This window comes from Paenibacillus aceris, assembly GCF_017874035.1.
Classification (GTDB): Bacteria; Bacillota; Bacilli; order Paenibacillales; family NBRC-103111; genus Paenibacillus_E; species Paenibacillus_E aceris.
In genome coordinates this window covers 1-57,671 of sequence record NZ_JAGGKV010000010.1, presented here as the reverse complement: position 1 = coordinate 57,671, position 57,671 = coordinate 1, and the positions used below count along the sequence as shown (strand labels likewise).

Genomic DNA, 57,671 nt, shown 5'->3' with positions numbered 1-57,671 from the left:
GATTTGGTGATGCATTATTACGAGCAGTGGGAAAAGTATAGGAACGGAGGAGCCTAGATGAGCTTCTTTGTAGGCAGAAATCAATCGAATCAAGCTGCTTCACAGCCCAGGTCCGTCAATCAGGCAGAGGCAAGAAGCCTAACCCATGAGTTGTGGGACTGGACGAAATCCATTCTCGTAGCTCTTCTTGTCGTTATTCTTGTGCATCAGTTTGGATTTAATTTGTCCACGGTTCGCGGTCACTCGATGGATCCTACCCTTCAAGAAGGTGAATGGCTGTTTGTGAACAAAGCCATTACGTATTTTAAGGCGCCTCAGCGCGGAGAGATTGTCATTCTCAAGGAGACGGAGGAGTATGCCTTTACCCATCACCCTTTTTTGGTGAAAAGGGTTGTGGCCGTCGGAGGCGACGAAGTGAAGGGCCGAGACGGCGTTCTGTATGTAAACGGCGAGAAGGTCGACGAGCCGTATACCGATTCGCCCATCGAGGACGGCGATTTCGGCCCGATGCGCATCTCGGAAGGGCGTGTCTTCGTGATGGGCGATAACCGCCACGCAGCGGCAAGTGCCGACAGTCGCAGGTTCGGGGAAGTTCCGGCCAGCCTGATTCAAGGCCGGGCCGAGTATGTGCTGTGGCCATTTTCGATGGCCGTGAAGCTTTAACAGAACGAAGAGAGGTGAGGTGAGGGTGTTTTGGCGGTTTCCATGGAGATAACCACACAGGATGATATCAGCAAATTACAACAAGAGATCGTGGAAGCCGCGCCGTCCCTCGGTATTGATAAGATCGGCTTCACGTCAGCGGATCCGTTCACGGAATTGAAAGACATCCTTCTCCGCCACCGCGAGAAGGGGTTTGAATCCGGCTTCGAAGAGCCGGATATCGAGAAGCGGGTGCATCCCGAGCTGAGCTTCGACGCACCGCGATCGATCATCTCCATCGCGGTGGCATACCCGTCGAAGCTGGCGAATCCGCCACGATCCGAGCCGGGCGCGTATCGGGGAATCATTTCGCGCTCCTCCTGGGGGAGCGATTACCATGATGTGCTTCGCGACCGGCTCGCGAAGCTGGAAGCTTTTATCGCGGAGCGCGTGCCTGACGCGCGATTGCAAAGCATGGTCGACACCGGCGTGCTGGTGGACCGCGCTGTCGCGGAGCGGGCCGGCATCGGCTGGTCCGGCAAAAATGCAGCCGTTATTACCCCCGAATGGGGCTCGTGGGTCTATTTGGGCGAAATCATCACGAACATCCCGTTCAGGCCCGATACGCCGATGATGGATCAATGCGGGGACTGTACGATATGCATCGACGCCTGTCCTACAGGGGCGCTCGTCGGCCCGGGACAGCTAAATTCGTCCCGCTGTATCTCTTTTATCACCCAGACGAAGGGATATGTTGATGACGAATTTAAGCTCAAAATCGGCAACCGGCTCTACGGCTGTGACACCTGCCAGATCGTCTGCCCGAAGAACAAGGGGATGAACTGGACGCATCACCCGGAATTCGAGCCTGACCCCGAGAAGGTCAAGCCGCTTCTGATCCCCTTGCTCACGATGACGAACAAGGACTTCAAAGAGCAATACGGACGCATCGCGGCGTCCTGGAGGGGCAAAAAGCCCATCCAGCGCAATGCGATCATTGCGCTGGGGAATTTCAAGGACAGCACCGCGGTGCCGGTTCTAAGCGAGCTGCTGCGGACCGATCCGCGGCCAGAGATCAGGGCAACGGTTGCATGGGCACTGGGGCGGATAGGCGGCGAAGACGCTGCGGCTGCGCTCAGCAAAGCCCAAGGAACGGAACAGGAGCCGGCTGTGCAGCAGGATATTGAGAAGGCTGTAGCAGCCATTATTCATCAAGAAAGCTCGAACATAGGGGAGAAGGAATCGACATGACACAATTCCATCAGGATGCTTCGAATGTCCTGTTTTATAAGGAGATCACTTCGCCCATCGGTCCTTTAGTTCTTGTCGCGACATCCAAGGGACTGTGCCGCGTCGCTTTCGGTACTATGGCTCAGAATCAGGAGGGGCTGCAGGAATGGGCGGCACGCTGGTTCGGCAAGCAGACGCAGCTGCAAGAGCATGCTTCCAGTCTGGCGCCAGTTGTGGAGCAGCTGGAGGAGTATTTTAGAGGCGAACGGTTGAGCTTTGATGGGGAACTGGATTTGAAGGGAACGGAGTTTCAGAAAAAAGTATGGACTGCACTGCTTTCCGTTCCTTACGGAGAGACTGCTTCTTATAAACATATTGCCGAAGCGATTCAGTCCCCGAAAGCCGTAAGAGCGGTTGGCGGCGCAAATAACAAGAATCCGGTTCCGGTGATTATTCCATGCCATCGTATCATTGGCGCAAGCGGCGATCTTATTGGTTACGCCGGAGGCCTGGATATGAAAATATCCTTGCTTAATTTAGAACGTTTAAAGCGATTAGATCTCCCTAATACGGATCCAAACAATAACTAACAGTGGAGTGAATCCTATGAAATACGTACATTTGGATTCCGTTGAGTCGGGTCAATATTTGGGGCGCACGATTTTTGCCAGCAATGGTTCTATTTTGCTTTCAGAAGGCGTCCAGTTAACGGTATTCATGATCAATACGCTCAAACGGATTGGTGTTACGATGATCTACATCAAAGACCCGAACATGGAGGATGTGGAGATTCCCGAAATCGTTTCAAATGAAACGAAACGTATCGTCATGCAGCGAATGGGGCAAACCTTCGCTGCGATCCAGTCCGGCAAGGAATTTGACACTCGCGCTATGAGCATTTCGATCAATACTTTGCTTGATGAGGTTATGAAAAATCGTGATGTGCTCGTCCAACTGACGGACATTCGGACGAAGGATAATGAGATGTATGTCCATGCGACGAACGTCTGCATGATGGCGGTGCTCATAGGAATTAATATGGGGTTCAATGCGACGCAGTTGAAAGAGCTTGCCGTGGGTGCTCTTTTGCATGATGTGGGGAAGGTTGAGCTTACCTACGACGATGAATCGTCTGACAGAAAAAGGCACCATACATGGCGCGGATTCGAGCTTTTGAAGACCAAACGTGAATTCAGTTTGCTCATCGCTCATGTCGCTTTTCAACATCATGAGGCACTAGATGGCATGGGCATTCCGAGAGGCTTGACCAGTGACGAAATTCATATCTATGCCAAAATTACAGCGGTTGCGAATATGTACGATAATTTGCTTTTCGATACTTCCGTAGGGCGCCGTATGCTGCCGTATGAAGCTTGCGAGCATATGATGGCGTTGGCGGGAACGAAGCTGGATCGGGAGGTCTTAATACATTTTCTGAAAACCATCTCCATCTACCCGACAGGAGCTTCAGTTCGATTATCGAACCGGCAAACCGGCGTTGTCGTCGGCCAGCATCGCGGACTCCCAAGCCGTCCGATTGTGAGAATCGTGAAGCAGGATCAGGCGGACAGGGAGCTGGATATTAAGGAAATAGATCTGGCTAAACATACAACGGTTTTCATTGAACAAATCCTTTGATTTTATGGCTAAGTCATTTGTAAAGCCATCAGCAGAAATGGTATGATAAGGCAAGCAATCTAACCTATTAACACATGCAGGGGGCAACGTTATGTGGAGTTATCTTATTCCTATTCTCACTTTAATTGTGGGCTTAGTCGGCGGATTCTTTATCGGCGTATTTTATTTGAAAAGACAGCTTGAGGCTATGCAAAACAATCCGGAAATGCTGGCCAAAATGGCCAAGCAAATGGGTTACAACATGAATAAGCAGCAGTTGAACAAAGCGCAGCAAATGATGAAAAACCAAAAGTGGAAATAATATTAGGGAGTCAAATCCCTTCCAAAGGGCTTTGCTGTCTTACCGTACAATCGGCGGGCAGCAGGAGCCCTTCCTATTATGATCAGGTTTAGTAAAATTAGGACATACCAGTACGATTCAGAGGTGGCTAGTCGATGGCAAGCAACAAAGACCGCATCCTGGAGGCTGCAATGGATCTATTTCATGATCAAGGCTATCAAGGAACGGGACTAGAGGACATTTTGTCGAGCAGCGGGGTATGTAAAAGCAATTTTTACTATCATTTTAAAAGCAAAGAAGAACTGGGCGTAAAGGTTATTGAGCGCAAGGTAGACGAAATGCGGCAATCTGTGATGGAGCCGAGTCTGGGCAATACTAAGCTATCGCCGAAGCAGCGCGTATTGGCTTTGTTTGAACGGATGCTAAGCTTCTGCGATGAAAACGAGTGCCGGAAGGGTTGTTTCTTCGGCAATTTGGCGCTAGAGCTTAGCGATAGTTCGGAGGAGCTGCGCAAGCCGCTGAGCCGTTTCTTCACGGAGCTGGAGACTGAGGTTGAGGCTTGCCTGCTGGAAGGCCGGAAGCAAGGGGAGCTGTCGCTGCAGGGGCTGACTCCTGTGGAGCTGGCTGCACCGATCGTTTCACTCCTGCAGGGCGGGATGCTGCTCACGAAAGCGCATAAAGACAGCAGAGCAATGCGGGACGGCATCAAGGTATTGACAGTTTGCATGGGATAGAGGATATGAAAGAGGAGTGTGGAGAAGATGGCATCTGTTGAATACAAAAATACGAGGGTGGCTGAGAATCGCGAATTGATTGAAAAGCATGTGCGGGAAATTTTGCGATTGATCGGAGAAGATGTGGACCGGGAGGGTTTGCTGGACACACCTGCGCGCGTAACGCGCATGTATGAAGAAATTTTTTCGGGCTATGAGGCGAATCCGCGGGATGTTCTCGGCGTAACCTTCGACGAGCAGCACGAAGAGCTGGTCATTATTAAAGATATTATTTATTACAGCCAATGCGAGCATCATATGGCGCCATTTTTCGGTAAAGTGCATGTAGGGTACCTGCCGAGCGGTAAAGTTGCGGGACTTAGCAAATTTGCCCGTCTGGTCGATGTCGTAACTCGCAAATTGCAGGTGCAGGAGAGAATTACGTCTGAAATCGCAGACATTCTCGATGAAGTGTTGAAGCCGCACGGTGTCATGGTCGTTGTTGAAGGAGAACATATGTGCATGTGCTCAAGAGGGGTCAAAAAGTACGGCAGCGAGACGATCACATCGGCGGTGCGCGGTTCTTTCCGGACGGACTCGACGCTGCGTTCCGAATTCTTGTCCTTGATTAATAGGTAAATTAATGTGAAAAGGGGTGTGCATGGAGACAATTGTCTTGTGCAGCATCCCTTTTTTTGTGCGGAATGAAAGTCATGACTTGTTGCCGAACAGACGAATATAGTATTCTTTTATAAATAAATAGTCCCAGGGTGACTAGCGTACATGCTATAGCATAAACTGATAGTAGCATGAAGTGGCTTAGAAGCGGCTTATTGGCCAGATGTACAAATCAGGGAGTTGGCAAGAGCACCAGAGGAGGCAAGCTGATGAACAACATACGAAAATTTCGGCCGGGTGAGGCCGCTTCCTCTAAAGTGAGTGAAGAACGGGATGAATTTGAGCGGGATTACGCAAGGCTGATCCAATCGCCGACCTTTCGCCGGCTGCAGGGCAAATCACAGGTGTTCGGAGCCGGTTCAGGCGACTATTACCGGACACGGCTGACCCATTCGTTAGAGGTTGCCCAAATTGCCAGGGAAGTAGCGAAGCGTCTGGAGAGGACGAACCCTTTTTTACAAAAAAGAGAGCATCCGGGTCTCATTATTGACCCTACCGTTGTCGAGTGTGCGTCTATTGCGCACGACTTTGGCCACCCTCCATTCGGTCACAAAGGGGAAGAGGTGCTGAATCATATTCTTTTGAAGGACCATGGCTTGAAATATGAAGGCAACGCCCAGAACTTCCGCATCCTCATGTTCCTCGAAAAACGGGCGGGCAGTGAAAGCGGCTTGGATCTAACCGCGGCGGTGCTGCTGGGCATCAATAAGTATCCGTTTTTGCTTGAGGAAGAGGGACGGCTCAAAGGGGTATATGCCTCCGAGTGGGAAATCATCCGTGAGCTGCGTAGGGAGTGGAACATGCCGGAGGGCTGCTCTACATTAGAAGCGCAATTGATGGATTTATGCGATGATATCGCGTACTCGACGCATGATATTGAAGATGGCATCCGTGCTGGCAAAATCCAGATGAACGCTACATTTTTTGAGGATCAGCGTTTGATTCGCCATTTGGTCATGGAAATTTTGAATGACCCCAACAAGCACAAATTCGGCTGGGAGCAAGTTGATATCGAGCAAATGGTCAAAAAGGTGCTGACCGATTATTTGGAGCAGTGGCAGCAGATTTTCGCCGAATGCAACCGGGAGGAATCGCGGACGCGCAGGGAGATGAAAGCCCGTTGGGTGAGCTCTTTTGCCAGCCGGCTGGACATCCTGGATGACCCTGAACGTGGCTGGAAAAAGGTTGCGCTCGTGAAAGACGGCGCGGAGGATATGAATCTGCTGCGGACGATGGAAATCTTGAAGAAGCTAGCGTGGGTTACGCTGATTAAGGATTTCCGGGTGCTTCGCCTGCAGAAACGCAGCGAGATCATCGTCGAGCGGCTCTGGGAAAGCTTTATCGATCAAGACAGAGGGATGTGGATCATTCCACCTGACTGGATCGACAGCTACGAGCGCAGGATGGGCAATTGGAGCTGGCCGCGGTTCGTAGCGGACTATATATCCGGCATGACGGATGCGTACGCGGAGAAAGTGTATGCGGAGCTGTTTGCTAGCAAGTCCGGCTCGATTTATGAGATGGACTAGGCAAGCACGTCATATAATAAAAATGAGCAAAGCGGGATGTGCCGCAAAAAAAATATCGACCCCGTAAGGGGTCGATTTTATAGGGAGGAGGGAATACCAGAGTCAATTTGCAGCCACGGCTGCAGTTGCACTTGCAGTAGTAGTTGTAGCTGTACTTGTCAGGCCATTGAGGAAGCTCAACGTCGTACGCACATATTTCTTCGGCTCTGCTCGGTATAGCAGCTCATGCTGCGCTTTTGGGATAATCCAAAGCTTCGACTGTGTATCAGTCTGCACTTTAAATATGTCCTCAACCATTTCATAAGGAGCCTTAGAGTCCTCGGTCCCATGTATGAAATAGATGGGCATGGAGTAGTTGGTCGAAGTTACTTTTTTATAAGGAACTTCATGCAAGCTGACCCCGTTCAGGAGCGGGAAAAATAATCGAACGAGCGGGAGAGACGGGAATTTCGGGACGTTCACAACTTGCTTCATATTGTGATAGAGAGTATCCGGATTCAGCATAAACGTGCTGTCCAGAATCATCCCTGAGATATCGGTGCCATTTTGGAGTGCGGCTTGAAGTGCTGTTCCTGCACCCATGGAGAAGCCCCAGATATAAATAGGACCGCTGGATAAATGCTTAACGTAGTTAACAGCCCCGAGCAGCTCCTGCGATTCTTGAATACCGCCGGTCATAATACGTTCGTTGCCGGGATGGACATAGCCATAGTCAAACATCAATACATTGTAGTTCTGCAAGTGCAGCTCGCGGGCCAGGTTATAAAGCGGAACCCATAGTTCTTCGCGATTGCCTCCATAGCCATGAGAGAAAATGACGGTTTTGTCGGAAGGAGCAGGGATGAACCAACCGTCTAAATTCGAAGTGCCATTCAGGCTTGGAAACGTAACGCTGCTGTAAGGAAGGCCTACGGCTCTCATCGGATCCGAATGAAGCGGATCAATATGCGGCCGCGCAAGCGTCCAAGCAATATAGGCGTGAAAGGCCAACAGCAGAGAAGTACATAGCGTTAGAATTGAGATCAGGATGGTGAGAACCAGCCTTTTTTTGCGTAAAAGCGGACGGGTAACGACTTGATCGAGCGTTGGTTGAAGTGAGCCTGGGGATAGTGATGTTGTAGACATCGCAGTACCCTCCCTCCATAGAAGTTGTTTGTTCGAATAGGCTGCTCTGAGATGTTATAGGGAGAAAGGAGTTAATTATCTAAATTTTCAGATAAGTAATCTATTACTTTAATATTATTCTGAATGCGCTTTCAAGTCAATGCGGATGCGGCAATTGTAAGGCCTTTGTAACGGTTCTGTAACAATAGAAGAAACAGATGTTTGACCTTTACGCATCGTTGGAGTTTGGTTATACTAGATATAACTGGGTTTCATATAGTGAAACTATTTGATGCTTCCGCAGGCAGAATGACAATGAAAGTGGTGTTCGTCATGGAAGATAACAAGCTGACGGTGCGAGCAGTAGAGCGTGCCTTAGATATTATGCTCTGTTTTACCGAATCGACCGAGCTGACATTGACTGAAATTGCAAGTCGAGTGGAATTACATAAAAGTACCGTACATCGCCTCCTGGCTTCTTTAGAGGGTAAGGGTTTTATTATGCGCGATGCAGCCACAGATAAATACAGGCTAGGCTATCGGCTCTGGGAGCTCTCGGCCAATCTCTCCCAAGAGGGTGACCCCGGCATCATCCTGCTGCCGGAGATGGAACGACTGCGCGACCTCCTCGGCGAAACGATCTCGCTGTACGTGCAGGATGGCCTGGAGCGCATCCGCATCCAAGCCGTGCAGAGCAACCACGCCATTCGCCGAGTAGCCCCCGTAGGGGCGCGAATGCCGCTCTACGTCGGCGCCTCGAGCAAGGTGCTCGTCGCCTTCGCGGAGCCTGCTGTGCAGCAGCAGCTTCTAGCCTCGGCCGATTGGCCGGCCGTGTTGGATCAGCAGGCGTTCCTGCAGCAGCTGGCCGACACCAAACGCGCTGGCTTCGCCACGAGCGTGGAAGAACGAGAGCCTGGCGCGGCGGCTGTGTCCGCGCCGATTATAGACCGCGGCGGACGGCTTGTCGCCGCTCTCGCCGTATCGGGTCCAGCGAACAGGCTTACGCTGGAGCTGATGCAAGAGCAAGCGCCGCTTATTATGGAAGCGGCGCGACGCATGGGCACGATGCTGCGTTAGCGCATCGTTCATGCAGTCCCCTATCCCGAACTGGGATAGGGGATTTTTTGCTTCTAGGAAGCCATACTAGAAGAGGGAAAGGGAGTGGCAAGTATGAAGAAGACAGCCTCGATGCTGGCGATCTGGATTAGTCTTGCCAGCAACATCGTGCTAACCGCCATCAAAATCATCGTTGGCCTCTTATCGAGCAGCCAAGTGCTCATCGCCGACGGTATCCATAATGCCGGCGATGTGATTGCGACGGCGACGGCATACAGCGCCATGCGCGTATCTTCGAAGCCGGCCGATCTAGACCATCCCTACGGGCATGGCAAGGCCGAGGTGCTTGGCGCCTTCATCGTCGCGATTATTTTGGGCGCAGCCTCCATCTATATGGGTTATCATGCCATCCATGCGCTTTTTGAGCCTCCAGGCAAAGCGCATCTTATTGCTTTTGCCGCGGCGGTCATCTCTTTAATCTGGAAACAAATTCTTTATGTCTACACGATGCGCATCGGACGCAGACTCAACAGTAAAGGCTTAATCGCAACCGCTTATGATCATTTGGCAGACGTTTATGCGTCTATAGCAGCCTCCGTGGGTATTGGCTTAGCCTTAATCGGAGATCATTTTAGTTATAGCATTTTGGCTTATGGGGACCCTGTAGCAGGAATCATTGTCTCATTCCTAGTGTTGAAGCTTGCATTCGAAATGGGCCGGGAGTCATTCGATGTTCTAATGGAACGAAGTGTTAGTAGTGTGCAGATTGAACAATATGCGGCATTGATCCGTTCTGTACCTGAGATCAAGCGAATTGATCGCTTGCGGGCCCGGGAACACGGGCACTATATACTGGTCGACGCCAGGCTGGGTGTACCCGGCAATCTCACCATCCAAGAAGGACATGACATTATTCGTGGCATTAAGCAAAAAATTCAATCCGCCCATCACGATGTGGACGAGGTGTTAGTGCATTTGAATCCTTGGTATGCAGAGTCATGAAAAAAACACCTCTTCACGAGGCAGCTCCAAAGGAGCAGCTATGTGAGAGGTGTTTCTTTTGTATTCCTTCTTACTTGGCAAAAATGTGATTGCCAATCTTAACCGTTTGCGGCCGTGACCAGATCCACTTGCTTGTCGCTGTTTCTGGATTGAAGTAGTAGAGAGCACCGCCGGTTGGATCCCAACCGCGCACAGCATCCTGTGCAGCCTGGTATGCCGTGCTATCTGGCGTCAACCAGTATTGTCCGTCATCTACTGCCGTGAAAGCTCCGGATTCAAAAACAATCCCTTCGATTGTATTCGGAAAATTGCTTGACTTCAGACGATTCATAACGACCGCGCCAACCGCTACTTGTCCTGTATAGGATTCACCGCGGGCCTCGCTGTAGATCACTTTCGCCAGCATATCAAGATCTTCTTGATTAACCGAATACTTACGTAAGCTTTGCCATGTGTTCGCACCAACAATGCCATCAATCGTTAAGCCATAATTATATTGAAAATTACGCACAGCTGCAGCGGTAACTGGACCGTACACGCCATCTATCGGCTGCTGGTAATAGCCTAACACTTTTAGTCGGAACTGAGCATCCCAGACATCTCCGTTTTGACTGCCTGCCTGCAAATTAGCTGATGCGGCAGAAGTTGGTTGGCTCCATTCGCTTACTGAAACACCTAGACCAATCGAAGCGATCAGCATGACTAGGACGAGCCTTTTAAATGAGTTCATCTTCATCTCCCCTTTCGCTGTTATCCATTATAGGTGGGGAGAAAGGCAGGCTCAACACGCAGTTATTACCAATGTAAGTCTTGTTTCCAAGAAATTGTAAATCATTTGTGCGGCTAATTCCGAATATTTTCTCGTGGCCCGGACACTCAACTGCTTGGGGCCCTAGAGATACAGCAGTCTCAATAATTGCAAAAAAACCGGGAATGCCATACGGCAATCCCGGTTTTTTTTGGTAGATAAGAAAGTGTGAGTTTTATACTTTTGCTTCGCATCTACCTTGACAAACGCGCTCGTCCTAACAGGACGAGCGCGTTTGTCCTTGGTTGTATATAAGGTTTTAGTTGGATGATTAATTAGTTTTTCTCAGCCAAGATTTGGCGAAGAACGGTTTGCAGAATACCGCCATTACGGTAGTAGTCTACATCAACTAAGCTGTCCAGACGAACAAGTGCGTTGAAATCGAAAGTTGTACCATCTTCACGAGTTGCTGTCACTTTAACCGTCGAACCTGGTTGAACATCGTTGCTCAAACCTGTGATATCGAATGTTTCGCGACCTGTGATACCTAGTGTTTTCCAGCTTGTTCCCTCAAGGAATTGAAGCGGAAGAACGCCCATACCCACAAGGTTACTGCGGTGAATACGCTCGAAGCTTTCAGCGATAACGGCTTTAACGCCAAGCAGGAATGTACCTTTTGCCGCCCAGTCACGGGAGCTTCCAGTTCCGTACTCTTTACCAGCGATAACGACAAGGTTTTGACCTTCAGCTTGGTATTTCATGGATGCATCGTAGATGGACTCTACTTCGCCAGTTGGCAGGTAAGTGGTTACGCCGCCTTCTGTTCCTGGTGCCACTTGGTTACGAATACGGATGTTCGCGAACGTTCCGCGCATCATCACTTCGTGGTTACCACGACGGGAACCGTAGGAGTTGAAGTCTTCTCTTTTTACACCATGGTTGATCAGGTATTGACCTCCAGGGCTGTCAACTTTGATGTTACCTGCAGGGGAGATGTGATCCGTTGTAACGGAATCGCCGAGCAGTGCCAAAGTTTTCGCGCTGCGGATATCCGCGATATCATCCAGAACCGTACCCAGGTCTGTGAAGAACGGAGGCTCTTGAATGTAAGTGGAGTTCGTATCGAACTCGTACAGATCGCCTTCCGGAATCGCGATTTCGTTGAAACGCTCATTCGCACGGAATACGTTGTTGTATTTGTCACGGAACATGTCCGGGCTCATTGCTACGCCAAGAGCTTCTTGAATCTCTTGGTTTGTAGGCCAGATGTCTTTGAGGTAGACAGGTTGATTGCTTTGGTCGTAACCGATTGGATCGTTAGCCAAATCAATGTTTACTGTACCTGCAAGCGCATAGGCAACAACAAGTGGAGGTGATCCAAGGTAGTTAGCTTTCACTTGAGCGTGAACGCGGCCTTCAAAGTTACGGTTACCGGAGATAACGGCAGCTACCGTCATATCGTTGTCAGCAACGGCTTTGCTTACTTCTTCCGGAAGCGGACCGGAGTTACCGATACATGTTGCACAGCCGTAACCTGCAACGTGGAATCCTAGTGCTTCTAGGGACTCAAGCAAGCCAGCTTTCTTGAGGTACTCAGTAACTACCAGGGAACCTGGCGTCAAGGAGCTCTTCACGAATGCCGGTTTTCTCAAACCGAGAGCGACGGCTTTCTTAGCTACAAGACCTGCACCTAGCATAACGCTTGGGTTGGATGTGTTCGTACAGGAAGTGATCGCTGCGATTACAACGGAACCTGTTCCCATTTTAACCGTCTCGCCATTAGGGTAGACCACATCAACTTCTTCGTTGATTTTCTCTTCAGTTAGACCGTATCCACCTTTGTCGATTGGCGTACGGATGATGGAGTTGAAGGACTCTTTCATGTTCGTAAGCTCAACGCGGTCTTGAGGACGTTTAGGACCAGCCAAGCTCGGTACTACGGTTCCAAGGTCAAGTTCGATCACATCTGTGAATACTGGATCTGGTGTGGAGTCAGTACGGAACATGCCTTGTGCTTTGTAGTAAGCTTCTACGAGTGCGATTTGCTCTTCTTCACGGCCAGTTGCTCTCAGGTAGTTCAATGTTTCGCTATCTACCGGGAAGAAACCGATTGTTGCGCCATACTCAGGAGCCATGTTCGCTACAGTTGCGCGGTCAGCCAAGGAGATGTTGCTCAGACCAGGACCGAAGAACTCAACGAATTTACCAACAACGCCTTTTTTACGCAAAATTTGTGTAACAGTCAAAGCCAAGTCAGTCGCAGTAGCGCCTTCTGCTAAGTGGCCTGTCAATTTGAAACCGACAACGTCCGGAGCTACGAAGTAAAGCGGTTGTCCAAGCATACCGGCTTCAGCTTCAATACCGCCGACGCCCCAACCTACAACGCCAAGACCATTGATCATTGTTGTATGGGAGTCTGTACCAACGAGGGAATCCGGATAGACAACCGTTTCGCCATCGATTGTTCTTGTAGCTGCAACAGAAGCAAGGTACTCCAAGTTAACTTGGTGAACGATACCTGTTGAAGGCGGAACCGCACGGAAGTTGTCGAATGCTGTTTGTGCCCAACGAAGGAAACGGTAACGCTCTTCGTTTCTTTCGAATTCTAAGTTAATGTTCATGTCAAGCGCATCCGGGGATCCGAAAGCGTCAACCATGACAGAGTGGTCGATAACAAGGTCTACAGGAACAAGAGGGTTGATCCGTTTTGGATCTCCACCTTCACGAGCCATAGTCGCACGCATTGCCGCAAGGTCAACGACGACAGGTACACCCGTGAAATCCTGAAGAACGATACGAGCAGGAATGAAAGGAATTTCTTTGTTGTCGTCACGGCCTTCAGCCCAGCCGGCGATTTGTTTAACGTGTTCGCTTGTAATAGCGCGGCCGTCGAATTGACGGATAGCGGCTTCAAGCAAAACTCGAATGGAAACAGGAAGGTTGCTAACAGTACCGTGACCTTGGTTCTCAAAGTCAGGAAGACTGTAGTATTGGAACGATTGTGTTCCGACAGTTAACTGCTTACGCACAGAAAAAGTGTCCTTGTTGGACATAGGTTATTCCTCCTTTAATATCTTCATCCATTGGTTTCATCTAATGAAACTCAATTTCATTAATCCCCTACTTCAAGTATAGCGTTTCGCTGTGTGTGAGTAAAGATTTATTTCAATCATTTTTACCGTACAAATGTCATATATTGAATCAATTCAAAGCAAATCGGGCTCGTCCTAAGATGATTGTTATTTTGCCGCAAAAACGTTCTTTCCATAAATAAAGTTTCAAATACAACAAGAGATTGCGCACCTAACTTTCCTAGCAAAAAACTTTTTAGGAGGGTATCCCGATGTCCTGGAAAACAGCGCTCTATAATTACGTCCACGCCAAAAATCAGTCAGAGCTTGAAGGCTCTGCAGCACATTTGGAAGCTTATGTTTCAGACAGCGCTTATGTACACAAACAGGATGTCAGAGTACGCAGGCTCCTGGAAAGCTTTCGCGACCGCGACGCCAAGCTGCTGCGTGGGGAAACGAAGCTGCGCCTCGCCGGCGTCAGAGAATCGGCACAAGGGATTATTGCAGATGTCGCATTGCACCGATTTTTACACTACAGGATCGGTTCAGCCACTCATGTGGAGGAGCGCATTGAGCCCGAGCGAGTCCTCATTGATAGCAACGCGAACCGTTGGCTGGTGAGAAGCTCAGAGTCCCTTCATGGGGAAAAATCGTCTCCGAACAAGCAGCGGGGCGTCTTTTTCACTGAGCAAGAAGCGTTTGCGGAGGGTGTGCGGAGAGCGCCATCCCTTCCTTATATCAACTATAGTATACTCAACAGCGCAGCTCAGGAATTCGTTCCTCGCAAAATCATTTATAACCGTCCCAAAGCCGTCCAATATGCGGAAACGTGGTGGCAGACGCCGAATCCAAAATACGAGGAGTTCGAAGTGGATTGCACCAATTATGTCTCGCAATGCCTCTTTGCAGGCGGGGCTCCAATGGACTATACTGGGAAAAGGGATTTGGGTTGGTGGTACGCTGGCAGAAGAGGCAATCAAGAGCTGTGGAGCTTCAGCTGGGCAGTCGCCAATAGTTTGCAAACCTTCTTTACGCACAGCCGTAAAGGGTTACACGGCCATGCCGTTCAAGATCCGAGAGAGCTTCAGCCGGGCGACACCATCAGCTATGACTGGGACGGCGATGGCCGCTACCAGCACAATGTTATTGTGACGGGCAAAGATGCCAACGGCATGCCACTCGTCAATGCACACACGTATAATAGCCGCAATCGCTATTGGGCTTATAAAGATTCGCCTGCTTGGACGGAACGGACCAAATACGTTTTCGTTCGGGTTGCTGATGAAATGGGATAGGTACTTTGAAAGGAATAGAACGACTAGACGGAGGTACGTAATGAGCGGCAAAATAAGAGTTGGTCTAATTTACGGAGGGAAATCAGGAGAGCATGACGTGTCCTTGCAAACGGCAATGGCAGTTATGAAAGCCGTAGACTTCACCAAATATGAAGTTGTACCGTTTTACATCTCCAAAAAAGGAGAATGGAAAAGCGGTGCGCCTCTCTTGGCTCCCGTTGCATCGAAAGAGGTATTGACGTTCAGCAGCGGTGACTCCGCGAATGCACCTGTTAGTAATGCATTAGCACCTATTTTCGGAGCTGTTCAAACTAAAGGCGACGTAACGATCGCTTCTGCCGCAGCGGCTGGAACGAAGGAAGGCATCGACGTCATTTTCCCGCTTTTGCATGGTACGTTTGGCGAGGACGGGACGATTCAAGGCTTGTTGGAAATGGCGAATATCCCTTACGTAGGAGCAGGCGTGCTTGCTTCCGCGGTCGGCATGGATAAAGTTATGATGAAGAAAGTTTTTGCACAAGAGGGGCTTCCACAATGTATTTTCCGTCACTTCACCCGGACAGAATGGGAAAAGAATCGCGCCTATCACCTTGTTGAGCTCGAAACGGCCATTGGCTACCCGTGTTTCGTGAAGCCGGCTAATCTAGGCTCCAGCGTTGGCATTTCCAAAGCAAGGAACCAAGAGGAGTTAATACAAGCGGTTAGTTTCGCCTTCCAATATGACCGCAAAGTCATTATTGAAGAAAATATCGATGCCCGTGAGATTGAAGTTGCGGTACTCGGGAATGATGAACCTCAAGCGTCAGTTGTGGGTGAAATTGTTTCGTCGAACGAGTTCTACGACTACAAAGCCAAATATATCGACGGCAAATCCGCGATGGTGATCCCGGCTGACATTCCGGCCGAAACCGCTGAGCAGGTCAGACAACTGGCGCTCCAAGCTTTCTTGGCTGTAGATGGCAGCGGCTTATCCCGCGTAGACTTTTTCCTAGGTAAGGCCGATCAAAAGATTTATATCAACGAAATTAACACGATGCCGGGCTTCACGCCTTACAGCATGTACCCACTGCTGTGGCAGGAATCCGGTAAGCCGTATGGCGAGCTGTTGGACGATCTCATTCGTCTGGCGATAGAGCGGCACTCAGCTAAGCAAAGTATCCAATATTCTTTTGATGTGGAGTAGATGCTAATGGGATTCCAAACGGAGTTTAATTCGGTCTGTAAGTTTAAGTCCTCGCAGGAGCTCTTCGAGCTTCTAGAGTATGGCCGCGGCAAAATGGTCAAAAGCGGCTTCCGCGTCTTCCCGACAGGGCAGAAGGTTATTGCCTACACCCCTGACAATGAAGCGATCGCCATCGTCAAAATCGTCGCTTCCATCGCGGAAATCAATTTCCAAGGTGAAGAAGTGACGCAGGTGGAGATGGAGCTGGTGCGCCGATTGACGGAGGAAGAGGCACAGGTTCAGACGAAACTTGCTTATGAGATGTTTTTTGGCGAGCAAGTTTAATAGGTAGTTAACACGAAGGCATCGTCCGTTGAGGACGGTGTCTTTTTGGGTTTTAAGGAGGGCTTCTGGGCTATTTAGGGTGTAGCCTTTGCTGCTTCGTTGTATTTTGTGCAACATAAAAGTGGTGTGTGCCTCGCAATCGTAGTCTACGTTGTACAAAGTGCAATCATTTTAGCGGCGTTGGGCCGAAAACAGCGGTTTTCGGCTCAAAATGTTGTACAAAGTACAACATAGGGGAGACTGAGGCCAAATTGCAGCCATAATGTTATACGAAGTACAACGTAGGAGATCTCAATAGTGCAGCCAAGGACTGATAAAGCTCTTTGCTTGGGATGTTTTTCACAGAAGCCCACCCAAGCCCCTAAGCCCAGCATACCTATCGCATAGCACAGAAAGTGACCTAACGGAGTATCCTCCGCTAGCTTTTCTTCTGCGAAGGTACTATAAGAAGTTAGTACTTATTTTCCGGAACCTTCACAGCTACAATGAACTTTGTAGACTTCTCAGCGAAGGGATGAATCCGATGAAATTTACCGCCTATTGGCTTTTTAATATCGTGCTCGGGATACCGACACCGTTCGTGATGATTTATTTGATTTTCGGCTTCTATGGTTTCATGGCCCCCTCAACGACCCATGAAAAATACATGGCTGCCGGAGCTTTGCTCGTGTACCTGATTGTCTGGCTATTCGGCAATCTGCTGATCCTGCGAAAAGAAGACCGAGCCACTAGACTCGGCATGCTGGCTCTGAGCCCTCTGCCCATAGCCATAACTGCATATTGCAGTTTTAAAATCATAGCGGCACTTTCGTCCTAGCAGCTCTCTGATAGGCGCACTCTGTTAAGGAGGGAACGAAGAAAAAGATGAATGTACCATAGGTCTTACGGGTAACCTAATCCTGGATTTTTACCTTAACATCTTGGAGGTTACAACTGCATGATTATTCGCCTTGGGTATGTGGCGATGTCGACGGTCGTCAAAAATGCCTCACCGTCCAAAACAATGACGGCCACGAGCTTCAGCAAGCTGCTGGACCGGGAGGCTGCTATCCGGAAGCTGGAACGCCTGGGTGCGGAAAATTTGCATAATACGTTGAGATTGCTGCGGCATAACCGGGCTCACGATATTATGGTGTTCCGCTTCTCTTCCAGATTCATTCCCCTCATCGGGCATGAGATGTTAGGAGACTGGGATCCCATCCCGGTGCTTTCAGCTGAATTCGAAGAGCTTGGCACCTATGCCAAGCAGGCAGGCATGCGCGTAAGCTTTCATCCGGATCATTTCACCGTTCTGAGTACGCCCAAGGCGGATGTTCTGCAGAAATCCGTGCTGGATCTGGAGCGGCATAATGCGATGCTGAATGCGATGGGGCTTAGTGGCGAGGAAGCCAAATGCAACATCCATGTAGGCGGTTCCTATGGGGATAAGAAGAAAGCGGCAAAGCGATTTATTCAGAATTTTGCCGCGCTGCGCCCGGAGATTCAAAGGCGGATTACCCTAGAGAATGACGATAAAACATTCAACGCACAGGAGACGCTCGACATCGCTGAAGCGGTTGGGGTTCCTATGGTTTTGGATGTTCATCATCATGCGGTGAATAACGAGGGCGAGGATGCTTCGGAGCTGTGGCCGCGCATCCAGCAAACGTGGCAAAGACCGGATTCAGAGCAGCAGGTGCAACAACCCGAAGAGAGGCTTCCACCCAAAATTCACGTTTCAAGTCCCAAAAGCGAAACAGAACCGAGAAGCCACGCCGACTACGTGGAGGTAGGCCCCCTTCTTACCTTTCTTCGCGCCATAGCGCCAATTACTCCTAGGCTTGATATTATGATTGAAGCCAAAATGAAGGATGAGGCGTTATTTCGCTTGATGGAGGATTTTAAGCTCCAAGAGGGCGTGACCATACTCGATCAAGCCTCGATCCAGCTGTAGCGATTCAGATTTATTTCTTGAATTGTTTGGCAAAATGGGGTACTTTGGAGAATGGGTATGAATGACGCATAATCCAATGTTGAGAGGGGTTTTTAACGGCCATGAGTCAACTGTTAGAAGGAAAAAATATACTTGTCATGGGTGTTGCCAATGATCGCAGCATCGCATGGGCTATTGCACAATCTTTAGCGGCACAAGGAGCAAATTTGGTGTTTACGTTTGAAAATGAGCGTGTTGAGGAGCGCGTGCGCAAGCTTGCTGATACGATTCCCGGCTCAACGCTTATGCCTTGTAACGTAACGGTAGATGCTGAAATCGACACGTTAGCTGAGACGCTAAAAGAGAAGTTCGGTGTCGTCCATGGCCTTGTACATAGTATTGCTTTTGCAAGAACGGAAGAATTGGACGGGTTGTTCGTCGACACATCGCGTGATGGCTTTGCCTTAGCGCATGACATCAGCGCTTACTCGCTCGTTGCGGTTTCCAAGCGCATTTACCCGCTAATGACAGAAGGCGGAAGCATTATGACAATGACATACCTTGGCGCTGAGCGTGCAATGAAAAACTACAACGTCATGGGCGTTGCCAAAGCTGCATTGGAAGCTTCCGTGCGCTATTTGGCGGCTGACCTCGGCCAATTTGGCATTCGCGTAAACGGAATTTCCGCTGGCCCAATCCGTACCTTGGCTGCCAAAGGCATCAAGGATTTCAACTCGATTCTTCGTCAAGTAGAAGAAAAGGCTCCGCTGCGCAAAACAACCGAAACAGCTGAAGTAGGCGACACAGCGATGTTCTTAATGAGCAACCTGTCCCGAGGCATCACTGGTGAAGTTATTTATGTTGACGGCGGCTATCACATCGTAGGAATTTAAGTGACTATCATGTCTTTATAGCAACATAAATCCGTATTGCCCAATCGGCAGTGCGGATTTTTTTATTGTAAATATTTGAAAATCTCTGATTCTTTTTAAGAAAATGTATAAATGTACGAATATTTTGGGATGAAACGCACTAGTATTTAAAACGTATAATTTACTATACTTAACTTACTTCTAGATCTAAATAAAAAAGAAAGAGTTGATATAAGTGGTAAATGGTGGGGCGGAGCCGTTCGTCGTCGGCAGTAAAAGTTTTACGGCAGTGGCTATTAATACGGCAGCCAAGGCTGGACAATGGATCAAGACCAAAATGGGGGATATCAACCGCATTGATACAAAATTTTCCCCGCAGGATCTAGTGACCGAAGTGGATAAAGGCTCGGAAAAACTTATCCGCAACTTGATCATGACACATTTCCCCGATCATTCCATTCTCGGTGAAGAAGGGGTAGAGCCGGGGCCGGAAGCATCGGCCAAAGCGCTTCAAGCCATGAGCGAAGAAGAATACCTCTGGATCGTGGATCCTATTGATGGAACAACCAATTTTGTTCATGGGTTCCCTTTCTTCTCAGTTTCGATTGCCCTCGCGCACAAAGGCGAGATTATTGTCGGGGTTGTTTACGACCCATCTCGTGATGAGCTGTTCGTTGCGGAGAAGGGGAAAGGCGCTTACATGCACGGCAAAAAGACAGTCGTATCACTGGATGGACAGCTGTCGGGAAGTCTGGTTGCCACGGGTCTTCCAGCAGACCGCAACGGAGCATTGCCGATTAACCTGAAAGGAATTCATGCGCTATCTCCCAAAGTGCGCAACCTAAGGATCGCAGGCTCAGCTGCGCTTCACTTGGCTTATGTGGCTGCAGGTCGACTTAGCGGTTTCTGGGAAATAGGTTTGAATGCTTGGGATATTGCAGCAGGGGCTTTGTTGATTCAAGAGTCAGGCGGTAAAGTAACCGACACGGAAGGCAGAGAATACAATTTGGCGGTTCGCAATGTGCTGGCCACTAACGGCCAAATCCATGATGAACTGAGACAGGAACTGGTCAAGGCGGAAGCAACCGGATTTTAGCTGAGACTTAATGAAGAACAAACCTGAGACATTAGTCTGAGGTTTTTTTCTTAATGCTGATCGCGTGGATCGAAAAGAAAGACGATCTGTCAGAAGGACGCACTTGGCAGATTCTAATCTTACTATCTGGTACATTTGGTCGTAATACACTATAATATGAAGTATATATATCATTTAAACGTTTCAACTAACGATCAGGAAATGGATGGAGAGTTAATATGACGACGAACACACAATCTCAATCGGTTACCGGACCTGACATTATTACCTTTGGAGAAACGATGGCGCTTCTTATGCCTTCAAACGGGAAAGGGCTGGAGTACTCGTCAGAGCTTCACAGCTTGTTTGGCGGCGCGGAAAGCAACGTAGCTATCGGTATTTCCCGGCTCGGAGGGAAGGTAGGCTGGTTTGGGCGTTTAGGCAAGGACCCTATGGGTCGTCTAATTTTCAAAAAAATTCGCGGTGAAGGCGTCGATGTTTCCCGTGCTGAATTAACGGCTGAAGCTCCGACAGGGCTTATGATGCGCGAAGTGGTCATGGGCAAAACCTCCGTGTACTATTACCGCAAGAACTCAGCGGCTAGCCGGATGAGCGCAAAGCATTTGGACGAGGATTATATCGCTGGGGCAAAAATTCTGCATATTACCGGCATCACGCCGGCTTTGAGCGAGTCTTGCAAAGAAGCTGCGTTTGAAGCCGTTCGCATGGCCCGCAAGCATGGCGTCAAAGTCAGTTTCGATCCTAATCTGCGGTTGAAACTTTGGAGTATAGAGGAAGCGCGTCCTGTGCTGCTTGAGCTTGCCAAGCTGTCTGACATTTTCTTGCCAGGCTTAGATGAGTTGAAGCTGCTCTACCAGACGGAAGACTGGGAAGTGATTGTTAGCAAGCTGCGTGAGTTGTCCGCTGTCTCCATCGTCAAAGGTGGGGAGAACGAAACCTACGTCGTAACGCAGGATTCGATTACCGCAGTTCCTTATTTCAAAGCGGAGCATGTGGTGGACACGGTTGGCGCAGGCGATGGCTTTTGTGCGGGATTTTTGGTAGGCTTGTCCAAAGAGTACGACTATGCGGAAGCGGTGCGTATCGGTAATCTGGTGGGCTCCCTGATCGTGCAAACCGAAGGAGATTGGGAAGGTGCGCCAACTTGGGAACAAGTAGACGCAATTCTTAATGATGTTAAACATATAGAACGCTAAATGCATGCTTATATAAGAAGGAGAAGATTCCGTTGAAAAAATTGAAACTGGTTCAGCAAATATCAAATGAAGGCGTCGTTGCCGTACTGCGTGGCGAAACGCCGGAAGAAGTCGTTGAAATGGCGGACCAAGCCATTGCAGGAGGCATTAAAGTCATCGAAGTCACGATGACCGTGCCGTTCGCTCTGCGCGCCATCGAGGAGTTGGCGAAGCGCTACTCGAGCACTACGCAGGACGCGTCCAAGTACGCGATTATCGGGGTGGGCACAGCCCTAGACCCGGAGACAGCGCGTGCCGCGATCCTGAGCGGGGCCGAGTTCGTCGTCGGCCCATCGCTTAACCCGAACACGGTTGCGCTCTGCAACCGTTACCGTGTACCTGTCATGCCGGGCTGCATGACGATTCAAGAGATTCAGACGGCGCTGGAGCTTGGCGTCGATATCGTGAAGCTCTTCCCGGGCAATCTCTATTCGCCGGCGATGATTAAGGCCATTAAAGGTCCGCTGCCGCAGGCGAACATTATGCCAACCGGCGGAGTTTCGCTGAGCAATCTCGGCGAATGGATTGGGGCTGGCGCGGTTGCCGTCGGCATCGGTTCCGATTTGACCAGCGAAGCGGTCAAAACCGGCAATTACAGCCTTGTCGCGAAGAGGGCTGCGCAATATATCGAGGCCTATCAAGCGGCTAAGAAGTAAAACGATGGAACATAGCGGGGCGAGGCTGCTTTTGCAGGTAGATGATCTTCAGGCATCGATTGCCTTTTATACGAAACAGCTGGGCTGGGAGCTGCTCGAAAGAGCAGCCTCCGGTCCTGTTGCGCTGCTGCGAATCATTATAGACTATGACGTTGTGTTGATACAGCGCAATCCGTCTACTCAGCTTGTGCCGAAAGAGCTGGAGGCGCACCTGTCTCGTTGGCTGCAGCCCAAGTACTCCTCACCTAAAGCAGGTGATCTTATTTACGTTGGCGTATCCTCGGTTAACGCTGTGGAGCAAAACTTGCAAGCCAAGGACTGCAAAGGGCTGCGAAAAGAAGAGAACCCTGGTCATCTTCATAAGCTTTTTGTTCCTGACATCGATGGATATACGTTTGTGTACTGGGAGGAGTTAACCGCAACCAATGCTGAGATTATAGAAATGTATGCGGCAGGGGCTGACGAATTAGAAAGTGCAATAGCCGGGTTGACGGAGAATCAGCTGAGCTTAGCGCAAGTTCCAGGCAAATGGTCGATTCGTGAGCAGGTTCTGCACTTGATCGACTTGGAATTGGTCACGATTCATAAAGTGAAGTTCGCATTGGCAGAGCCCGGCCGTGCCTATCAAGGCAATGGTTTTTCACAGGATGATTGGAGCGTAGGGCTGGATTACCACAATCGGCCGATTCATGCAGAAGTACAGCTCTTCCGGGCTTTGCGCCAACATATCCTTGGACTGTGCGGGCATTTGCCGGATGCACTCGAAAGGACCGTTATCACGAAGGACCGTGAAGAGTCCGTAGCGAAATTGTTGAAAATGATGGCAGGCCACGCAAAGCATCATATCCGAGCCGTACAGCTCATTCGGGAGCAGCGTGGTTGTTGATAGCTGCCAGACCCAACCAAGAAACCGCAATGAGAAATCAACACCCATACTCAAGGTGTAAAAGAACGCAAGAAAACCCCGGTCAAAAAGACCTGGGGTTTTTATTGATTTTAGGCTCATTAATTGATAAAATAAAGAATGATTCAAATAAATGGGATAAATAAACATTATTATCCTAATTTAATTATAGCATCAAAACAACCCCCATGTCAAATCGTAATAAAATGGTAAGAAAAGAGGCGTTGCAATGAGTCTGACAGATCAAGCTTGGGCAACAGAAGAGCAAAGAGTGCAGGAAGTAACAGCGAAGATGTCCGTCAAAATGACAGAGTTGGAAGAGCAGGTTGGCTTGGTTCAATCTGACGTTGTGGAGATTCGCAAACACTACTGGGACGAAGTCACGATGGATATGAGTACGGCGGAAGATGCGGTGGAATCCATTGCGAGCATGAGGCAGCAAACTGAAGTGCTGTCAGAGCGGGAACGAACGCATCGGCAAGCAGCCAAAGCTTTGGGCAAGCTGAGAAGGCTCGTCGATTCTCCTTATTTTGGCCGTATTGATTTCATCGAACGCGGTGAGCGGACAGAAGAGGCTGTCTACTTGGGCATTGCATCTTTTCTGGATGAGGAAGAAGGTCAGTATCTTGTCTACGACTGGAGAGCTCCCATTTCCAGCTTGTACTACGATTTTGCGCCGGGAGAAGTAGCATTTGCTACACCGAATGGCACCGTGGAAGGGCAAATGGTTCTGAAGCGTCAATATGTGATTCGTGACCGTCATATTCACTTCATGTTTGACACCGGTGTGACCATCGGTGATGAATTGCTGAAGCAGGTGCTCAGTCGTAGTTCAGATGCTCAAATGAAGACGATCGTAGCGACCATCCAAAAAGAGCAAAACCGAATCATTCGCAACGATAGCGCCCATATGCTAATTGTGCAGGGTGCCGCTGGCAGCGGTAAAACGTCTGCCGCTCTTCAAAGAGTCGCGTACCTCCTGTATAAACATCGGGATAAGCTGAGCTCCGATCAGATGGTTCTGTTTTCGCCAAATCCGCTTTTTAATCATTATGTGTCCACGGTGCTGCCTGAGTTAGGTGAAGAAAATATGCAGCAGACGACCTACCAAGCTTATCTGGAGCATCGTTTGGGCGAGATGTTTGAGGTGGAGGATTCTTTCGCGCAACTGGAATATATCTTGACGAGTGGCAGCACTTCTAGCGTGTCCGAAGGAACGCCTGTAACTGAAGAGGCTTATAAGGCACGTCTGAGCGGAATTTACTATAAGTCTTCAACTGCTTTTCTTACCGTTATCGAGGCTTATATAAAGCATATGGAACGTACAGGGATGTTATTTAACCCCATTAAATTCCGGGAAAAAGAAGTGCTTAGCGCGGCGCAATTGGCGGAACGCTTTTATAGCTATGATACTTCCATACGGCTGCCGAATCGCCTGGTCCTGATGAAAGAGTGGATGCTGGAGCAGCTTGAACGCTTTGCGGAGCTTGAAATAGAAGAAGCCTGGGTCGACGAGGAGATTGAACTCCTCAGCAGCGAAGACTATCATCGTACGTATTTACGGCTGCTTAAAATGGAAGGTGGCTTAGGAGCTTCTTTTGACGATTTTGATCAAGAAAGGCTGCTCCTTGCTCGGCTTGTTATGAAGGAACACTTAAAACCTGTTCGAATTGCGGTGAAGCAGTTTAAGTTTGTGGATCTGACTGGTCTTTATGGGCAATTGTTTCGCGATGAGCAAGAAGCGGGAGCGGGAGGGCTGATAACGGAGAAGCCATCCTATTGGTCTGAAATCTGCTGGCGGACGGAGGAGCAGCTGGCGCAAGCCAAACTGCCGTACGAGGACGCCACGCCGTTCCTTTATTTGATGGAAGCAGTCTGCGGCTTCCAGACGAACGGCGCCGTGCGCCACGTCATTATCGACGAGGCGCAGGACTATTCTCCGTTTCAGTTGGCTTATCTGAAACGGCTGTTCCCGCGCTGCCGCATGACAGCGCTCGGAGATCTGGGCCAGGCGATATATTCGCACGCTTCCGCGTACAGCGAAATTGATCCGATCGCCGCTCTGTATGGGCCGGAACAAACGGAAGTCATCCGTTTGTTCCGCAGTTACCGCTCCACGCGCGAGATCGTGGAGTTCACCCGCGGCATCGTGCCCGGCGGTGATGCCATAGAGCCCTTCACCCGCGCCGGCGCTTTGCCGCGGGTGGTTAAAGCCAGCGATCGCGGATCGCTGCATAGCCACTTGGCAGCCGAAGTGAAGCGGCTGCTGGGCGAAGGCTATGCCTCCATCGCGATCATTACCAAAACCGCGAGCGAAAGCGAGCTCGCGCATCAAGCCCTTACGCCCCTGCTGGAGGTACCGCTGGGGCGCATTACCAAACATAGCCCGACCTTTGAGTCGGGCGTGCTCGTCATCCCTTCGTATCTTGCGAAGGGGGTGGAATTCGATGCCGTACTCATTTATGATGGTTCCCATCATCAGTACGGCCATGAGAATGAGCGCAAGCTGTTTTACACCGCTTGCACCCGGGCCATGCACGAATTGTGCATCTTCGCGCTTGGGGACCCATGTCACTTCATCACAAGTCAGCCGCAGGATACTTATGTGCTTACGGACAGTGCTAAGGATGCATTTAATTAGGACGGGAGGCACTATCGCCATATCCCCAAGAGTCAGGAGATTATCGTTGAAGTGTCCTAAAGCTCCCTAAAGCAAGCTCCCTAAGTGAAAGGGATAGTGCCGATAGCCACCGCGAACTCAAAGAACCCGGTACCGCGTATCCTAGGATGCGCGGTAAACCGGGTTACTTTGAGTTGGTCCCTCTTTTGACGTTGGAGGGGGTGGTGCGCTATTTGTTGTGTTCCGCGTCGTACTCACTGGCGAATTCGGCCAGTGACTTCACCTTACCATGTGGATGTCTAGCTTGTTTGCGGCTTTTCCATGCAGCTTCTTCGCGGCGTTTCGATTGGCTCATAGCACAAAACCTCCTATGGTATGCGGATGGGTGTTGCACTAATAAAGTGTGATTTGCGCGCCTCTTTTATGCAAGGTATCGATGGTTTTTCTGGTATTATGCCACAGAAAAAGCTCCACAAGACCATATAGGTCCTGTGGAGCTTTCGTTTATCTATTCCGTAGCAACGGATTGGTCAGCTTGCATGTTGACCGGGGAGATACGGATGAAGTTAGCTTCAAGATTGCTTAGCAGACCGTCAATTTTGGCTGCTGCATCCGATTGGCCGGAGTTAGCAAGCTCTGTGCGGTAAGCTGTGAGCAATTCTGTAAGATCTTTCTTGCTTTGTACACCGACTGGCTCAAGTTTAACTTTAGCGCCTTTGGCGATACGACGTTCGATTGCTGCTTGATCTAGACCCATTTCCGGTACAAGACGTTGGTAGATAACGCCACCTGTCATACCTGCACAAATCCATGGACCCGGATCGCCCATCACAACAGCACGGCCGTTTGTCATGTACTCGAATGCGAAACCTTTGAGGTTCGCACGAGCTGCCAATCCGCCAAGCTCATCTTGAAGAGGCGTAGTGATTTCGCCTCCGAATACAACGTCTGCACCGGAGAAACGGATACAAGCACGTGTATCTGCGCTGCCTTGAATCAAGAACAAGCCTTTTTGTGCGCCGTAACCGAATGATTTACCAACGCTACCATTGATGAAGGTGTTGTTTTTGCCAAGTGACTTCACGATGGCCACTTTACCGCCGAACGCCATTTTACCAAGACCATCCTCAGCACCACCTTGAACAGTAATGTCAACGCCGCGGGCATTGAAAGCACCTAAGCCGTTACCTGGAACAGATCCGTCAACGAGGTTCAGAGCGATAGCTGGCAATTCATCGTAGCTGCCGTCGAAACGGTCTCTTACGCGATGGCTGGAGTAACGAGTTCCGAGAATACGGGACTCTGCATCCACTTTGGACCAGTTACGAACGATTGGAGCATCAAATGCCAAGGATTCAGGGAAGAATTCGAGACCTTCTGCACCAGCCGCAATACGGATATCAGAGGATACTGCTGCTTCTTCCATTGCTCTTTCAGCATCAGAAACGAACTGAAGCGGAGCCGGACGAAGAATGTCAGACAGATCAATGCGATCCAAGTGGCTGATTTGCTCAAGCAGGTCAGAACGGCCTACAAGATCCTGCAAGCTAGTAAATCCAAGGGAAGCAACAACTTCACGCACTTCTTCGCCAATACCGCCGAACAAACGAACCAAGCTGTCTACAGCTACGTCAAATTGTCGAGGAACGAAACGGCGAAGACCTTTCTCTTCAGCTTCTTCCATGGAATCGATTTGTGTTGCGATACCTACGTGGCAAGTGTCTAAGTGACAGCCGCGACATGTTGTACAACCGATCGATTGCATTGCGATACTACCGAAGCCTGCGCGGTTTGCACCGAGCATAACCATTTTAACAACGTCAGCTCCTGATTTCAGACCGCCATCGGACCACAGCTCAACGCGGTGACGAAGACCAGCTTCAATCAAAGCAACGTGAGCAAGCTTAGTACCGATTTCAGTAGGAAGACCTACGTGAGTCAAGGAGTGAATACGAGCCGCACCTGTACCGCCGTCAAAACCGGAAAGGGTAATAACGTCAGCGCCTGCTTTGGCTACACCAACCGCAATTGTACCGATACCAGGAACAACTGGGATTTTTACGATAATTTTCGCTTTACGACCGCTAGCTTCTTTCAACTCGGAAATGATTTGGGCCAAATCCTCGATCGAATAAATATCATGGTTATTCGATGGGGAGATCAGGTCGGAGCCGATTGTTGCGTTACGAGCTGCTGCGATTTTGGCAGTAACTTTGGAGCCTGGCAAGTGACCGCCTTCACCCGGTTTAGCACCTTGACCGATTTTGATCTCAAGGAACGCTACCGCGTTAGCCAGTTCTACGTTAACACCGAAACGTCCGGATGCGACTTGCGCACCGCGCGTTTTTTTGTAACGGCCGAGCATATCTTTAATCTCTCCGCCCTCACCATTCATGGTAACCATGTTCAGGCGTTCGCCGGCTTCAGCGTAGGCACGGAAAGCTGTTTCGTTCTGTGAACCGAAGGACATGGAGGAAATCAGCATAGGCAAGGAATGATCGCCAATGGAGATATCAACCTTCGATGGATCCAACGGTTTGCGTCCTTCGCCCAGTGCTTTCTCAACATTGAATCCAGCAATGTGACGAATGGAAATCGGGTTCTTCTTCTCTTCTTCACGCAGTTTGTCGCGGTAGTCGCCATAAGAAGCAGCTCCTGAAGCGGCATCGCCTAATGCTTTCCACATGCGTTGGAAGAAACGGAAGTTTTTCGCAGCCTTCGCCTTCGGATTAGTGAAATCGTTATAACGAGCTTCAGCTTCAACTTCAAGTTGAGCGAAACCAGTTCCGGCTTTTTCACTGCCAAGGTAGTTCACGATATCAAGCACCTCAGCTACTTCCGGATGGAAGCCGATGGAGGAGAAGAAACGTGTATAACCGCGAAGCTCATGCGTACCGATTGTGGAGATAACTTTCTCCAGACCTTTGGTTAGAGCTGCATACACTTTGCGTGCTGCTGCCGCGCTGCCTTCTTTATCAGAAGCTGTGGAGAACAACAGGTAAGGCGAGATGACGTCAGCACCAAGACCACAAGCAACAGCGATATCATGCAGATTGCGAATAGCAGCAGAACGAAGGACTAATGTAACGTGACGGCGCAGGTTATCGCCGAAAGTAAGCTTTTCTGCACGAAGCGCGATATCGATTTTGGAAACGGCTAAGTGAGGCTCAAGCCACAGACGATCGTTTTGGTGAGCGCCCGCATCGTCGAGAACGATGAGTGCAGCACCAGCACGAGCAGCGGCTATAGCATCAGCAGCCAAAGCATCCAAACCGGCGCTCAGCGATGTTCCTCTTGCGAAAGTCGCGGAAAGCACGGCTACAGCATTGTCACCTTGTGCACGGAACAAAGCAACTAATTGCTCAAAGGAAGGTTGGGACAGATGCTCTTCACTGTCTACGCCATTCGTACCTTCAAGAACAAGCGGAGCCAGAAGCTCAAGACGCAGGTTTCCATCAACCTGTGAGTAAACTGGAGTGCGCGCACCTGCAATAACACGAGTCGAGAAATGCTCCATTTCACGGTCACGGTCAATCGCCGGGTTAGTAACTACCGCAACGCTCTCTTTAATGAAATCCGGCACGTTTTGACGTTCCCAGGCAATTGCTGCATGAGGTGAATCGTGACCCAAGGAGCGAATTGGTTCTGCGCCTGTCTCAGACATCGTCTCGATGTGCGAGATGCCGTCGCGATCCCAACCAAACGCACTGTACAATTGATCAGTTGCTACAACATTTTCGTTAAGCTCAGCTTGTGTGTCTGTTTTCACAGGATTCAGATATTTGCGAAGTCCGCTAATATTCAGACGTTTGCTTGCGCGCTCGTACACAAGAGTTTGTACTTCATGGTAAGGAATAACTTGAACGTGTTCTCCTGGTGTCAGCACAACGCCGACTTTCTCGCCTGGTGCGATAGGTTTCGGATCGGCAACCATTTCGCCTACCGTAATAACACCTTGTTCTGAAGAGAAGTAAAGGGAAGAATCGCTCTCAACCATCCAAACCGGACGAAGACCAAGCGCATCAACGCTGAAAATACATTCGTTACCGTAACGAGAAACGATACCTGCAGGACCTTGTGCAAAGTGACCCCAAACTTGGCGGTAGTATACATATAGATCTTGAAGTTCCGGACGGAATTGCTTCATTTCATTAATAATAGGAGGGAAAACCATTTCCATGGCTTCAAATAGGGACAATCCAAAACGGTGAATGAACGTTTCAATCGTTCTGTTCATGTCTTGGGAGTCAGATCCGCCGCTAACAAGCGGTACGCCGACCATGTCTGCTTCGATACGAAGTTTCTTAACTGTATTGATTTCACCATTGTGCCCAAGCAGGGAGAACGGTTGAACGCGGAAAAAGCTGGATAGTGTGTTGGTGGAATAACGGTTGTGACCGATAGTAACTTGGGAAGCGAAAAGCGGATCGCGTGTATCGTTGAAATACTTAGGCAGAATGCTTGCCGCACCCAATACCTTATAAGCAGAAGTTACATTACTTAGAGTTGCAACGTGAACGTTGTAACGGTCTTCAATAGCAATATGCAGTTCAAAAAGGTGATCAGCCACTTGGCCTTCCGTTTTGTTGCTGATTGCAGCGATTTGCCAGAAAGTCGGCTCATCGTTTAATCCGTTAGGACCAAGAACATTGCTATCGACTTGGTTTTCTTGCTCGAGAATGATGGATACGTCGTGGGCAGCAAATAGCTCACGGATGCCATTCTGAATCTCGGTAACGGTCAGGTCAAGTTTGCGTGGAACAAAGATGTGTCCAACAGAAAAACGGTTGTCATAGGCAAGCTTGCCATCCAGGCCAGCATCCGTTAGTTTCTTTTCCCAAAGAGCACGTGGAATGTCAGTTAAAATACCGCAACCGTCGCCTTCGCCGTTAATAAATCCTGAGCGATGTTCCATTTTTACAAGGGCATCAATCGTTTTTTGGATGTTTTCACGGGTAGGATGACCGTTCTTTTCAATAATACAAATAATACCGCAGCTGTCGTGTTCGGTTCCTAGTAGATCTTGAAAACGGCCTTCATTACGCATAATTTCATTCATTGCTCAGGTCAGTCGCCTGACCGTCACCTCCCATACATATTTAAACTCCTCTTCCTACTTACGCTTCTTGCATTTTGGCTTAATGAGCCCGCAACTCTTAGCATTTTCAATGGATGACCGGAAAGTGGTCAAAAACGAAATATGCGAGATTCTGAATAAAAATGCAATTTAACTGAATAGCATGCCAATTTCGAGGAAATGGCTCCCTTGAATTCAGTCAAGAATCGACCCGTTATAAAGTAAGGCGTCGCATACAAAAAACGAACGTGAATTTGTAAATCATGCCCTAACTTTCTAGGAAAATACTGCGAAAACAAGACTTTTCGTGAAAAGGGTAAAAGTAATCTTAGAATAGCATGAAAAACTTCATCCGACAATAGTTGCAGAGCGAAAACACAAATGTAAGCGTTACCTTTTTTGTATACTGGTGAATAAAACCAATTTATTCATAGCTTGGAGTCCTCTTAAAATACGAACGAACTATGATCCTGATAGGATCATAGTTCGCTTCTGGGACATGTTGGGCGTGCAAGGGACCAAGAAATACCTGCTGTGGAAGGGGGCTGACAGGCTCCATTTTCGGGTCAGACCCCATTAATTGTGTGTATTTTCTAATAAGTTTGGCTTCGTGAAACAGACGCGGATTGGTGCTGAGTTATTGCTTGAGTTTCGCAGGTACAAACCTGTATTTTGACATGGAGCAGGTCCACTTGTTGAGAAATTATCTAGTTTTCATTGTTTTGAATGCATTGTCGACCGCGTCCAGCGTTAGAGCGATATCCTCTTCGGTATGGGCGATGGTCATGAACCATGCTTCATATTTGGAAGGGGCGAGGTTGATGCCTTGCTCCAGCATGAGGCGGAAGAAGTCCGCGAAGCGTTCGCCATCCGTATCCTGCGCTTCGTCATAGTTGGTGACGGGATGATCGCAGAAGTGGGTAGAGAAGGCCCCGCCTATACGGTTCAGCGTCAAGGCGATGCCGTGTCTCGCGGCGGATTCCGCGATCCCATCCGCAAGCGTCGCGCCAAGCTGCTCGAGCTTGGCGTAAACGCCTGCCTGCTGGAGCACCTCCAGGCAGGCGATGCCGGCCGAGATGGAGGCGGGGTTCCCCGCCATCGTGCCGGCCTGGTACGCAGGTCCGAGCGGCGCGACCTGCTCCATCACGGCCTTGCGGCCCCCATAGCCCCCGATCGGCAGTCCGCCGCCGATCACTTTGCCTAGGGCCGTCAGGTCTGGCTCGACGGCGGCGAAGCGCGCCGCCGCCTCGGCTGTGCCGCCCTCCACGAGAGGGAGGCCGGGGTACGTCTGTGCCGCTCCGTAATGGAAGCGGAACGCTGTGATGACCTCGTCGTAGATGACGAGGGCTCCGTATTTGCGAGCAGCTGCGCAGAGCTGCTCGAGGTAGCCGGCATGAGGCATGACCATGCCGAAGTTGCCGACGATGGGCTCGATCATCACGGCGGCAATGTCTTCGCCCCAGCGCGCAAGGGCGGCTTCGAGTGCCGGAATGTCGTTGAACGGCACGGTGATGACCTCTTGCGCGATGCTCGCAGGCACGCCGGCGCTGTCCGGCGTGCCGAGCGTGGACGGCCCGGAGCCGGCCGCCACGAGCACGAGATCGGAGTGGCCGTGGTAGCAGCCGGCGAACTTAATGATTTTGGTTCGCCCGGTGTAGGCGCGCGCCACGCGGATCGTCGTCATCACGGCCTCGGTGCCGGAGTTGACGAAGCGCACTTTGTCCAGCGAAGGAATCGCGGACTTGAGCATTTTGGCGAACTCGATCTCGAGTTCGGTCGGGGTGCCGTACAGCGTGCCGTTCTGTGCGGCGCGGCAAATCGCTTCGGTCACGTGCGGGTGCGCATGACCGGTAATGATTGGGCCGTAGGCGGCGAGGTAGTCAATGAAGCGATTCCCGTCTACATCCCAGAAGTGTGCGCCCTGCGCACGCTTCATGAAGACGGGAGCGCCGCCGCCGACGGCCTTGAATGAGCGGGAAGGGGAGTTGACCCCGCCGACGATGTGCTGCAGTGCTTCCTGATATAACTGCTCGGAGTTTTTGCGTTCCATAAGAAAAAATCATTCCTTTAATGTAGTTTTTTGTTGTGTTTTTCTTGTTTTGTTCTGTCTTTCTCCTGTGTAACGGACTGAGTTGCCATTACCAACGGATCGAGCGGATACGTTAATTAATTTTATGTAGTTAATTATCTCACAAAAAGCCTCTACTTGAGGGGCTTAAAGCCCTGCACCAAGTAGAGGCATGTTAATCTTCGGTCACTTACTTTGCCGTTGTTTTCACGGATGACTTCGGTGTAGGGGATGGCGATGGCTTCGTTGGACCGGTGTCCGCCTCCGCCTTGCCGGCAAATAAATCCTTCACATATTGCTGCAGCTTATCTTTGTTCGCTGTTATTACCGCAGCGCCGCGGACATTTTTCTCGACGAGGAGATCGGTCGGCGGAAGCTGGGAGGAGACGATGCCGTCGGCTTTGGCTTCATAGCCCAAAGTAGCGAGCTTCAGCATATCCGTTACACTTAGATTCGTATCAATGTAAGGATCCATTGCATTCAAAATTTTTGGCAGTTTAATGAGAGATGACGTGGTTTGCATTTTTTGGGCTACTGCCGTTAGGAACTTCCGCTGGCGTTCCGTACGCGAGAAGTCTGATAAGGCATCGTGCCGGAAGCGCACATACTGAAGTGCTGTTTTGCCATCGAGATGCTGGAGCCCTTTTTTCAGATTAATATCATATACGTGGTCATCTTCTGAATCGGTGTACTTCATATCCTTTTCGACGTCGATATCAATCCCGCCTACAGCATCGATAAGGGCAATAAAACCTTTGAAATCTGTATAAACATAGTACTGGACGGGGATGCCAAGCAAGTCGCTTACGGTTTTCATGGCCAAATTCGGTCCGCCTGTCGTAATCGCCGTGTTGATGCGGTCTTCGCCTTCGCCTGGAATTTTCACATATGTATCACGAAGGATGGAGAAAAGGTGCGCTTTCTTGGTCACAGGATCAATCGATGCGAGCATAATACTGTCGGACCGGGGCAGCTCATTCTTCACCATACCGCGGGAATCTCCACCTAGAAGTAAAATATTAACTCGCTGCTTGCCCTCCCATTTGGGTGGCGTATATTTGTCTCCTTTGTCTTTGACCGTCTGAGCGATAAGGGGCGTGCTGCCCTTCGGAGCATCCGAATTATTGGATATGTTTTGCGCGAATTGATAAAAGGAATAGGAATAATAACCAGCTGCCACCATAAGGAGTAAGCCGATCAGGAGCAAGGTTCGTTTAATAATTCTCAAGGTTCTGCGCTCCTTTCTTTGGTAGAGATAATCTGTACTTTTTTTTCTTACAGAATTCATGTATCATGAGTTGGGTGCATCTGTTTTACATTTTAGCTTTATGATCCATATTATAGATGCTACGAAACTTCGATAGCAAGTTACGGCGAATTTTGCCGTTATATGTAGCCGAGTCTACAGGGACAGGGGGAAGTTCATGTTAGCCATAGATGTAGAAATGCTTCGCAAAGAATTTCAAGTTCAGCAGAGCCGCGGCGGCTTAAAAGGCGCCTTCCAAGATTTATTTCATAGAGAATACAAACACATTACAGCTGTCAAAGACATTAGCTTTCAAATTCCTAAGGGCGAAATTTGCGGATATATCGGTGAAAATGGCGCCGGTAAATCGACCACCATCAAGATGCTGACCGGCATTCTTGTTCCTACTTCAGGACATATCAAGGTGAATGGCTTCATTCCGTTCAAAGAACGCGAGAAGTTCGTCGCTGGAATCGGCGTCGTGTTCGGTCAACGCAGCCAGCTGTGGTGGGACATCGGTGTGGTGGAATCATTTCAATTGTTGAAAAAAGTGTATCGCGTCTCCGAAGCCGACTACAAAAAGCGCCTCGACGAGCTGGTCGATCGCCTACAATTATCTGATTTATTATCACGACCTGTCCGTAAATTGAGTTTGGGGCAGCGGATGCGCTGTGAGCTTGCCGCTTCGCTGATTCATAATCCGGCCATTCTTTTCTTAGACGAGCCAACGATCGGATTGGATATCGTCGTGAAAACAGAAATTCGTGAGTTTCTAAAATCACTCAATCAGCGCTACGAGACAACGATCCTGCTGACTACGCATGATTTGCAGGATATAGAGGCGCTTTGCTCGCGAGTTATTATGCTCGATGACGGCCGTATTATTTATGACGGCGGTCTGGAGGAGCTGAAAGTCAAGTGGGGCAAAGGTAAGGAAGTGGTGCTCCAGTTCGAACATCCGATCACACTGCCGCGCCTGCAAGAGCTCACACAGGGTCTAGAGGTGGCGTGGCAGCTTGAGAATGAATTGTCCGCCAAGGTGTTTATCCCTTTCGAGCGCGCGAACGTGTCTGAAGTGCTGAGCCGCGTGGTCGGCGTTGTGCAGATTCAAGATATCAAAATCAATGAAACCAATACAGATGACATCGTACGAGAAATATATAAAGCAGGTTCAGCCGATGTGAAACGTCCAGAGGAAGCGAAGCAGCCAGAGGGAGTCGTCACACATGCTTAGCGCGTACTTGGAAGTTATTCGCATGCGTTTTCTCATGATGCTCGCTTACCGGGTGAATTACTACAGCGGCATTTTGATTTATGCCCTCAATATTGGGGCCTATTATTTTGTGTATAAAGCGATTTATGGCGGGCAAGAGATGATCGGCGGCCTGACACTCGGGCAAATGACCACCTATGTGGCGATTTCCTGGATGGGGCGCGCTTTTTATTTCAATAACTTAGACCGGGAAATTGCCAATGAAATTCGCGACGGCAGCGTAGCGATCCAATTCATCCGGCCTTATAATTATGTGTTTGTGAAAATGATGCAAGGACTCGGAGAGGGTGTCTTCCGTTTGCTGCTCTTCACAACGCCGGGCATGATTTTCATTTGGCTGCTGCTGCCGATTGAATTCCCAAGTGATCCCAGCCTTTGGCTGATCTATTTCGTAATGCTGTTTTTCAGCTTCTTAATCAATACGCAGCTTAATATCATTACCGGGTTGTTTGCGTTCTTCCTGGAAAATAACGAAGGCCTGATGCGCATGAAGCGCGTTGCGGTCGACTTGTTTTCCGGCTTGATTATTCCGATCTACTTTTTCCCGGGGTGGTCCAAAGCGGTTTTGGAATGGTTGCCGTTTCAAGCCATTACGTACCTGCCGAGCGCAGTGTTCACCGGAAAGATTACAGGTTCGGCGATTTTCCAAAACCTTGGCGTGCAAGTGTTGTGGTTTGTGCTTCTGCTCATTCCAATTGCCGTCCTCTGGATAAAATCCAAAACGCGTTTATTCGTACAGGGGGGTTAACACAAGATGTTCTATGTCTCCCTAGTTGTCGATTATTTAAAAAACTACATGAAAACCCGTCTCACCTACCGATCCGACTTCTGGATTGAAGTGCTTTCCGATCTGATGTTCAATGGGCTTAACTTATTCTTCATTCTCGTCGTCTTTATGCAAACACAATCGCTGGGCGGCTGGAATCAAGAACAAATTTTGTTCATTTACGGTTATTTTATGATCCCGTATGGCATATTCATCACTTTTTTTAATCTGTGGGGCTTCAGTGAACGATATATTGTTAAAGGGGAAATGGACCGTATCCTGACCCGACCGGCTTATAACTTATGGCAGCTGATGATTGAAAATCTGGATCCCGCGTCTCTCTTCAGCGCGCTGGCGGGGCTGATTATCATGATTTACTCTTGGGTGCAGCTGGAACTTCCGTTCCATTGGTCTGATCCGCTGATGTTTATCGTGATGGTTGTGGGATCGATTCTGATTTATGCGGGCGTGTATATCTCGCTGACGTCACTTGCCTTTTTCTCCGATGCTCCGACGGGTATTCTGCCTCTGATCTGGAACATCCAGAACTATGGACGCTATCCGGCGACGATTTACAATAAGCTGCTGCGCAGCATTTTGACGTGGATTTTGCCGTTTGCTTTCGTCGGCTTTTATCCCGCTGCGTATTTCATCGATCCGGAGAATTGGAAGTGGTTTGCGCTGCTGACACCGGTCATGGGGGTTGTTTTCAGTTTTATTGGCATTACGGTTTGGAATATTGGCGTGAAACGGTACCGCGGCGCGGGATCGTAATCGTGTTTGGTTTGGGCCTTCGACTCTGTGAGTCGGAGGTTTTTTGTTGTTGCGGGGTTGTGTGCTTGGCTGGAAGGGGGAGAGAAGGGGAGTTGAAGAAGGATGTGCAGAGATGAAATTGTGGACTGAGAGAGCCAAAATGGCCCTCTCGGGGAGAGAAGTGCAGAAATGTAGCACGGAGACGTCCGAAATGGCCTTCTCAACTTCTGCAGATGTCTCTTCCCGGCTCGACTCCCCGCCATAACGATGTTTTTCAACGCTAACATACGCACTTCGCGAAAAAAATCCGCGTTAACGCCGAAAAACAAGCTTAACTTTTGTCACAGAACCATTACCTCACTCGCCTTATATATAGAAATGTGAAAACGGAGGGTGATTCACGATGATGGAGTTGAATAAATCTGAGTTAGACCAATGTGATACCGCAGTCATAGGTGGGGGCTTGGCGGGTTTAATTGCGGCCCTTGAGTTAGCGAAAGGCGGGCAGTCCGTTATTTTATTTGAGAAGTCGGGACGCGTGGGCGGAAGGGCGATGACGAATAAGAAGAATGGCGCCTTCTTTAATCTAGGCGGGCATGCGTTATACCGCGCAGGGCAGGCGTACGCAATTTTGACCGAGCTCGGCGTTCGACTATACGGGGGAAGTCCGCCTGCTAAGATAAATGCCTTGTGGAACAACCAAATCGTTCCCATGCCTGCGAATTTAGGGAGTATGCTGACTTCGAAGATTTTGACATGGTCCGGCAAAATGCAGCTCATGCAGCTTGTGATGAAGCTTGCCAAAATGGACACGAATCGCATTCCTGATAGTAGCCTCAGAGCTTGGGCGGAGGCGGAGATCTCGGACCCGATGGTCCGTCATATCTTTTATTCGCTATGCAGAACGGCCACTTACGCGCAAGATCCCGACTATCAGCTCGCAGGAGCCGTATTGGCACAGCTGCAGCGTGCCTTAAAGGGCGTCCTCTACCTGCATGGGGGTTGGCAGACGATTGTGGATCAGCTCAAAGACAAAGCTATTCAAGCCGGCGTACAAATCGTAAGCAGCAAAGATGTGAAGGAAATCGTGCAAGAGAATGGCAAGGTTCTCAAGGTTAAGCTTGCAGACGGGGCGGAGGTCAATGTAGCGAATGTCATCAGCACCGCTTCTCCATCTGAAACTTATAAGTTGGTAGGTGATACGGCGGATCGCACTATGTTAAAGCAGTGGAAGGATCAAGCACGCCCTTCTATGGCGGCATGTCTGGATCTTGGTTTAAGAAAGCTGCCTGAACGAGGCCGGGATGTTGCCATGGGTCTCGATCAACCGATTTTTTTCTCTCACCATACCGTGAATGCTCAATTAAGCGACAATGGAACATTAGTTATGCATCTGGTGAAGTACAACGGCCCTGGGGAAAGTGATCCGAAAGCTGACGAGAGGATGCTCGTTGCCGTGATGAATACCCTTCATCCGGGCTGGGAAGAAGAAGTGGTGGTGCGGCAGTTCCTGCCTAATATCACGGTTGTCCACGACACCCTGCATACGGGGAAATCGTCTCGTTTCACAGGACCCGCTGTTGAGGGAATTCGCGGCCTCTATGTGGCCGGAGATTGGGTCACGCATGGCGAAATGCTGGCCGATGCTTCAGCAGCTAGCGCCAAACGAGCGGCAGCAGCTATTTTAAAGAGCAGCCGTCTGGCGTAAAATGGCAATGTATGGGAGGTGCAAGCTATGGAAATAGACGGAGATGCCGAGCGGATGTATACCGCGTATAAACCGTTATTGTTCTCACTCGCTTACCGGATGCTGGGGAGTGTCATGGATGCGGAGGATATCGTACAAGAGGCATTTCTCTATATGAATGAGAAAAATCCTCAAGGCATTCAGAAGCCTAAAGCTTATTTGTGCAAAATCGTGACTAATCGCTGCATTGACAAGCTGCGTTCCGCTAGCAAAATGCGCGAAGTTTACGTCGGCCCGTGGTTGCCGGAGCCACTTATGACGACGACGGCGGAGAGCCTGGACGATGCGCCAGAACGATTTTATTCGCAAAAAGAGTCCTTGTCTACCGCTTACTTGTTATTGCTGCAGCAGCTTTCCTGGGTTGAGCGGGCGGTTTTCATATTAAGGGAAGTCCTGCAATACGATTACGAAGAGATCGCCGAAATTGTCTGCAAAAGCAGCACGAACTGCCGCCAGATTTTTCGCAGGGCCAAAAACGCTATCAGCACCTTTGCCAATCAGGACGATCCGGATACAGGAGGCATGCGGTCTAAGCAGCCTGTTAAGGAGCAGGCAAACGCTGTCGTGGAACAATTCGTGCAAGCTCTAGTTTCCGGGAACATGGCTCAATTGCTGAACATCGTCAAAACGGATGCTGTCTTATACTCAGACGGTGGAGGCAAGGTCAGAGCGGCCATTCGACCTATTGAGGGGGCGGAACGCATTGCGCTGTTCTTATCCGGCATACTCGCCAAAGTTCCGGTTGGTTTCAGCTTTGCATTAACGACAGTGAATGGACAACTGGGTGTTGTATCTTATCAGGACGGTCAGGCGAACAATGTCATGACCTTCCATGTTGAAGATAATCGGGTTGCGGCTGTTTATTTGGTTGTGAATCCCGATAAACTCAGGCATGTAGCGAGTATTGAGGTGTAAAAGGGGAGCTATGGACCTCTATGTATTCCAAAAACAGCCATATCGCTAATCAAAAGGGAACAACGGCGCTTTATTTGCTCAATTCTGTAGTTCCTGTATGATTTTTGGATTTGGCTGTTTTGCTTTAAATTACTTTAAATCTATCAAAATCAAAGCGCTCTGCGGATGACCTTCTTGTAATGTTGGACGGAGAGGAACCCGAAGACAGAATACAAGGCGGTATAAAGCGCCATGACAATCATCATCGGCGTCCACAGTTCAGCCCCGAACAGGAACCAGCCTGACTGAACGGCGAAGTAGCTGTGAGAAAGTCCTACAACAAGCGGAATTCCGAAGTTAAAGAGCTGCTTGCGGCGGATGCCTTTTAACAAATCCTCTTGCGAATAGCCGAGCTTTCTCAAAATAGTATAGGTCGGTTTCTCGTCCTCGCTCTCATCCATCTGTTTGAAATAAAGAATACAGCCCGATGTAATTAGGAACGTAAGTCCGAGAAACCCGACGATGAACATAGTGAGTCCCATGCTATTTTTTTGGCTAAGGGTCCTATCCAGCCGGGAGTCATAACGATTATTGTGGTTAAAGCCCAGCTCTCCAAAAATCTGATTGGCTGTTTTCAGCTCAGCTTCATTCACTAGATCGATTCCTTGATAGGTGGAGGATGGCTTCTGAAGTGAAGGAATCAGATCCTGCTTCAGCCGTTGGAAGACAGAATCGTCAACGATCGCTGTCGGCTGGCCGCCGTTCGTGAAGTACCAGGAGACAACGGACTGCTTTTTCGAGCCTAAATAGGTTAGAGGGACAATGACTCCCTGTCCGCTTAATTCGATTCGCCCCGAATCTTTAAAATTCATAAATTTACTCAACAGATCGTTGGTACCGGTAAATAGTGTTTGTTCGGGCGTCACATCGTAGGAAGGCGTATTTTTGTCGCTGATCACAGAAAGCGTCATGCTGCCCGGATCAATCATTAGACCGTTCATGTTAGTCGCAAGGATTCCCTTTAAGTTAGCTTTCGCCTGTATCACTTCAATGGTCGTTTCTTTGTACGGAATGTGACGGGCATCCAGCGCCGCTTTGAACTTATCGGCATCCTCCTTCTGAGTGATAGAGAAATGGGCCGGGACGTCGTTTTTTGCTGTTTTTTCAGCGGAATAGTAAGAGATGTAGCTGAGCGACAGCAGTGCGATGGCCAGTGCGGAAACGGTTGTAATGACCGTCAACAGCATGGCGTTGGATTTCATGCGAAACATAATAGAAGAGAGCGAGAGTACTTCGCGAACATTTAAATAACCGTTTTTCTTCTTGCGGATGATGTTAAGCAATAAGCGAACGGAGCCTCTATAGAACAGATACGAGCCGATGATAACCGAAGCAAGAATAAAGATCATGGCTGTGAACAGCTCGACCATCGTTGTGAAATCGCCGCTGAATAGCTTTGACGAGACATAATAGCCGAGCAAGACGAGGCAGATTCCAGTCATTCCGAGGACGGCCTCTGCGAGGGACATCCGTTTGACTTTGATCTCAGTTGAAGCGGAGACGCGGAACAACGATAGAATGGTTTGTCTTTTAATAAATGTGTAATTGACCAGCATGATAAACAAGTAGACTGCTCCGAACACTACAAAGGTCTGAACAAGGGCTTGGGTGGAAAAATGCAGCGTTGCGATGGCATCGACACCGGTAATATGGAATAAAATCATCAGAATCAGCTTGGATACGGAGAACCCGATAAAGCTTCCCGCAAGCAATGAACCGAAATACAGGATGAAGTTCTCCGTGCTTAGGATACGGAAAATCGCCGTTTTCGTCATACCGATCAACTGCAAAAGGCCGATTTCCTTGCTGCGCCTTTTTACAAAAATGTTATTGGCATACAGGTTAAAGATGGCGACAATCGCGATCAGCAGAATAGAGGCGGCTTTGAGGGCGGCGGCCCCTTTAATCGAGCCTTTGGCTTGGTCCAAAGCAGGATCGTACTGCAAGGTGACGAAAGCGAAATAAAGCGCGACGCTGAACATTAAGGCAAACACATACAAATAGTAGTGCTTAATGTTCGCTTTCAAATTTTGAACAATCAGCTGGTTAATGCTCATTCTGCACACCGCCTAGAACTGCTTGTGTTTTCATGATGTCCTGAAAGAAAGCTTGTCTGGTTTCCTGCCCTTTATAAAGCTGTGTGTAAATTTGCCCGTCTTTGATGAAAATGACCCGGCTCCCGTAGCTGGCAGCAACGGAATCGTGCGTGACCATAACGATGGTCGCTTTCCGTCCCTGGTTCATATCGCTCAGTTTGTGCAGCAGATCCGAAGCGGATTTGGAATCGAGTGCCCCAGTCGGTTCGTCCGCGAAAATAATGCCCGGCTCATGAACAAACGCTCTGGCCGCGGAAGTCCGCTGTTTTTGCCCACCTGAGATTTCGTTCGGATATTTATCTTTGATTTCATAGATGCCAAGTTCGGTGGCAACGGTATGGAATTTATGCTCGGCTTCCTGTTTTGAAGTTTTGGTGATGGAAAGCGGAAGGAGAATGTTTTCTTTTACAGTTAAGGTGTCGAGCAGATTGTAGTCCTGAAAAATAAACCCCAGATGCCGCTTGCGAAAATCGGCCAACTGTTTCTCCTTCAAGGCTGTAATCTCTTTGCCTTCAATCTGGATCGAGCCTTGGCTGACCTTGTCGATAGAGGAAAGCACATTCAGCAAGGTTGTCTTCCCCGAGCCGGATGCCCCCATAATGCTGACGAATTCCCCTTTCTCAATACGGATATCGAGACCTCTCAGCACCTCTTGCTTGTTGAATTTGTTACCGTAGCTTTTATGGATTTTGGCTGCTTCCAAAATTGTCATCTCACACACTCCTTTATTCGTTAGCTTTATTATAAAAAGAGCTGTCCCGGTTTTCCCGCGATCGGGCGAACAAAGAAGAAAGGCATGTGACAATGTTGTCACATGCCCGTGATACGCACGGCCTCATTTGGCTGGGGGAAGGTGAGGGTGAAGGTTGTGCCGGAGCCAGGCTCGGACTTCACGGCTAAGTGAATGAGCATGGCCTCGGCGGCCCTCTTCGCCAGATAGAGACCCATCCCTGTAGCGGCGCTGTCTTGATGCCAGGCTGTGGAGGTAAAGCCCTTGTCAAAAATGCGCGGCAGATCTTTCGGCTCGATCCCGCGTCCATGATCGATGACCTCAAGGACGGTCCGCTCCTTGCAGCAGCGGCTTCGGACGATAATATCCGCGGCATTAGGGTCACTGTACTTCACGGCGTTCGTCACTAACTGCCGCAGAATGAAGGAGAGCCACTTGGCGTCGCTCAGCACTTCCGTCACTTCGAAATCGGCATCGAAGCCAATGCCTTTCTGAATGCACCATGTCTTCAGCGTCTTAATTTCCGCATAGGTCAATGATTCCAAATTCACCTGTTCGATATACAGATCGTTCTCCATGAACGGGAGCCGCTTCTGGTGAAGCTGCCTATCCAAGAGTAGGTGAATCCGCAGCCATTCATAGGTTAATGCGGTTTTCATCGTCTCGTCCTCCAGGCGATCCATCATTAACCGCATCGCGGTGAGCGGTGTTTTGACTTCGTGAATCCATGCCAGCAGATCGTCCTTTTCTTGCTCCAGCGCGACTTGATGCCGGGAAGCGGATTGGCGAAGATGTTCGGCCAGATTCGTCATACTCGTTTCTACGATAGACTCGAAGGGACTATCGGCGCCTTCTATGCTGGTAAGGTCCAGATTATTGTCCCGTTCCTCCAGTTGCTTATAGAAACGCGTCTCTTTGTTGTAGCGAAAAACGAGAAACATCAGAAATATGGTCGTGGATAGAAAGACAATATATAAAATGGGCCCAAAGGGAATGGCGTGATCCAAAAAGGCAATTAGCAGCAAAAGCGCCTGCACGGATAAAAAGAAAAGGAGCCAGCTTCTTCGTTCGACGAGATAGCGTCTAATCATGAAAGGGTGCCTCTTCCGTGGCCACATAGCCTTGCCCGACTTTGGTTTCGATAAATCTGCCTAATCCAAGCTCATCCAGTCTTTTCCGCAGCCGGTTGACATTGACGGTTAAAGTGTTGTCGCTGACAAACCGCTGGTCGTCCCATAAGCTGTTAATGAGGACATCCCGGCTTACGATCGTGTTCTTGCGTTCGATGAGCAGCTTAAGAATGTAAATTTCATTCTTCGTTAATTCGATCGTTCCCGTCTCGTTCGCCACCGTGTTTTTCTCATAATCAATGGTTGCGCCGCACCAGGTTTTGAGCTTAAGCGGCTCCGTATTGTAGTTGTAAACACGCCGGAGGATAGCCTGAATTTTAGCGATAAGCACATCGAAATGAAAAGGCTTCTGGATAAAGTCATCGGCGCCAAGCTGCATCGACATCACCATGTCGGTCGGATGATCGCGCGAGGACAAGAAGACAATGGGCACATTGGAGTGGGTTCGGATCATTCGGCACCAATGAAAGCCGTCAAATTTCGGAAGTTGGATATCAATAATTACGAGATCCGGTTTTAAGGCGGCGAATGTTTCGATCACCCGGCCAAAATCCGTTATGCCATGGACATCATAGGACCATTGGGCGAGCCGGTCCTTCACTTCTGTGAAGAGCGTGGCATCATCTTCGATCAGCAAAATTTTAAACATAAGGCATCACCCGCTTACGACAAATTTCTAACATTCATTGTAAAGGAAAAAGGCGGCCTGTGCGAATTGACCACGCCTGCTATCTGACACAAAAGAACCTCAACTTCCAGGTAAGTGGAAATCGAGGTTCTCTTTTTGAAATTATTGAGCCGGCATAGGGAGGGGCTTTGCTTTCTTGGCTTCCTCCGGCAATTGAATATCTACCGGCTGATTCACATCTTGGTAAGTCATGGACATGGTCATATCCATATGGTCAAGCGGAAGATTCGGGTCCTCGCCATATACGATGATATAATCGCCATCCATGCTGACAGGAAGCTTGGTTTGCTCATCTACCGTGAGTACGGCAGATAAGGAAACGCTCAACCCTGCGATAGCGGGGGAGTTGAGAACATCTTTGAAAGCATCCTGACCGCTGCCAAGCCCGCTCAATGTTTTGACGATATCAGCAGTATTGGTTAATTTGCCGCGAATCGAGACTTTACGCTGCTTTTTCCCATCTTTCTCCGTCGTGCCAAGATCCTTATAGAAGAAATAGGGAGTTACTAAGGTTTTACTGAGGTCCATGTTTTTCTGCTGAAGCTCCATCAGCTGTTCAAAGGTAAATGGCATTTGTTTAGAAAAATCATACCATTCAAAGCCATCGTTCGCCGCATTAGGAACGGTCATGAAAGTGCCTTGGCTGACCATGTACTGCTCTATTTTGATCGTCTTCGTTACCATATCTGAGCCTGGTGCCGTGGTCGTAATGGATTGATGAATACCTTGATCTTTATTATAGCTGATGTCAGATTTGGCTGTTGTTTGAAGGTTATCCATCGGAAATGCCGCATTGGATTTGAAAAGAATATGCATGTCCATCTCCATGTGAGCACGAAACGTTTGAAGATCTACCGGTGAAGACGGATCTGCAACTAGCCAGGAGGATACCGAGGAGTCGTTCGCTAGCGCCTTTTTTATGGCGGCTTCTGCAGTATCGAGGGAAATGCCGGAAGTTTTCCCTAACTCAACACCGAAATTGCTTTGCAATTCGGCGATAGCCTTACTGTCGGCCATTCCGAGAAATCTGCCTAGAATCAGCGCAGCTTCAGATGGGCTAACGGGTTGGTCCAAGCGAAATGAACCGTCGGAGTAGCCTTGCAGAATTTGGCGTTCACGCATGACACGCACCGTATCCGCATAGGGAGACCCGGCGTTGACGTCTGAAGGCAGAGCGGCTTGCTTGTTCATAGGTGTCAGCTTAAGCTCATCGGCAATTTGTTTAATGAATTGACCGCGTGTAATAAGTGCGCTATCATTCGCCGTTTCGGCAGAGACAGATAGAGTAGGGACGGCAAGTGTTAATCCCAAAATGGAAAGTAGTGACATACGTTTGATAGGAAGCATGATGTTCTTCACTCCTTTAAGTTTTATAGCTTCCTATTAAAATTACCATATTTTTCTTGAGTCATGCTAGTTTTGGGCATAGCGGTTTGATGTGCTGCTTCAAATAACGCATAATGGGGGGAGTATAGAAGGAATGTTAGAGGAGAGTTCATAGAATGGCAAAGAAAAAAGAGCCGGAGACGATCAAGCGTCTTGCCCCCGATTTTACATTGCCTGCATCCAATGGCAGCAGCGTATCCCTGCACGATTACAAAGGGAAAAAGGTCGTCATTTACTTTTACCCACAAGATAATACACCGACCTGCACACAGCAATCCTGCGACTTCCGCGACTATAACGGCAAGTTCGCTGAGCTTGGGGTCGAAGTAATCGGCATCAGCCCCGACGAGCTGAACGCCCATCATAAATTCATCACGAAGTATGAGCTGCCGTTCCTGCTGCTTTCTGACACTGACCACCAGGTGGCAGAGAAATACGGAGTATGGGCGCTTAAGAAGCTGTATGGCCGTGAGTACATGGGCATTGTGCGTTCGACTTTCCTCATTGACGAGGAAGGGTACATTGTGAAGGAATGGAGCAAAGTGCGGATTAAGAACCATGTGCAGGCGGTTTTGGACGCGGTTGTGGAATAAAAGTAACTTTGAATGAAAGCTATTCAGCTCATCGGGAGCGGATAGCTTTTATTCTTTTTCTTGTTCTTGACTCTCCCCTTAGGGGAGGCTCTAAACTCAAATCAAGGAAGGAGGCGCACAGTGCTGTACACAGTCAAAGAAGTATCTAACTTGTCGAATGTAACGATCAAGACACTGCACCACTATCACAAAATCGGGTTGGTAGTCCCCTGTGAAATCAGCGAAGCCGGATATCGGTTATATGGGAGGAAGGAGCTCGAACGTTTACAAGAGGTGCTCTTTTATAAGGAGTTGGATTTCCCTCTTGAGAAAATAGCGCAGTTGCTGGAAAGCAATCCCGCGCGATTAACGATTTTATCCAACCAGAAAGAGCAGCTAGTTGCCCGGAAGTCAAGATTGACGCAGCTCATCGGTACGTTGGAGTCATCAATCATGTGCACGCGGAATGGAGGAACTATGGATCACAGCGATATGTTTAAAGGTTTTCAAAGCGAGGAAGAGTGGAATTCAGCATTGGCGGAGCAAAACGAGCATCTTAAAGAAAAGTACCAATTTGATTTGCTTGAAAACAACCCGGTTAACTTCGCTGAGTTGAATGAACAGGCTCAGGAGGCCACCCGGTTTATGCATGGCATGGTGACCTGTCTCAGAGAAGGGCGAAGGCATGATGACGAGACGGTAAGTCTTCTTATTCAGGAGCACCTTGCGTTCTTGAACACTCATGGTCATGTGATTAGTCCTGCGAATTATGCAGCGCAATCGCGGTTTTTTCTGAACGATGATTTTCATCGCCAAATGTTGGAGTCCCAGCAGCTTGGGCTCGCTTACTACCTCTGTTTAGCAGCTGAAGCTCATGCTGCAGTTTGAATATTCAAAAAAAGGTCAACCCGTTCATCTGGCTGACCTTTTTTTGAGAGGTAAAGGAACAGGGGGCCGCTATTTCCTCAAAAAGAGGTCTTTTGGAAGTAGAGAGGGAACGAGGATCCCCTATTTAGCAATTTCTAGCTGAATTGCAACGATTGCAGGGCAATAAGTCCCTGTAGTTCCGCTAAGTTCCGGAAAGTGGCTGATTTTATCCGAATAGAGGACTCACGTTCCCTTTCCCCAAGGGCCCCAACAGTCCAACAGGCCGAGAGCCCGAGAGCCCGATACCCCGATATACCGAGAACACCCGAGACCCGAGACCCGAGACCCGACACCCGACACCCGATACCCGATACCCGAGACCCGAGACCCGACACCCGACACCCAACACCCAACACCCAACACCCCGGCATTACTTCGTAACGACCAGCAAACCTTGCTCAGCCTCCTTAATGCGCTCTAAGTTCCTGCGATTGCTGATGAGCACGGATTGCAAAGTGGCTGACAACTTCTCAAGTGTCGCGGAAGCTTCTTCGGAGATGGCTGCTAAATTGTTCGTAGAGTCGCTAATCGTTGCTGAGGAATGAGTGATACGATCCATGAGCTCGCTGTAGCTGGTAGAAAGCACCTTAAGCATCGTAACGGAATCTGTGATCGATTCGAAAGCCTGCTTTTAGATTGAGGTTCTACGTGTTACTTTGGAACTTCTCTCATTTTGGTGCTAGGCAAGAGACATACTCCCGGCATTTCTCCCATATACTCTATCAGTTAGCAAAATGATAGAACAAGCGGAGGGATCATCGCATGCGCTTTCTAGTTCACCATGCAGCCAGCAATCGAAAAAGAATTCAACTCACCATGGTCTTCCTATTACTAGTTTCACTGTTCCTATCTGCGGTTCCCGTAAGGGCTGCGGAAGAGGATGGAAACTCCGCGAAAGAGGGGCAGGACATCTATCAAAAGCTCAAAAACGGAAAACGCATCCAGGAAGAGAAGAGTTATGTAACACCGGAACAGCCTACTGTTTATTTAACCTTTGATGACGGTCCTAGCAAGCTGACTGGCAAGGTTTTAGATATTTTAAAAGAAGAGGGTGTGAAAGCAACGTTTTTCGCACTGGGCGAGCAGGCTAAAGAATACCCGGATATGGTAAAACGAATTGTGAACGAAGGACATACCTTAGGCAATCATTCCTATAATCATGTATATAACGAGCTGTATAGCGATTTTCAAACGTTTTGGGATCAAATTCAGAGCAGCGAGGATGTGTTCGCCGACATCGCCGACATCCGCCCGCAATTGGTCCGAGCTCCTGGAGGAACCTTTACAAATTTTGACGCCTATTACTACTATTTAATGGATCAGGCGGGCTATACCGTAGTGGATTGGAATGTAGACAGCGGGGATTCGAAGCGCCTTCATGTGCCGTCGAGTGAGATTTGGCAAACCGTGAAGGGATCTCCGCTTGAACATGAATTGACCGTGCTGTTCCATGACGGAACGGGACATGAGTCGACGGTGGAAGTATTGCCTAAAGTCATCGACTATTACAAAAACCTGGGTTACGCCTTCGCCCCTCTGACAACAGAAGTGAAACCCGAACAGTTTCGGGTAGGTAAATCCAAATGGTCGAGAAGCATGAGTGCGGCTCATTTTCAACAGTTATGGAAGGAAACGCAGCAATATGCTTCTGCGCACCCGCATCCGGGGCAGCAGACAAAGGAAGAGCCGAAGAATACAGACGAGCAGATTGCCAAGATGAAGGTGGCAGCTGCGGAGGAAGAGGCGAAATTATTGGCTGCGCAGCCGGCGGTGCCGCTGCAGGTTCGTTTTTCTCAGTGGAGCAGTGTTACGCTCGAGCCTACGGAATATCAGTTGCGAGCTAATCGCCTTGAGCTTCCGCTGCGTTTTCTGATTGAGAAAATAGGTGGAAATGTACATTGGCAGGAGAAAACGAAGACGGCTAATGCCCATTATGGCATATATGATGTTGAATATGACTTACCTGCGAGAACGATCCGAGCCTATGCTTTGGGTAGTCGTGTCGCAACTTACTCCCTAGCAGATATGGAAATACAGGGGGGATCGATGATCGTTCCTCTGCGCAAAACAGTAGATTCGCTAGGTGGGCGAATTACGGATACGGTTATGGAACCCGGCAGGCGAGAGGTGTCCATGGCATTCCGGCACTTCTACATGCTGAAAGAGAATAATAGTAATCTGAAAAACTCTCTATTTGCTATGGCGGGCTAATGTCTAAAATAGTAGAAGACTGGAAAAACTAGAAGCATACCCTTATATAAGGAGGCTTCTTGACTATGCAGTCGAAGACACGAATATTCGATCAGCCGCAGCCTCTCGTGGAACGGATGATCCTGAACGTGGAGAAAGTCATTGTTGGTAAAAGAGAGACGATCGAGCAGGCGTTTGTTGCGATGTTAAGCGGCGGTCATGTCTTATTGGAAGATGTGCCGGGTGTGGGTAAAACGATGCTTGTGCGCGCTTTGGCAAAAACCATTGGTTGCGAGTTTAAGAGAATTCAGTGTACGCCGGATTTGCTGCCGTCGGATGTGACGGGGGTATCGGTGTTTAATGCGAAAACCGGTGATTTTGAATTTCGCCCCGGACCATTAATGACTCCGGTCGTATTGGCGGATGAATGCAACCGCACCTCCCCGAAAACGCAGTCTGCTTTCCTGGAGGCTATGGAGGAGAAGCGGGTCACGGTGGACGGAGTAGGATATGAGCTGCCCAAGCCTTTTGTCTTACTGGCAACTCAGAATCCGGTAGATTACGAGGGTACTTATGCGCTGCCTGAAGCGCAAATGGATCGATTCATGATGAAACTATCACTTGGTTATCCGACACCGGATCAAGAGATTCTGATGCTGGACCGACTCCAGGATCGGCATCCGATCGATCAGGTGAAGCCCGTTATTGTGCAGGATGAGTTTGTGCAGTTACAGAGAGAAGCCGCAATGATTCATGTTGATAATACGTTAAAAGATTTCATTGTTCGCCTTGCGTTAGCAACAAGGGAACATTCTGATTTGTACCTCGGCGCAAGTCCGAGAGCATCCCACGCGTTGATGCGTGCTGCGCAAACGTCTGCTTACATGAAGGGCAGAACCTTCGTTGTGCCTGACGATATTAAGGATCTGGTGCTTCCGCTGTGGACGCATCGGCTTATTCTGACTTCCGAAGCACGGATGACCGGCAAGTCGGCGGAACTGATTTTGGCAGAGATCTTAACCTCTCTGCAAACGCCGGTGCTTCGTTATGTTTCGTCGAAGTAGGAGGCATACGCATGAAAAGCTGGGGTAAAACGTCGCTGCTCTTTGCGGGGTGTGTCCTTTCGGTTCTGCTGGCCTACTGGCAAGGCGGGTTCGCCGCCTGGTATTTAGGCATTTGCTTGACCTTGATCTGGATTCAGGCCGGCCTCTTTTATGTTTTTGCCTTCCAAGGACTGTCGATCAACCGGCAGTTGTCCGGAGAGGTATTTGTAGCAGGCGAGGATGTGAGAATTACACTGGGAATCGAGCATCGTGCGCGGATGCCGCTGCCTTGGATGGTCATTAAAGAAACCTGGGTGCATGAAGGAAGCGGTGCGCAAATCAGCTACAGCAAACTGCTCTTTCCATGGTTTCAGTCCACGCTGCTTTTTCACTATAAAATAACGGGTCTTATGCGCGGCGTCTATCGATTCGCGGGGTGTGAAGCGGTCACCGGGGACTTATTCGGTTTTGCCGTCCGGCGATCTCGCCGTGACGATCTTCACCGGTGCGTCGTTTACCCAAAACCGGATACCTTGGATCGCTCCGGCATGACCTTTCATGCGGACGATGGCGAGGTGCCCACCGTCCGCGGTCCCAAAGCCGAGACACCGCTCATCAGCGGTGTCCGTGACTATGCCAGCGGTGATCCGTATCACCGCATCCATTGGAAATCCACAGCCCGGCTGAACCGGCTGATGACCAAAGACCCCGAGCAGGCCGCCTCCGCGAAGCGGATGCTGCTGCTCGACGCGGCGCCTGCGGCGGGGCCAGCAGAAGCGGCTCAGCCGCTGCTGGAAAAGGGCGTCGCCCTCGCGGCCGGCTTCTTCGAAGCCGCCGCTGGCGGGCGCGAGAGCTGCGGCTTTGCCAGCAGCTCAAACGGAAAGCGAATCGCGCCGGCGATTCGCCCGGATCTGACGCTCGCGTACGAGGTACTCGCGAGCGTTGGCGGCAAGCCCGCCTTGTCCTTTCCTGACCTCGTCAGGAAAGAGGCGGCAGCCCTGCCGCCGGGTGCGTCGATGCTGTGCATCACATCGACGCTGGATGTGGCGCTGGTGCGCGCGATATTCGATGCGCGCTCCAGGCGCCGGTCGGTGCACGTGGTCTACGTGCACGCCAAGCCTTCTCTCTCGGTCGCCGAGCGAGAGGGGGCTTCGCAGCTGCAGGCCGCAGGCTGCAGCTTCACGGAAGTGCCGCACCCGCGGAGCCAGTGGCCAAAGCAAGGAGGTGTCGCGGATGCAACCGCTTGAACCACGGCGCGAATCGCGCATGCTCTTTCAATCTTCGAAAGCGTCCCGTAACGCAGCTGAGGCTGTACGTTCTTCGGGGGCTATCCCATCGAGTCCCATTTTCCGTGCCAGCGCGGTCACCGGCGCGCCGGTTTCACCGCCGGTCCACCAATCCATTTTTCGAGACATTCTGATCTCGCTCTTGCTTTTCTTACTGATCTCAGAATGGCTTCACCCATTGGCATGGATGGCAGATACATCGATTGAAACAGGACCGATTCTTGTCGTTTTTGCACTCTGTATTGCAATTGATTGTTTCAAGGTTCCCTACGCATGGGGCTGGACCGCCAAAGGCGTATTGATTCTGCTTTTCGTTGGTTTTATGTTTAACCGGGATACCTTTGTAACCGGAGCATGGGGAATTGATTTACTGAGGATCATCGCTCAGGATGCTGTACATTTGATGCAGGCCCATTTCGACCTTATCAGCGGTGAACTCAGGACTTTGCTATTTCTATTGGGCTGGTCGCTTCTTATTTCCGTAATTCAAGCCCTCATGCTGCAAAGACAGCACAGCCTGTGGTTCGTCGCTGCCACACTGATTTATCTGGTTATTTTGCAATTGGTGTATGGGGCGGATACCGTTCAAGGCATCATGCGCACAATAGGATATGGGCTGCTGCTGCTGTCGCTGCTCAATCTTTCAAGAATTGAACAAACCTATGGCTTGGCTTCGACGCGATCTGGCAGTGCTTTTAAATGGATGGCTGTTAGTTTAGTCGTGGTGGGGGCGCTAGCTGGCGCAGCGTGGTATGCGGCAAGGCAGGCTGAAACGGAACCACTGATGAAGCCGGTAAGCTGGGCGTATGTTTCAGATCGCCTGTTTGACCTTTACAATGAGGAGACACATCCCGGGGGAGCAGTGGCGAAATCGGGCTACGGTCAAAATGACACCTCCTTAGGCGGTCCGCTCCAAGTGGACACTACTCCGGTGTTCACAGCCAAAACCTCCGAGCTTACTTATTGGCGCGGGGAATCCAAAAACTTCTACGACGGCAAAGGCTGGACCCAAACGAATCAAGGGCTTGAGTCTTATGCTGAACCTGTTCAAACCGGCGCAGGCCGACTTGTTCAGCAGGAAGTTCTATGGAGCGACAAGTCGCTGAATAAGCAATTGTTCCTGGGAGGCAATCTAGTAGGGGTAGACTCGCTTTTGACAGAGAAGGGGAAGCCGTTGGCGTCAAATCTCCTGCTTGCTTCTCCGTTCAGCGGCAAAGTCACTTTGCCTGATATTTCTGATCCGCTCTCGTATTACAAAATAACCGTGCAGCCAGTCAAGGAAGATTCTTCCTTGCTTAACGCGGATACGAGCAGCTACCCTGCCGAGATTACAGGCGATTATTTGCAGCTTCCGGAGGCTTTCCCGCGTTCGGTCCGCAGCATTGCTGAGCAAGTGACCGCGAACCGGTCCACGCCTTATGCCAAAGCGGTTGCGATCGAACAATATTTGAGCCATACCTATACGTACAGCCTTGAAAAGCCGACCGCTCCAAGCCGGAGCGAGGATTTTGTCAGCCACTTTTTATTCGTGGATAAGACAGGTTATTGTGATCACTTTTCAACGGCGATGGTTGTCATGCTGCGTTCGGTCGGTGTGCCCGCTCGGTGGGTAAAAGGCTTTGCTCCAGGAACGCTGCAATCTTCCTCTACTGAGGATGGGGCGGATTCCCTTCAAGAGGTGCTTGTACGCAATCAGGATGCGCACTCATGGGTGGAAGTGTATTTCCCTTCTATGGGTTGGGTGCCGTTTGAGCCTACGCCGGGATTCTCGGGTATTTCTTCCGATCATCCAAGAGAGACCCTGACGACAGCCGCCATGGCGCAATCTGCGATGACAGCCTCTCTCATGAACATTCCAATGCCGGGGAAATTTACAGCGAATCCGAGCGAGTGGCTGCAAGCAGCGAAAAATTCCGTGATTGATTATGCTACAACCAACCGTAACCTCCTAATCGTGTTGATCGGAAGCGCCCTCATTATGGCGGGGATTGTCCTGTTACTTAAGCGAAAAGGTTTCTTGGTTAGCGCGGCGCTTGTACCCTTTTACAAAAACGATCTAAACCAACCGCATCCCATGATTCCCTATATGGATCGTTTGTGGATACAGTTATTTCGCAAATACGGTGCCAAACCTAAGGATCAGACCGTGCGGGATTATGTTTCAGCACTGAACTTCGAGCATCACGGACAAAAACAAGCGATGCTTAGCTTCGCCTTAATCTATGAAAGCATCCGTTATGATTCCGCTAATTCAGCTCCCTACACGAAGCGGGAAATCATGGCAATTTGGAAAGCCATTCAAAAGACACATTAAACCCCTTTACATCCTAGGTACCTAATGTTTAAAATTAGTACCTATAAATAGCGGTAAGCGGACAGGGTGACCCTGAAAAGTGAAGAGATACTTTGTTGTTTATTTCAATTACTTTGCGGGGAGCCCTCAAAAACCTAAATCGCTATGAAATTAGGAGGTCGGATAATGAGTAAACCGAGTGAAATGATCGTCGTTTTAGATTTTGGAGGCCAGTACAACCAACTGATTGCTAGACGAATTCGTGATTTGGGCGTGTACAGCGAATTGCTGCCGTTCAATACAACGGTCGAAAAAATTCGTGAGCTTCAGCCGAAGGGTATTGTGTTCTCAGGCGGTCCGTCAAGCGTGTACGGTGAGGGAGCTCCAGCTGTTGATCCGAAAATTTTTGATCTGGGGATTCCAATTTTGGGGATTTGCTACGGCATGCAGCTGATTGCCCACCAATTGAACGGTAAAGTTGAACGCGCGCATACGCGTGAGTATGGTAAGGCAGATCTTTCGTTTACGAATGAAAGCCCGCTTGTGAAAGGCTTGGACGCAAAACAAACTGTATGGATGAGCCATGGCGACCACGTTTCCGTTCTTCCTGAAGGCTTTGTGATCGAAGCGAGCACGGATTCCCTGGAGATTGCCGCGATGAGTAACCGTGAGCGTAATATTCATGCCGTGCAGTTCCACCCGGAAGTTCGCCACTCGCTTCAAGGGAACGAAATGATTCACAACTTTATTTACAACGTTTGCGGCTGTGAAGGCGATTGGACCATGTCTTCCTTTGTTGAAGATATGGTAAAAGAACTACGCCAAGAAGTTGGCGACAAGAAAGTCCTTTGCGCGCTTAGCGGCGGCGTGGATTCATCTGTCGTTGCGATCCTGTTGCATAAAGCGATTGGCCCGCAATTGACTTGTATGTTCATTGATCATGGCTTGCTGCGTCAAGGCGAGGCAGAAAGCGTTATGGATACGTTTGTTGGCAAATTCGATATGCATGTGGTCAAAATCGATGCGCGCGAGCGTTTCCTCGGCAAATTGGCCGGCGTAGACGATCCGGAGCAAAAACGTAAAATTATCGGTACCGAATTTATCCGCGTGTTCGAAGAGGAGTCCGGCAAGTTCGATGACTTTACATTCTTGGCACAAGGTACGCTCTACACGGATATCGTAGAAAGCGGCACGGCGACGGCACAAACGATTAAATCGCATCATAACGTAGGCGGATTGCCGAAAGATATGAAGTTCAAACTGATCGAGCCGCTCAAAACACTATTCAAAGACGAAGTGCGTAAAGTAGGCGAAGAGTGCGGTCTTCCTGCAGCGATTGTTTGGAGACAACCATTCCCAGGTCCTGGTCTGGCTATTCGTGTTCTCGGCGAGGTAACGGAGGACAAGCTGAAAATTGTTCGTGAATCCGATGCCATCCTGCGCGATGAAATTGCTAAAGCGGGCCTAGATCGCGAGATCTGGCAGTACTTCACGGCTCTTCCGGGCATGAAAAGCGTTGGGGTTATGGGAGATGCGAGAACATACTCCTATACCGTAGGTATCCGTGCAGTTACTTCCATCGACGGCATGACAGCCGACTGGGCGCGTATTCCTTGGGATGTGCTTGAGAAAATCTCGGTTCGTATCGTCAACGAAGTTGAGAATGTAAACCGTATTGTGTACGACATTACGTCCAAACCGCCTGCTACGATTGAGTGGGAATAGATAAATTGGAAAAGACGAACATTATGGGAAAAATTAGCCCTTTAATGTTCGTCTTTTTTATTGACAAAGGGTTAGTTCCGCAATAAAATGTGAGATGGATAACAGTTTTTCGTATAATCTTGGGGATTGGCCCGAGAGTTTCTACGAGATCACCGCAAATGATCTGGCTACGAAAAAAAGGAACGGAATCTGTGTGAGTTACTACGACTCTTTGCGTATGCTTAGAAGGGGCAGCTCTCATATGGAAGCTCCTTTTTCGTACCCGGAATCAGGCAACATGATTCCGGGTTTTTTGCTGTTCCCCACCATTCGTTTAGGAGGAGTAGGAAAAATGGATCGCTTTTTTAAATTGAAACAAAACGGCACGACAGTAAGAACAGAAATCATGGCGGGGATTACAACGTTCATGACAATGGCTTACATCCTTGCGGTAAATCCAGATGTGCTGAGTGCTTTTAAATCGGGGGCTACCGGCGGTGACTGGACGTCGATCTTCTTGGCTACAGCGATTGCTGCGGGTGTCATGACGATTGCTATGGGGTTATTCGTTAACTTTCCTGTTGCGCTTGCGCCGGGGATGGGCTTGAATGCTTATTTTGCAACGATTATTTTGACCTCACAGGGTAAATTTACATTTTCAATGGCTCTAACCGCTGTGTTTATTTCGGGGATCATCTTTATCATTTTAACCGTGACCCGAATCCGTCAGATGCTCCTTGTCGCTGTTCCAGATAGCTTGAAGCATGCAATTACAGTAGGGATCGGATTGTTTATCGCAATGATCGGTTTCAAAAACAGCGGTATTCTAACTGTTGCTGTAGAAAGCGGCAAAGATATTAAAGCACATCAATTTACAGATGTTCTGTCATTTGAAACTGTGTTTCATATGGGTTCATTAGAAGATAAAAGCGTTATTCTAACGATTGTCGGTATCTTGTTGATTTCCATCTTTATGGTGCTTCGTATTCGTGGCGCAATTCTGTTCGGTATCCTGGCTACTACAGTTATCGGATACTTCATGGGTATGGTTAATCTGGGGTCTTTGACAAGTGCTGAGACGACTTGGGTTCCGGATTTAAGTAAACTTCGTTTCGCTGATTTTGATTTTGCAGGGATTATGACAACGGGGATTGTTTCCGTTATTGCTACATTTACATTCGTTGAGTTGTTTGATACTTTCGGCACGATGGTTGGAACAGCTAGTCGCGCTGGTATTATGAAGAATAAAGAAGAGGGCAATAAGCGTGTGGGTAAAGCAATGTTCGTTGACGCAATCGGGGTTAGCGGTGGTGCATTAGTTGGAACAAGTACCGTTACTGCTTTCGTAGAAAGCGCAGCAGGCGTAGCGGAGGGTGGACGCACTGGTTTGACGGCTGTGACTACAGGCGTGTGTTTCTTGCTTGCTCTGTTCTTGGCTCCAATTGCGATGTTGATTCCTGGTTCCGCTACTGCGGCTGCGTTGATCGTTGTTGGTGTTCTGATGGTGCAATCGATTCGTGAAATTGATTTCCAAGACTTCGTTATCGCGATTCCAGCGTTCCTTACTATTGTATTGATGCCTTTCACTTACAATATTGCGAACGGTATCTCCTTTGGTGTTGTTACGTATGTCGTGTTGGCTGCAGCAGCGAACCTCGGGGGCAAGAGCGAGAAACGTTATTCCATTCACTGGCTCATGTGGGTCCTAGCGATTCTTGTTCTAGCACGTTACATCTTTATAGGAAGTCAAGGTTAAAAAGCTTTAAGCTCTGGTGCATGATGCGCCGGAGCTTTTTTCTTTCCATATTTTTCAATTGATAAAAAGCTTGCAATGCCTTTGCGTATTTGTTATATTAATTCTTGTCGCTTCGGCGGTCGAACGAAAGAACAAAAGAAATTGAAAAAAAGTTCTTGCAATCGAATAGGCTGATGTGGTATATTGATCAGGTCGCTT

At 49.3% G+C, this 57,671-nt stretch carries 48 protein-coding genes and 1 riboswitch (1 of these 49 running past the window's edge); of the genes, 35 read left to right on the top strand and 13 right to left on the bottom strand.

Going from position 1 to position 57,671, the window contains the following annotated elements; translation table 11 throughout:
* The 9 genes from J2Z65_RS18810 to J2Z65_RS18770 form a co-directional block, all read left to right on the top strand.
* Positions 1-57, top strand: the end of a protein-coding gene (locus J2Z65_RS18810; RefSeq protein WP_167052780.1) for a DUF402 domain-containing protein. Its footprint begins 498 nt before the window's first position; 57 of the gene's 555 nt are visible here — the last part of the coding sequence; its start codon lies beyond the left edge, outside the window; the stop codon is at positions 55-57.
* Complete coding sequence (lepB, locus tag J2Z65_RS18805; protein WP_167052778.1) at positions 58-663, top strand: signal peptidase I; 606 nt, start codon at positions 58-60, stop codon at positions 661-663.
* 42 nt (positions 664-705) lie between these two features.
* Positions 706-1,893, top strand: a complete 1,188-nt coding sequence (gene queG, locus J2Z65_RS18800; protein ID WP_167053167.1) for a tRNA epoxyqueuosine(34) reductase QueG — start codon at positions 706-708, stop codon at positions 1,891-1,893.
* Positions 1,890-2,462, top strand: coding sequence for a methylated-DNA--[protein]-cysteine S-methyltransferase (locus J2Z65_RS18795; protein WP_167052776.1), 573 nt, complete (start codon positions 1,890-1,892; stop codon positions 2,460-2,462). The genes queG and J2Z65_RS18795 overlap by 4 nt, the downstream gene beginning before the upstream one ends.
* Before the next feature lie 16 nt (positions 2,463-2,478).
* Positions 2,479-3,510, top strand: coding sequence for an HD-GYP domain-containing protein (locus J2Z65_RS18790; RefSeq protein ID WP_167052774.1), 1,032 nt, complete (start codon positions 2,479-2,481; stop codon positions 3,508-3,510).
* Positions 3,511-3,601: 91 nt separating this feature from the next.
* Positions 3,602-3,811 carry a YneF family protein gene (locus J2Z65_RS18785; protein ID WP_167052772.1) on the top strand — a complete coding sequence of 70 codons (210 nt, stop codon included), beginning with the start codon at positions 3,602-3,604 and terminating at the stop codon, positions 3,809-3,811.
* 134 nt (positions 3,812-3,945) lie between these two features.
* On the top strand, positions 3,946-4,524 hold the full coding sequence (locus tag J2Z65_RS18780; RefSeq protein ID WP_167052770.1) for a TetR/AcrR family transcriptional regulator: 579 nt from the start codon (positions 3,946-3,948) through the stop codon (positions 4,522-4,524).
* 27 nt (positions 4,525-4,551) lie between these two features.
* Positions 4,552-5,142, top strand: a complete 591-nt coding sequence (gene folE / locus J2Z65_RS18775) for a GTP cyclohydrolase I FolE (protein ID WP_167052768.1) — start codon at positions 4,552-4,554, stop codon at positions 5,140-5,142.
* A 248-nt stretch (positions 5,143-5,390) separates the two neighbouring features.
* On the top strand, positions 5,391-6,710 hold the full coding sequence (locus J2Z65_RS18770) for a deoxyguanosinetriphosphate triphosphohydrolase family protein (RefSeq protein ID WP_167052766.1): 1,320 nt from the start codon (positions 5,391-5,393) through the stop codon (positions 6,708-6,710).
* Positions 6,711-6,812: 102 nt separating this feature from the next.
* Here the strand turns inward: J2Z65_RS18770 and J2Z65_RS18765 are convergent, their stop codons facing one another.
* Positions 6,813-7,835 (bottom strand): alpha/beta hydrolase, encoded by a 1,023-nt coding sequence (locus tag J2Z65_RS18765; protein WP_167052764.1) that lies wholly within the window; start codon positions 7,833-7,835, stop codon positions 6,813-6,815.
* Between the two features lie 312 nt (positions 7,836-8,147).
* Here J2Z65_RS18765 and J2Z65_RS18760 point away from each other — a divergent pair, with 312 nt between their 5' ends.
* Positions 8,148-8,891, top strand: a complete 744-nt coding sequence (locus J2Z65_RS18760) for an IclR family transcriptional regulator (protein ID WP_167053165.1) — start codon at positions 8,148-8,150, stop codon at positions 8,889-8,891.
* 93 nt (positions 8,892-8,984) lie between these two features.
* Entirely contained in the window at positions 8,985-9,872 is an 888-nt protein-coding gene (locus J2Z65_RS18755) for a cation diffusion facilitator family transporter (protein WP_167052762.1), read from the top strand.
* Positions 9,873-9,942: 70 nt separating this feature from the next.
* Here the strand turns inward: J2Z65_RS18755 and sleB are convergent, their stop codons facing one another.
* A complete protein-coding gene (gene sleB, locus J2Z65_RS18750; RefSeq protein ID WP_167052760.1) occupies positions 9,943-10,602 on the bottom strand; it encodes a spore cortex-lytic enzyme in 660 nt (219 codons plus the stop codon).
* Between the two features lie 353 nt (positions 10,603-10,955).
* The gene (gene acnA, locus J2Z65_RS18745; RefSeq protein ID WP_167052758.1) at positions 10,956-13,673 is read right to left on the bottom strand and encodes an aconitate hydratase AcnA; all 2,718 of its coding nucleotides are present in this window, start codon (positions 13,671-13,673) and stop codon (positions 10,956-10,958) included.
* 290 nt (positions 13,674-13,963) lie between these two features.
* Here acnA and J2Z65_RS18740 point away from each other — a divergent pair, with 290 nt between their 5' ends.
* The 11 genes from J2Z65_RS18740 to helD all read left to right on the top strand — a co-directional run bounded on the left by J2Z65_RS18740 (position 13,964) and on the right by helD (position 25,809).
* Positions 13,964-14,986 (top strand): amidase domain-containing protein, encoded by a 1,023-nt coding sequence (locus J2Z65_RS18740; protein ID WP_167052756.1) that lies wholly within the window; start codon positions 13,964-13,966, stop codon positions 14,984-14,986.
* A 40-nt stretch (positions 14,987-15,026) separates the two neighbouring features.
* Positions 15,027-16,169 carry a D-alanine--D-alanine ligase gene (locus J2Z65_RS18735; RefSeq protein ID WP_167052755.1) on the top strand — a complete coding sequence of 381 codons (1,143 nt, stop codon included), beginning with the start codon at positions 15,027-15,029 and terminating at the stop codon, positions 16,167-16,169.
* 6 nt (positions 16,170-16,175) lie between these two features.
* The gene (locus tag J2Z65_RS18730) at positions 16,176-16,493 is read left to right on the top strand and encodes a hypothetical protein (RefSeq protein WP_167052753.1); all 318 of its coding nucleotides are present in this window, start codon (positions 16,176-16,178) and stop codon (positions 16,491-16,493) included.
* A gap of 523 nt (positions 16,494-17,016) precedes the next feature.
* Positions 17,017-17,310, top strand: coding sequence for a hypothetical protein (locus tag J2Z65_RS18725; RefSeq protein ID WP_167052751.1), 294 nt, complete (start codon positions 17,017-17,019; stop codon positions 17,308-17,310).
* Between the two features lie 120 nt (positions 17,311-17,430).
* Entirely contained in the window at positions 17,431-18,426 is a 996-nt protein-coding gene (gene uvsE / locus J2Z65_RS18720; RefSeq protein ID WP_167052749.1) for a UV DNA damage repair endonuclease UvsE, read from the top strand.
* 101 nt (positions 18,427-18,527) lie between these two features.
* Complete coding sequence (fabI, locus tag J2Z65_RS18715) at positions 18,528-19,298, top strand: enoyl-ACP reductase FabI (protein ID WP_167052747.1); 771 nt, start codon at positions 18,528-18,530, stop codon at positions 19,296-19,298.
* Positions 19,299-19,512: 214 nt separating this feature from the next.
* Positions 19,513-20,373, top strand: coding sequence for an inositol monophosphatase family protein (locus J2Z65_RS18710; protein WP_167052745.1), 861 nt, complete (start codon positions 19,513-19,515; stop codon positions 20,371-20,373).
* A 218-nt stretch (positions 20,374-20,591) separates the two neighbouring features.
* Positions 20,592-21,569 (top strand): sugar kinase, encoded by a 978-nt coding sequence (locus J2Z65_RS18705; RefSeq protein ID WP_167052743.1) that lies wholly within the window; start codon positions 20,592-20,594, stop codon positions 21,567-21,569.
* A 32-nt stretch (positions 21,570-21,601) separates the two neighbouring features.
* Positions 21,602-22,264 (top strand): bifunctional 2-keto-4-hydroxyglutarate aldolase/2-keto-3-deoxy-6-phosphogluconate aldolase, encoded by a 663-nt coding sequence (locus tag J2Z65_RS18700; RefSeq protein WP_167052741.1) that lies wholly within the window; start codon positions 21,602-21,604, stop codon positions 22,262-22,264.
* A 4-nt stretch (positions 22,265-22,268) separates the two neighbouring features.
* Positions 22,269-23,150, top strand: coding sequence for a DinB family protein (locus J2Z65_RS18695; protein WP_167052739.1), 882 nt, complete (start codon positions 22,269-22,271; stop codon positions 23,148-23,150).
* 247 nt (positions 23,151-23,397) lie between these two features.
* A complete protein-coding gene (gene helD, locus J2Z65_RS18690) occupies positions 23,398-25,809 on the top strand; it encodes an RNA polymerase recycling motor HelD (protein ID WP_167052737.1) in 2,412 nt (803 codons plus the stop codon).
* Positions 25,810-26,017: 208 nt separating this feature from the next.
* On the opposite strand, the gene J2Z65_RS35335 is transcribed toward helD, so the two are convergent.
* The 4 genes from J2Z65_RS35335 to J2Z65_RS18675 all read right to left on the bottom strand — a co-directional run bounded on the left by J2Z65_RS35335 (position 26,018) and on the right by J2Z65_RS18675 (position 34,152).
* On the bottom strand, positions 26,018-26,143 hold the full coding sequence (locus J2Z65_RS35335; RefSeq protein ID WP_240159482.1) for a DUF6254 family protein: 126 nt from the start codon (positions 26,141-26,143) through the stop codon (positions 26,018-26,020).
* Positions 26,144-26,296: 153 nt separating this feature from the next.
* Positions 26,297-30,847 (bottom strand): glutamate synthase-related protein, encoded by a 4,551-nt coding sequence (locus J2Z65_RS18685; protein WP_240159481.1) that lies wholly within the window; start codon positions 30,845-30,847, stop codon positions 26,297-26,299.
* A gap of 721 nt (positions 30,848-31,568) precedes the next feature.
* The gene (locus J2Z65_RS18680; protein WP_167052735.1) at positions 31,569-32,915 is read right to left on the bottom strand and encodes a glutamate-1-semialdehyde 2,1-aminomutase; all 1,347 of its coding nucleotides are present in this window, start codon (positions 32,913-32,915) and stop codon (positions 31,569-31,571) included.
* A gap of 208 nt (positions 32,916-33,123) precedes the next feature.
* The gene (locus J2Z65_RS18675; RefSeq protein WP_420850763.1) at positions 33,124-34,152 is read right to left on the bottom strand and encodes an LCP family protein; all 1,029 of its coding nucleotides are present in this window, start codon (positions 34,150-34,152) and stop codon (positions 33,124-33,126) included.
* A gap of 205 nt (positions 34,153-34,357) precedes the next feature.
* Here J2Z65_RS18675 and J2Z65_RS18670 point away from each other — a divergent pair, with 205 nt between their 5' ends.
* The 5 genes from J2Z65_RS18670 (at position 34,358) to J2Z65_RS18650 (ending at position 39,633) form a co-directional block, all read left to right on the top strand.
* Positions 34,358-35,413 carry an ABC transporter ATP-binding protein gene (locus J2Z65_RS18670; RefSeq protein WP_167052730.1) on the top strand — a complete coding sequence of 352 codons (1,056 nt, stop codon included), beginning with the start codon at positions 34,358-34,360 and terminating at the stop codon, positions 35,411-35,413.
* Positions 35,406-36,200 (top strand): ABC transporter permease, encoded by a 795-nt coding sequence (locus tag J2Z65_RS18665; RefSeq protein WP_167052728.1) that lies wholly within the window; start codon positions 35,406-35,408, stop codon positions 36,198-36,200. Before J2Z65_RS18670 ends, J2Z65_RS18665 begins: the two co-directional genes overlap by 8 nt.
* A gap of 6 nt (positions 36,201-36,206) precedes the next feature.
* On the top strand, positions 36,207-36,992 hold the full coding sequence (locus tag J2Z65_RS18660) for an ABC transporter permease (RefSeq protein WP_167052726.1): 786 nt from the start codon (positions 36,207-36,209) through the stop codon (positions 36,990-36,992).
* A 382-nt stretch (positions 36,993-37,374) separates the two neighbouring features.
* Positions 37,375-38,679, top strand: a complete 1,305-nt coding sequence (locus J2Z65_RS18655; protein WP_240159480.1) for a phytoene desaturase family protein — start codon at positions 37,375-37,377, stop codon at positions 38,677-38,679.
* A 27-nt stretch (positions 38,680-38,706) separates the two neighbouring features.
* On the top strand, positions 38,707-39,633 hold the full coding sequence (locus tag J2Z65_RS18650) for an RNA polymerase sigma-70 factor (protein WP_167052724.1): 927 nt from the start codon (positions 38,707-38,709) through the stop codon (positions 39,631-39,633).
* Between the two features lie 149 nt (positions 39,634-39,782).
* On the opposite strand, the gene J2Z65_RS18645 is transcribed toward J2Z65_RS18650, so the two are convergent.
* From J2Z65_RS18645 to J2Z65_RS18625, 5 genes are all read right to left on the bottom strand, one after another.
* Complete coding sequence (locus J2Z65_RS18645) at positions 39,783-41,729, bottom strand: FtsX-like permease family protein (RefSeq protein WP_167052722.1); 1,947 nt, start codon at positions 41,727-41,729, stop codon at positions 39,783-39,785.
* Entirely contained in the window at positions 41,719-42,480 is a 762-nt protein-coding gene (locus tag J2Z65_RS18640; RefSeq protein ID WP_167052720.1) for an ABC transporter ATP-binding protein, read from the bottom strand. The genes J2Z65_RS18645 and J2Z65_RS18640 overlap by 11 nt, the downstream gene beginning before the upstream one ends.
* A 98-nt stretch (positions 42,481-42,578) precedes the next feature.
* Positions 42,579-43,589 (bottom strand): sensor histidine kinase, encoded by a 1,011-nt coding sequence (locus J2Z65_RS18635; RefSeq protein WP_167052718.1) that lies wholly within the window; start codon positions 43,587-43,589, stop codon positions 42,579-42,581.
* Positions 43,582-44,277, bottom strand: a complete 696-nt coding sequence (locus J2Z65_RS18630) for a response regulator transcription factor (protein ID WP_167052715.1) — start codon at positions 44,275-44,277, stop codon at positions 43,582-43,584. Before J2Z65_RS18630 ends, J2Z65_RS18635 begins: the two co-directional genes overlap by 8 nt.
* Positions 44,278-44,418: 141 nt before the next feature.
* A complete protein-coding gene (locus J2Z65_RS18625; RefSeq protein ID WP_167052713.1) occupies positions 44,419-45,663 on the bottom strand; it encodes an S-layer homology domain-containing protein in 1,245 nt (414 codons plus the stop codon).
* 155 nt (positions 45,664-45,818) lie between these two features.
* Here J2Z65_RS18625 and bcp point away from each other — a divergent pair, with 155 nt between their 5' ends.
* The gene (gene bcp / locus J2Z65_RS18620; RefSeq protein WP_167052711.1) at positions 45,819-46,295 is read left to right on the top strand and encodes a thioredoxin-dependent thiol peroxidase; all 477 of its coding nucleotides are present in this window, start codon (positions 45,819-45,821) and stop codon (positions 46,293-46,295) included.
* 120 nt (positions 46,296-46,415) lie between these two features.
* On the top strand, positions 46,416-47,162 hold the full coding sequence (locus J2Z65_RS18615; protein WP_167052709.1) for a MerR family transcriptional regulator: 747 nt from the start codon (positions 46,416-46,418) through the stop codon (positions 47,160-47,162).
* Between the two features lie 409 nt (positions 47,163-47,571).
* Here the strand turns inward: J2Z65_RS18615 and J2Z65_RS18610 are convergent, their stop codons facing one another.
* The gene (locus J2Z65_RS18610; protein WP_167052707.1) at positions 47,572-47,796 is read right to left on the bottom strand and encodes a hypothetical protein; all 225 of its coding nucleotides are present in this window, start codon (positions 47,794-47,796) and stop codon (positions 47,572-47,574) included.
* Positions 47,797-47,963: 167 nt separating this feature from the next.
* Here J2Z65_RS18610 and J2Z65_RS18605 point away from each other — a divergent pair, with 167 nt between their 5' ends.
* From J2Z65_RS18605 to J2Z65_RS18580, 6 genes are all read left to right on the top strand, one after another.
* On the top strand, positions 47,964-49,412 hold the full coding sequence (locus J2Z65_RS18605) for a polysaccharide deacetylase family protein (protein ID WP_167052705.1): 1,449 nt from the start codon (positions 47,964-47,966) through the stop codon (positions 49,410-49,412).
* 65 nt (positions 49,413-49,477) lie between these two features.
* Positions 49,478-50,455, top strand: a complete 978-nt coding sequence (locus tag J2Z65_RS18600) for an AAA family ATPase (protein WP_167052703.1) — start codon at positions 49,478-49,480, stop codon at positions 50,453-50,455.
* Positions 50,456-50,466: 11 nt separating this feature from the next.
* Positions 50,467-51,681 carry a DUF58 domain-containing protein gene (locus J2Z65_RS18595; RefSeq protein ID WP_167052701.1) on the top strand — a complete coding sequence of 405 codons (1,215 nt, stop codon included), beginning with the start codon at positions 50,467-50,469 and terminating at the stop codon, positions 51,679-51,681.
* Positions 51,668-54,034: a transglutaminase-like domain-containing protein gene (locus tag J2Z65_RS18590; protein ID WP_167052700.1), complete on the top strand. Its 2,367-nt coding sequence runs from the start codon at positions 51,668-51,670 to the stop codon at positions 54,032-54,034. The genes J2Z65_RS18595 and J2Z65_RS18590 overlap by 14 nt, the downstream gene beginning before the upstream one ends.
* Before the next feature lie 165 nt (positions 54,035-54,199).
* Positions 54,200-55,738 (top strand): glutamine-hydrolyzing GMP synthase, encoded by a 1,539-nt coding sequence (gene guaA, locus J2Z65_RS18585; RefSeq protein WP_167052699.1) that lies wholly within the window; start codon positions 54,200-54,202, stop codon positions 55,736-55,738.
* An 89-nt stretch (positions 55,739-55,827) separates the two neighbouring features.
* A riboswitch (purine riboswitch) is annotated at positions 55,828-55,928 on the top strand.
* A 141-nt stretch (positions 55,929-56,069) separates the two neighbouring features.
* Positions 56,070-57,473 (top strand): NCS2 family permease, encoded by a 1,404-nt coding sequence (locus J2Z65_RS18580; RefSeq protein ID WP_167052698.1) that lies wholly within the window; start codon positions 56,070-56,072, stop codon positions 57,471-57,473.
* The last annotated feature ends 198 nt before the right edge of the window (positions 57,474-57,671 follow it).

Coding starts and splice junctions, on each gene's coding strand:
- lepB (WP_167052778.1), top strand. CDS start 58: ATGAGCTTCTTTGTAGGCAGAAATCAATCGAATCAAGCTGCTTCACAG.
- queG (WP_167053167.1), top strand. CDS start 706: ATGGAGATAACCACACAGGATGATATCAGCAAATTACAACAAGAGATC.
- J2Z65_RS18795 (WP_167052776.1), top strand. CDS start 1,890: ATGACACAATTCCATCAGGATGCTTCGAATGTCCTGTTTTATAAGGAG.
- J2Z65_RS18790 (WP_167052774.1), top strand. CDS start 2,479: ATGAAATACGTACATTTGGATTCCGTTGAGTCGGGTCAATATTTGGGG.
- J2Z65_RS18785 (WP_167052772.1), top strand. CDS start 3,602: ATGTGGAGTTATCTTATTCCTATTCTCACTTTAATTGTGGGCTTAGTC.
- J2Z65_RS18780 (WP_167052770.1), top strand. CDS start 3,946: ATGGCAAGCAACAAAGACCGCATCCTGGAGGCTGCAATGGATCTATTT.
- folE (WP_167052768.1), top strand. CDS start 4,552: ATGGCATCTGTTGAATACAAAAATACGAGGGTGGCTGAGAATCGCGAA.
- J2Z65_RS18770 (WP_167052766.1), top strand. CDS start 5,391: ATGAACAACATACGAAAATTTCGGCCGGGTGAGGCCGCTTCCTCTAAA.
- J2Z65_RS18765 (WP_167052764.1), bottom strand. CDS start 7,835: ATGTCTACAACATCACTATCCCCAGGCTCACTTCAACCAACGCTCGAT.
- J2Z65_RS18760 (WP_167053165.1), top strand. CDS start 8,148: ATGGAAGATAACAAGCTGACGGTGCGAGCAGTAGAGCGTGCCTTAGAT.
- J2Z65_RS18755 (WP_167052762.1), top strand. CDS start 8,985: ATGAAGAAGACAGCCTCGATGCTGGCGATCTGGATTAGTCTTGCCAGC.
- sleB (WP_167052760.1), bottom strand. CDS start 10,602: ATGAACTCATTTAAAAGGCTCGTCCTAGTCATGCTGATCGCTTCGATT.
- acnA (WP_167052758.1), bottom strand. CDS start 13,673: ATGTCCAACAAGGACACTTTTTCTGTGCGTAAGCAGTTAACTGTCGGA.
- J2Z65_RS18740 (WP_167052756.1), top strand. CDS start 13,964: ATGTCCTGGAAAACAGCGCTCTATAATTACGTCCACGCCAAAAATCAG.
- J2Z65_RS18735 (WP_167052755.1), top strand. CDS start 15,027: ATGAGCGGCAAAATAAGAGTTGGTCTAATTTACGGAGGGAAATCAGGA.
- J2Z65_RS18730 (WP_167052753.1), top strand. CDS start 16,176: ATGGGATTCCAAACGGAGTTTAATTCGGTCTGTAAGTTTAAGTCCTCG.
- J2Z65_RS18725 (WP_167052751.1), top strand. CDS start 17,017: ATGAAATTTACCGCCTATTGGCTTTTTAATATCGTGCTCGGGATACCG.
- uvsE (WP_167052749.1), top strand. CDS start 17,431: ATGATTATTCGCCTTGGGTATGTGGCGATGTCGACGGTCGTCAAAAAT.
- fabI (WP_167052747.1), top strand. CDS start 18,528: ATGAGTCAACTGTTAGAAGGAAAAAATATACTTGTCATGGGTGTTGCC.
- J2Z65_RS18705 (WP_167052743.1), top strand. CDS start 20,592: ATGACGACGAACACACAATCTCAATCGGTTACCGGACCTGACATTATT.
- J2Z65_RS18695 (WP_167052739.1), top strand. CDS start 22,269: ATGGAACATAGCGGGGCGAGGCTGCTTTTGCAGGTAGATGATCTTCAG.
- helD (WP_167052737.1), top strand. CDS start 23,398: ATGAGTCTGACAGATCAAGCTTGGGCAACAGAAGAGCAAAGAGTGCAG.
- J2Z65_RS35335 (WP_240159482.1), bottom strand. CDS start 26,143: ATGAGCCAATCGAAACGCCGCGAAGAAGCTGCATGGAAAAGCCGCAAA.
- J2Z65_RS18685 (WP_240159481.1), bottom strand. CDS start 30,847: ATGAATGAAATTATGCGTAATGAAGGCCGTTTTCAAGATCTACTAGGA.
- J2Z65_RS18680 (WP_167052735.1), bottom strand. CDS start 32,915: ATGGAACGCAAAAACTCCGAGCAGTTATATCAGGAAGCACTGCAGCAC.
- J2Z65_RS18670 (WP_167052730.1), top strand. CDS start 34,358: ATGTTAGCCATAGATGTAGAAATGCTTCGCAAAGAATTTCAAGTTCAG.
- J2Z65_RS18665 (WP_167052728.1), top strand. CDS start 35,406: ATGCTTAGCGCGTACTTGGAAGTTATTCGCATGCGTTTTCTCATGATG.
- J2Z65_RS18660 (WP_167052726.1), top strand. CDS start 36,207: ATGTTCTATGTCTCCCTAGTTGTCGATTATTTAAAAAACTACATGAAA.
- J2Z65_RS18655 (WP_240159480.1), top strand. CDS start 37,375: ATGATGGAGTTGAATAAATCTGAGTTAGACCAATGTGATACCGCAGTC.
- J2Z65_RS18650 (WP_167052724.1), top strand. CDS start 38,707: ATGGAAATAGACGGAGATGCCGAGCGGATGTATACCGCGTATAAACCG.
- J2Z65_RS18645 (WP_167052722.1), bottom strand. CDS start 41,729: ATGAGCATTAACCAGCTGATTGTTCAAAATTTGAAAGCGAACATTAAG.
- J2Z65_RS18640 (WP_167052720.1), bottom strand. CDS start 42,480: ATGACAATTTTGGAAGCAGCCAAAATCCATAAAAGCTACGGTAACAAA.
- J2Z65_RS18635 (WP_167052718.1), bottom strand. CDS start 43,589: ATGATTAGACGCTATCTCGTCGAACGAAGAAGCTGGCTCCTTTTCTTT.
- J2Z65_RS18630 (WP_167052715.1), bottom strand. CDS start 44,277: ATGTTTAAAATTTTGCTGATCGAAGATGATGCCACGCTCTTCACAGAA.
- J2Z65_RS18625 (WP_167052713.1), bottom strand. CDS start 45,663: ATGCTTCCTATCAAACGTATGTCACTACTTTCCATTTTGGGATTAACA.
- bcp (WP_167052711.1), top strand. CDS start 45,819: ATGGCAAAGAAAAAAGAGCCGGAGACGATCAAGCGTCTTGCCCCCGAT.
- J2Z65_RS18610 (WP_167052707.1), bottom strand. CDS start 47,796: ATGCTTAAGGTGCTTTCTACCAGCTACAGCGAGCTCATGGATCGTATC.
- J2Z65_RS18605 (WP_167052705.1), top strand. CDS start 47,964: ATGCGCTTTCTAGTTCACCATGCAGCCAGCAATCGAAAAAGAATTCAA.
- J2Z65_RS18600 (WP_167052703.1), top strand. CDS start 49,478: ATGCAGTCGAAGACACGAATATTCGATCAGCCGCAGCCTCTCGTGGAA.
- J2Z65_RS18595 (WP_167052701.1), top strand. CDS start 50,467: ATGAAAAGCTGGGGTAAAACGTCGCTGCTCTTTGCGGGGTGTGTCCTT.
- J2Z65_RS18590 (WP_167052700.1), top strand. CDS start 51,668: ATGCAACCGCTTGAACCACGGCGCGAATCGCGCATGCTCTTTCAATCT.
- guaA (WP_167052699.1), top strand. CDS start 54,200: ATGAGTAAACCGAGTGAAATGATCGTCGTTTTAGATTTTGGAGGCCAG.
- J2Z65_RS18580 (WP_167052698.1), top strand. CDS start 56,070: ATGGATCGCTTTTTTAAATTGAAACAAAACGGCACGACAGTAAGAACA.